Raw genomic sequence first — 54,744 nt, 5'->3', positions numbered from 1 at the left:
GCGCCCGCGGCGCGGCCGAGCAGGCCCGCGACGACGCCCTGCGCGAGCGGGAGCAGGCCCAGGCCGAGCAGCAGCAGGTGGCCGCCGCGCTGGAGGAGGCCCGCCGCGAGCTCAACCGGCTACGCGCCGCAGCAGACGAGTACGCCCGCCAGGCCGCGACCTTGCGGGCCGCGGCTGCCGACGCCGACCTCGCCCGCGAACGCGCAGAGCACGACAGCCGCCACGCCCAGGCCCGTGCCGAAACCGCCGAGAGCCGCGCCGAGACCGCCCGGCAGGAGGCGGCCGACGCGCGCCTGGCCCTGGCCGCCGCGCAAGGCGAGGCCGCCACCGCCGCCCGGCTGCAGGAGCGCGCCGAGGACGAGCTGCGCCAGGTCGGCGCCGACCGCGACCTCCAGCGCGAGCGCGCCGTGGCCGCCGAGCAGCAGGCCCGCGCCGCCGAGGCCGAACGCGAGCGCGAGGCCGAACAGGTGCGGGACCTGCGTGAGCGGCTGGCGGCCGCCCAGGCCGCCGCCGGGCTGGTGCTGCCTGACAGTGCCGATCTCAGCGGCGACCTCGGCGATGGCGTACGCGGGGTGAGGCTGCCCGGGACTGGCATCACCGTCGCCCGCCAGCCGGACGGCACCGTGGTAATGCATCACCAGGGCCGGCAGATCCGGCTGGGCGACCCCGAGCACGCCGCCGCGCACGGCCGCGCCCTGGCCGCCGGACTGCTCGCCGTCTCGGCACGCCAGTGATCACCAACAAGGAAGGAAGCCATGGATGTGATCAAGAGGGAAGTAGCCAGACTCGATCCGGTGCCCCGGACCGCGGCCCGGGCGGCGATGGACGAATTGGTCGCCGCGATCGAGGCGCACGATGGTGACGCCGGGGTGGCCGCCATCCGCCGCATCCAGGCACTGGCCCGGAGGTGGGCGACGCGGTCATGAACCGCCTGGCAGACGAAGGACTCGCCCAAGGACTCCGGAGCAGGGCCGGCGGGAGCGTTGATGCCCCGTCCGCCGAGGCGATCTCACTGACCGTAGTGCAGCAGTTGCGGAGGAGGCTTGTTCGACGACGGTCCCATGCCGCTCGCGCTGGTGGCGGTGTGGCATGGGGGGCGGAGCTGCTGCTGGCCTTCAACCGCCGGCGTCGGTGCTGGGAGCTGCCGGGTGGAATGATCGACCCGGGTGAGGCACCACGCCAGGCGTCTGTGCGAGAACTGCGTGAAGAAGCTGATCTGGAAGTCGCCGCCCCGGTTGAAGAACGTCGGGTCCGCGAGGCTGTACCGGCCGACGGCCGGGGAGGACGAGAAGTGGCCGCAGCTGGCGCCGGTGCTGTCGTCCAAGACGATCGACTGGGACCTGATCCGCCAGCAGTACGACCAGATCGTGAAGTACACCACCGCCCTGCGGCTGGGCACCGCCGAGGCCGAGCAGGTCCTGCGCCGCTTCACCCGTGGCGGGCCCAAGCACCTCACGTACCGGGCGATCGAAGAACTGGGCCGGGCGGTGCGTACGGCGTTCATCTGCGACTACCTCGCCGACGCCGACCTGACCGGCTCCGACAAGGAGAGCCAGGAGGTCTCGGTGCTCGCCCTGCACCTGCTCCAGTCGGCATTGGTGCACGTCAACACCGTGCTCCTCCAGACATCCTGAGCGCGGAGAAGTGGCACAAGCGGCTCACCGACGCGGACCGGCAGGCCCTGTCCCCGCTGTTTTGGACCCACGTAAACCGCCTACGGCCGGTTCGAGCTGGACATGAACTCCCACCTCGAATTGGCCGCCGCCGCGGCGGCGGCCAGGGTACCCGGCCCCCGCTCCGCCCCCGGGGTGTCCACTGCCCGGTCAGCGGGCGGCCGGGCCGGTTCGGTCTGAACGACCGCCCGGCTCTCCTCGCCCTCCAGCACCGGGCCTGCGGCGGTGGCGCGACCCGACCGCATGGCACGCAAGGTCCAGCACGTCAGGGGATCTGGGCCTCGATGTGGGCGAGTTGGGCGGCGAGGGTCTCTTCGAATGCGGCGCGGCGGTCTGCTCCGAGGGGGCGGATGTCGCGGGCGAAGTGGGCCAGGGCGGGGAAGCGTTCGGGGTCGGCGCCGAGCACCGCGACGCGGAACTGCTCCATGGCCTGTTCGTACTCCTTGGGGGTGATGGTGCTGATACCGGCCTCGGAGGCGATCAGCGCGGAGAGGAGGATCACGATGCGGTGGTATCGCACCGGGATCTCCTCGTCGGGCAGGCCGGACGTGCGCAGGGCCTGCAGCAGTTCCTCCATGACCAATCGGGATCCGGCGCCGCCGGACCCATAGCGTCCCCACACCGTGGCGAGTTGGAGTTGCTCGCCGAAGGCCTCGCGCAGGCGCAGGGCCAGGGCGGTGATGCGCTGCTTCCAGTCGCCCTCGGGGCGGTAGCCGTCCATGGCGGCCAGCAGGACCCGGTCGGCAACCGCGCGCAGCAGTTCGGTCTTGTTGCGGAAATGCCGGTAGAGGCTGGAGGAGTCAGTCCCGAGCACCGCTGCGAGCTTGCGCACGCTGAACGACTCGGCGTCACCCGTGCGCAGCAGTTCCGCCGCCGTGTCCAGGATCTCCTCGGTCGACCATCGCCGTCGGCCAGTCATCTCGCCCCTCTCGTCCGAACTCAGCCTAACTTATGCACTTGGTAATGCACGCACCGCGTGCATAATGGGGGCAACGCACTGTCCAGCCACAACGGCACACCCGGCATCCGGCCGGGAGGGGGAGAAGGACACATGAGTGAGACCACCATTGCGACACGGCCGCCGGAGCCGGACTTCTCGGCAATCACGACCGAGGAACTGCGCGCCTACCGCGACGCAGAGAACCGCTGGCGGGCGTCCGGCACGGCTCGGGCAATCCTCGGGGAACCGAATCCCGGCGCCGCGATCGTCTGGCAGCAGGTGGCACTGCCCGGCCGCGACCTCCCGGTCCGGGTGTACCGGCCGGTGTCGACGGGAGACGGCGAAGCCGGCACCACAACCGACCTGCCACTCGTGGTCCATGTGCACGGAGGCGGCTTCGTGGGCACGGCGGCGCAGTGCGACTGGACCAACAGCCACCTCGCCGCGGGACTGCCCGCCCTCGTCGTCTCGGTCGAGCACCGCCTGCTCGCCCCCGGCAGCCCGCTCGCAAACGCCGCCGACGACGGCTGGGACGTGCTCCAGCACGTGGTGCGGCACGCCGCGCAGTGGGGCGTCGCCCCTGCGCGCGCGGCCGTCTTCGGTGAGAGCTGCGGCGCGCTGATCAGCGCGCTGACGGCCATCCGGGCCAGGGAGGCCGGCCTGGAGCTAAAGGCGCAGGTGCTGGTCAACCCTGTGGTCGACGTGACCGAGACGATGGCCGACTACCCCTCGATCGCCGAGTATGCATACAGCCCGGCCCGGGCCCTACCGCAACTGCAGCTCATACAGCGGCTCGCCGTCCCGCCAGGAGCCGACACCGGCGCGGTCTCGCCGCTGTACGCGGGCGACCTGAGCGGGCTCGCCCCGGCGCTCGTGGTCGTGCCCACCCGGGACGCTGTCGCCGACCACGGCCGCCGCTACGCCGAGCAACTGCGCGAGGCGGGGACCCCCGTGCGGCTCACCGAATACCCGGGAGCAAAGCACGCGTTCCTCACCTTGCCCGGCGTGGAACCACAGGCTGAAGCCGCCCAGGCGGAGATCCTCGCGTTCCTCCGCGCGGCTCTGGCAAAGTGACGGAGGAACAATGCTCTTCACTCTTGGACCTGACGGCCCGGCGGTCTCCCGACTCGGCCTCGGCTGCATGAGCATGACCGGAACCTACGGCCCCGCCGACCCGCACGAGGCCTCAGCCACCCTGCTGGAGGCCCTCGATTCGGGCGTCACCATGTTCGACACCGGCGACTTCTACGGTGACGGAGCGAACGAGGAACTCCTCGGCCAGACCCTCGCACCGCACCGCGACCGCGTCGTGCTGGCCACCAAGACCGGAGTCCGCCGCACCGCCGAGGGCCTGGTCCCAGCCGGCTCACCAGGCGATCTGCGGCGTGCCTGCGAAGCGTCATTGCGTCGGCTGCGCACCGATCACATCGACCTGTACTACCTCGCCCGCGTCGACCCCGCCATCCCCGTCGAGGAGTCCGTCGGTGCCCTGGCCGGGCTGGTCGCCCAGGGCAAGATGGGCCACATCGGCCTGTCCGAAGTCTCGGCCGACACCCTCCGCCGCGCCCATGCCATCCATCCGATCAGCGCCGTCCAGACCGAGTACTCGCTGTGGGAACGCCATGTCGAACACGACATCCTGTCCACGATCCGCAGTCTCGGCGCCACCCTGATCGCCTACAGCCCTCTTGGCCGCGGCCTGCTCACCGGGGCCGTCCGCGCCACCACGCGCTATGAACCCGGCGACTTCCGTGCCACCGCTCCCCGCTACAACGGCGACGACCTCGAGGCCAACCTGACCATCGTCGACGCCATCGCCCACCTCGCCGCCGCCAAGAGCGTCACCCCCGCCCAGATCGCCCTCGCCTGGCTCCTCACCCGCGGCAGCGACGTCATCCCCATCCCGGGCAGCTCCCGCCGCCCTCACCTGCGCGACAACCTGGCCGCGCTCGACCTGCGCCTGACCGCCGCCGACCTCGCCGCCATCGACGTCGCCGTCCCCGGCACCGGGGCCCAGGGTGCCCGATACAGCGACCACGGCATCGCCCTGATCGACCAGTGAAGAGAGAAGCACCGACGAACCCACCCATGCACGATCACCGCTCAGAACGATGTCGCAGGCCTTTGCTCACTGTCCTCGCGACGATCGCCACGTACGTCGACCGCGACGCCACCCACCCGCTGGCCGATCACATCTTCTGTCGGCCCCCTGAGGGACAGGAGAAGCCATGTTTGACGACCTTGACCTTTCATCGTTGGCCCGTCGCCCCGGAGTGAAGTGGAGCCGGGCCGAGCCGGGTGTGCTGCCGGCATGGATCGCGGAGATGGACTTCCCGCCGGCCCCCGCCGTGCAGGAGGCCCTCATGCGGTGTGTGCAGGAGGACCTGGGATACCCCTCGTGGGACGGGCGCCCCGAGCAGATCCCCCTGCGGGCCGCCTTCGCCGAGCGCATGCGCGAACGCCACGGCTGGGTGCTCGACCCCGGCCACGTCCGGGAGTTCACCGACATCAACCAGGGGCTCCAGGCCGTCCTGCGCGTTGCCACGCGCCCCGGCGACGGCGTCGCCCTGCACACTCCGGCGTATCCGCCCTTCCTGGAAACGGTGACGGGCATGGAGCGGCGCCTGCACCCCATCCCGTACGTCCTTCAGGACGAAGGCTGGATCTTCGACGCCGAGCGGCTCGACCAGGAGCTGGCCGATGGCGGCTGCCGGGTGCTGCTGCTGGTGAACCCGCACAACCCGACCGGGCGCGTGCTACGCCGCCAGGAGCTGGAGACGGTCGCCGAACTGGTCCGGCGCCACGACCTGCTGGTCATATCCGACGAGATCCATTCCGACCTCGTGCACAGCCCGCACCGGCACATCCCTTTTGCCTCCCTGTCGTCCGAGGCGGCCGCCCGGACAGTGACTCTGACCTCCGCGACCAAGGCGTTCAACGTGCCGGGGGTACGCTGCGCCGTCGCGCACATCGGCGCGGCCGACGTGCGCGCGGCCCTTTCAGGCCCGACCCATCTGTACGGCGAGCCCAACACCTTCGGCGTAGCCGCCACCTTGGCAGCCTGGCGGGACGGTGACTCCTGGTTGTCACAGCTGCGGCCGGTCCTGGACCGGAACGCCGTGCTGGTGCATGAGGGGCTGCCGCGCGGCATCGGATACCGCGTCCCGGAGGCCGGCTTTCTCGCCTGGCTGGATTGCCGCGCCCTCGATCTCCCCACCGACCCGCACACATTCTTTCTGGAGAAGGCCCGTGTCCTGCTGAATGACGGCCGGACCTTCGGTACCGGCGGCGAGGGCTTCGTCAGGCTCAACTTCGGTACGTCACCGAACCTCCTGCGGGACATCCTGGGCCGTATGCGCGAGGCCGTGGGCTGACCGCGCCCTCCGGGCGAGCCGATCGCGGACGCCCACGCGAGTCGTCATCGGTCTCGCGGGCGGGGCGATCCGCTGCCCGCCGTGCGCGAGCGCCGCTCCGTCACCGTGACCTGCCCCTCGCACCCGATGGTGGACTCTCTCTTTGAACAGCTGGGCGGAGCGCTCCCTGTCACGGACAAGGGCGTCTTCAACGTCTTCTCCGCAATGACCGGGACGCTCACCGCCCACTACACCTACCTCGCCACGCTCACCTCGTGGGCCACCGGCCATGACATTGCCCCCGACGCCGCCGACCGGTATGTGCGCGATCATCCCCACCGGCAAACGCAAGGGCCAGAACCCATCCGTCGCCAGGATTTACCGGGCGCTGGCCGAGCACGCCAAGCGGGAGGCGTACCCGGAAGCCGTCGAACAGGCCCGAGACGGCGCGCTTCACGGGGGACGCCGCGGTCCGGCGCCGCGCCCGGTCCGGTGACTCCTGCCGAAACGCCCCCGCCCTTTTCCCCTTGTAGCGGTTGGCGGAACCGCCGGCCAACACCCAGCGCCCCAGCCCGCCTGAGGCGGACCGGGGCGTTGTCGTGTGCGGAGTCAGGTGTGGGTGTGGTCCAGCCGCAGTGCACGATGTTGAGCTTGACGCTCGTCCATGACGGCGAGATCCCCTCGACATCGAGCCACTGGCCGGGTGCCGAGATGCACACCGACCCGGCGTAGTACTTGTAGTTTCCGGCGTCGCTGGACTTCCTGCTGCCGTCGCCCCGGGAGATCACGACGCCCTTCCATCTGGTGTTGGCGTAGGGGCCCATCTGATGGGCCGCGTGGCCTTCACTTCCCGCATGCTCGCCATGTGCGCCGCCCCGTGCGGTGCCTTCCTCGGCAGCTGGCTGGCCACCTCGTATGACCTGCACACTCCGCTCTACGCCGCCGCCGGCCTCCTGCTCCCCATGACCGTCGTCACCGCGTCCATGACCACCAACCGCGGCGTCGAGACCGCACTGCGCAACGCCCGCCCCAAGCCGACCAGCACCCGCCGACGAGAGCACCCTGCGCACCACGTCCAGGTGACGGGCTCCTGGGCGCGTTCCCGACGACCGGTCGGAGTTATGCCGCCGCGTCGTCGATGCCGAGGGTGACCGCCAGGTCGTGCAGGCACTCTTCGAAGACGGGCTCCATGTCGGTGTAGGCGAAGTCCAGTTGGTGCAGGACTTCCATGCACAGCAGGCCGTACAGCCTGATCCAGCACGACAGGAAGACGTGTGCGGCCTCGGGCGGCAGTAGCCCGTCGATGGCGGTGGAGTAGGCGGTCAACTGCTCGCGCAGGGAGGCGGGCAGGTCGGCCAGGTCGGGCACCGGGAACGGCCGTGTTCGCCACAGCTCGACCGTCAGGTCGAGCAGGACCTGCTCGAAACGCAGGGCGGCCTGGTGACGCACCGAGCCGGCACCGCGGTTCGGCGCGGCGATGGGGCTGGCGAAGATCCAGCCGAACTCGGCGGGATGGGCGACGGCCCAGGCCCGCATGGCCCGGCAGACGGCCAGCAGGCGGTCGCCGGACGGCGCGCCGGCGCGGGCGTCGCGGGCCTGCTCCATGACGGCGGCCAGCTCGCGGAAGAAGTCCGCGGTCACCGCGCCGACCAGCTTGTCGTGTCCGGCGTAGTAGTGGTAGAGAGCCGGGCCGCTCATGCCGACCTGCCGGGCGACCGCGTTGATGGTCACCGCGGCCGACCCCTGCTCGACCAGCAGCCTGCGCGCGGCCGCGTGAATCTCCTCCAGGGTGGCCTGGCGCAGCCGTTCCCGCCTGCTGGTGTCTGCGGACATCATCACCTCTCTTGGCATTCCGTTGACATCTTAGGGCATCTATGTTTCCTTAATGGCTCTAAATAATCTAGAGCTTGTAAGGAGCGATATATGGTGGATCCTTCTCGCGGTGATGGTGCTGATCACGGCCGTGTGGTGGCGGATGTCCAGATCCGCTCACGTCCGGCGAAGCAAGGACTCCTGACATGGCCCGCCTGATACGCGACCGCTTGTCCGGCAAGTACGCCATGGAGGCGACCGTCACCGTCGCCGAGCAGGTCACCCCGGCCATGCGCCGGATCCGGCTGGAAACCGACCAGCCTGTCGCCTTCCCCTACACGCCTGGCCAGCACGTCAGAATCCAGCTGCGGGACCCGCTGTCGGTGTCGGGCATCCTGCGTCCGGCCGAGACGCTGCGTACGTACACGATCTGGGACCTCGCCCCCGGCAGGAAGGCGATCGAACTGCGCGTCCACTTGTACGCGGGCGACGGCATCGGACGGCAGTGGGCACAGGCCGCGCGGCCCGGGAACCGCGTGACCTTCTGGTGGCCGCAAAGCGACTTCTTCATCCGCGACGCCGACTACCACGTGTTCATCGGAGAGGAGACCGCCGGCGCCGCCTTCGGACCGATGATCAGAGCGCTGGGAGCCCCGGCCCAGGTGTACGGCGTCCTGGAGAGCGAGACCCCCGAGCACGACCTGGCCATGCCCGGGACGCCGCCGCTGCGCCGCGTCCACCGCCACGGCGCCCCCGCGGTCGCCTCCCCGGTGCTGCTCGCCGCCGTGGCCGAACTCGACCTGCCGGGCAACGCCGGAGCCGCCTACGTGGCCGGCGAGGCCAGAACCTGCCAGCTGGTGCGCGACTTCCTGATACGCGAACGCAACTGGCCCCGAGCCTCGATCAAGACCAAGCCGTTCTGGGCCCCGGGCAAGCGCGGCCTGCACTGACCCTCAAGGAGACCTGAACATGAAAGTGACCATCGTAGGAGGCGGCATCGGCGGGCTCGCCACGGCCGTCGCCTTCCATCGGCGTGGCTGGCAGGTGGAGGTCCTCGAACGCGCTGCCGAGTTCACCGAGGTGGGCGCGGGACTGACCGTCCAGCCCAACGGCCTGCGCGCGCTGGACGCCATCGGCCTGGGCGACCGCCTGCGCGCCGGCGGCCCGGCCGACCCCCTCGCGGGGATCCGCAGCAGGCGCGGCGACTGGCTGATCCGCAACGACGTCGGCAGCCTCAAGCGCCGCTTCGGCCCGTGGGTGACCGTGCACCGGGCCGCCCTGGTCGACCTGCTGAGAGCAGCCGTGCCGCCGGAGGCGCTGCGGCCCGGCGTCGACGTCCAGCACGTGCGGCCCGACGGCACGGTCCGCCACGACGGCGGCGGCTGCACCTCGGATCTCGTGGTGGGCGCCGACGGCGTGCACAGCGTGACCCGGCGCTCCCTCTGGCCCGCTCTACCCGGGCCGCGCTACGTCGGCTACACCACCTGGCGTCTCATCGCTCCGCCTCAGCCCGTCGAGGGAAGCCTGGAAACGTGGGGCAGGGGCGAACGGTTCGGGCAGGTGCCGATGCCCGACGGCCGCGTCTACTGCTACGTGATGGCCAACGCCCCGGCCGGCTCCCACGTCGGCCTGAACGAGCTGCGCGAACGCTTCGCCCGCTGGCACCGGCCCATTCCCGAGCTCCTCGACTCCACGCACGAGGAGGCGGTGCTGCAACACGACACCCACGAACTGCCGGCGCTGCCGACGTACGTCTCCGGGAACGTCGCCGTTCTCGGCGACGCGGCCCACGCCATGACCCCCAACCTGGGGCAGGGCGCCTGCCAGGCGCTCGAGGACGCGGTCACGCTCGCGCACGCGGTGGACACCCTCGGCGTACGCGAAGGGCTGGCGGCCTACGACCGCATCCGCAGGCCGCGTACCCAGCTGATCGTCCGCCGTTCCCGCCAGGCCGGCGCCGCCGCGCACTGGACCTCCACCCCGATGACCACCCTGCGGGACGCGATCCTCCCGCTCCTCCCGAACGTGCTCTTCGCCCGCTCGCTCACCCCCGCCTACACCTGGACGATCTGATGCCCCTCCCACGAATCCTGATCACCGCCGTCGCAGCGATCACGACGGTCAGCGCCGTGCTGGCCGACCTGGTCATCCCCGACCTGGCGGCACAGCACGCCTTCAACCCGGCCTGGCCGCCCCACGCCAAATTTCACGACGCCCAATACATGGTGATGACCGTGCTCCTCGGCCTCACCGGCCTGGCCTTCGCGCTACGGCCGGCCCGGAACACGCTGCTGCACGCCGCCGCCGTCCTGGCCATCCCGTGGCTCGGCATGATCGGTGCGCTTTTGTTCCCCGGCACCGCCACCTACGACCCGGAGTTCGCCGACCGCACTGTCTTCGTCCTCGGTCTGCACGGGCAGGTCTTCATGGCGATCGTCCTGCTCGTGGCCCTGCTCGTCGCGACAGCGGCAACACTGCGCATGCCCGCAGTCTCCGCCACCCGGCCATGAGGGCCGGCACAGCCCTGCCTGGATAGGGGCTCCCAACAGATCCGGCGTCCCGACGATCACCAAGCAATGGCTAGATCACCCGCTGGAGAGCCGCCCTGGCGGCGGCAGGGTGTGAGCCGATCTCCTCCGAGAAGATCAGCACGCGCGTGAAGGTGCGGCCGGAGTTCGCCAAGGCCAAGGAGTACGTCCGCACGATCAAGTCCGCCGTCCCGCACCAGCGGGTGATCTTCACGGTGCATGAGATGAAGCGCCTGGGGCGCGGCGCGGCCGAGTTGCTCTTCGCCGGCATGGCCGAATCCGAACGCGAGTACATCCGGGAGAAGTCTCCCGAGGGCCAGGCTTCAGCCCGCGAGCGCGGCCGCCATGGCGGCCGACCGAGGGTGTTCGACGACGACATGGTCGCTTATGCGCGCAGCCTGCGTGAGCGCGGGTCCCGGTGCCGGAGATTGCGTCCAAGCTGGTCATCTCCACGGCAAGAACAAGGGACGTCACCCGTCGTTGGCCAGTGTCTACCGGGTGCTGGCCAACGACGGGCCCGGCGCCTGACTGCGCGGCCTCGGGCCTCAGCTGCCTGGAGAGGCCGCTGTCTTCGGCCGAGGCGTCCCGGCTCCGCGCAGCACGGCCCAGTTGCCCAGCCGGCTTCGGCCTGGACCGCGCTCCAGGCGCTACCCGATGCGGTGATAGCGGTGGGCGTGTCCAGGAACAGCGGCCTGTCGGCGCCTAACTGGCTGGCCCAGATCAGCACGCCGTCGGCGGTCAGCACCCGGGTGATCTCGGCCGGAACAGCAGCGCGTCGACCAGGGCCACGGTGCCCGAGCCGAGCTCCAGCAGGTCCCGGACGGCAGCGGACCGCCGCGCGGGCCAGGGTGTCGGTTTTTCCAGCCGGCCGGTGGCGTGCTCGGTGTCCCAGGCGGGCGACAACTGCTCGAACAGGCCGGCGACGAGGGAAGCCAGGTGGGGCGTCCACGCCGCCGGGTCGCCTGCGCTCTGGCGGGCCAGCCGGCGCAGCTCGGCGCCCGCGCCCAGGCGGTAGCCGCCGGCCACCCCGGGCGTGGCGTGCACCGGGTAGCCGGGCGAGCGCAGGCGCTCGACGTCGTTGCGGATGGTCCTGGTCGAGACGCCGAGCGGGCGGACAGCTCGGGTCCCGGCCAGTCGCGGTGCGCCTGGAGGAGGGACAGCAGCTTGAGCAGGCGGGCCGAGGTTTCCAGCATGCGCACCAGCATGTCGGCTAATGCGGAAGGGATCCTTCCGTATTGACGACGATCTTGCCCAGGAAGTGGCCGTCCTGGCTGCGCCGGTGAGCGTCGGCGGCCCGCTCCAGGGGGAACACCTCGGCGACCGGGATGCGCACGCCCGCGCCCGCGCCCGCGGCCGCGCGCAGCGCCCGCGCCCGGGCGGCGGGGGAGGTGTCGCGGCCGGTCGAGAAGCGCACGCCCAGGCGGTTCGCCCCCGTCATGTCCGCGATCGTGACCACCTTGGCCGGGTCGCCGGTGCGCTTGACCGACAGGTCCAGCACGTCCCTGCCCGAGGCGTCCAGCACCCGGTCCACGGTGTGCGGCAGGCGCTCCTCCAGGCCCTCGCCGTAGACGACCGGCCGCACGCCGAGGCCGCGCAGGAACGCGTGGTGGCGCTCGCTCGCGGTGCCGACCACCTCGGCGCCCGCGGCGCGGGCGAGCTGCGCGGCGGCCAGCCCGACGCCGCCCGCGACCGCGTGGATCAGCAGCGTGTGGCCCCTCTCGACGCCGAGTTCGCGCAGCGTGCGGGTGGCTGTCTCGACGGCCACCGGCCGCGCGGCGGCCTCCTCGTACGTGAGATCGTCCGGCTTGGCCACCAGGCCGTCCGCCTCGGCGATCGCGTACGCGGCCAGCGTGCCCGTTCCCTGGCCGTACACCGCGTCGCCCGGCCGCCAGGCGGTCACCCCCGGGCCGAGCGCGTCGACGGTGCCCGCCAGGTCCAGCCCGGTCCCCTGGGGACCGTCGATCGTGGCGCCGGGGAAGCCGGTGCGGAGCTTCCAGTCGATGGCGTTCACACCGCCCGCCCTGACCCGGACCCGCACCTGGCCGGCGCCCGGCTGCGGGAGCGGGACCTCCTCCAGCTCCAGCACCTCGGGGCCACCGAGCCGGTGGTGGCGCACGGCCTCGGCGGTGACGAGCAGGACGGCCTTGCCGACGAGCTCGCGCGCCTCCAGCGCGGCGTGCGACTCGGCCGCCCGCTCCAGCGGCAGTGCCAGGCCCACGGGGGTCGTCAGCCTGCCCGCCGCCAGCTCCTTCATGGTCAGCCCGGCCAGCCGCCCGAACTCGCCTGGGGCGAACTGCACCTGCTCCATCCCGACCAGGCGCACCCCGCGCCGCTCCGCCTCCGCCGGGTCGACAGGGGCGCCGGAACCGCTGCTCACCCCGTACGCGAAGAACCGCCCGCCGCGTTCCAGCAGGTCGAACGCGGCCCGGCCGATCTCGCCCCCGACCCCGTCGAACACCACGTCGAAGGGCCCCGAGACCTCCTCGTAGCCGACCGCCTCCGCCGCGCCCGCCTCCAGGGCCGCCGCCCGCTTGGCCGGGCCGCGCGCCGCCGCCGTCACCCGGGCGCCGCCGGCGCGGGCGAGCCGGACGATCGGCAGGCCCAGCGCCCCACCGGCCCCGATGACCAGCACCCGCGCCCCCGGCTCCAGCCCGGCCGCCGCTACCAGGCTCAGTGCGGCGGGACCCACCTGGATCAGCGCCGCCGCCCGCCACAGCGGCACCCCCTCGGGCACCACCACGACGGTCTCCACCCCGGCCACGGCCAGTTCGGCGTACCCGCCGCCCCACGGGAGCAGCGCGGCGACCCGCCGCCCCTCCCACGCGGGATCCACGCCGGCACCGGCCGCGAGCACCCGCCCGGCCACTCCGGTGCCCGGCACGAACGGCGGCTGGGCGGGGAACCAGTCCTTCCCCCACCCGGCACGCAACTGCGCGTCGATGGACATGACGTCCACCGCCGACACGCCGATCAGCACCTGCCCGGCCTCCGGGACGGGGTCGGGCGCCTGCGCGGCCACGAGCACCTCGGAACCGCCGAATTCCGTCACCTCAACAACGTTCATGACGCCGAGTCTGATACCTCAAGTGCGATTGAGGTCAACCGAAGAGCTGTGACCGGTTTGAAGGTGTCGTTGTTGGAACGGAACTTCACCGCTCGCAGCAGCTTGGGCAGGCCGCGCCATAGTGGTGGGAGTAGGAGCCACGCAGCTTGGTCCGCACCCGGGTGTTGAAGATCTTCTCGTTCGCCTTGGCCTCGGATTTGCCTGACCTGCGGCGATACACAGGACCTGGACGGCAGTCGCGAGGCGTCTACGGTGGGATCATGGGCGATGACGAGCCGAGGTTCGGCTACGGCCAAGGACAGCGGCCGCTGTGGAGCGAGCGCGATCGCGATGCCGAGCAAACCCGGGACGCACTGCGTGCTGCCGGGCTGATGGAGTTCAGCGACAGCCGGGCCGGGTTCGTGGTGGAGGGCTGGGGCACAAGGCGCCCCTTCCTGGTGGCTTTCGCTGGGCCCGGGGGCGGGACCGGAGAGCAGGTTGCCGCGTATGCGGCGGCGCTGAGGGCGGTCGGGATGCGAGCCGAGCCCGACTCCGAGGACGAGCAGGCTCTGCAGGTGTGGCCAGCCTGATGAGCGGTCGGCCGCCCTGGTGCCGTCAGCGGGGGCGGCGCCGCTGGATGGGGTCGGCCTCCGCGGTGATGCGGGCGGAGGTCTCCTCGCCCAGGCGCACGTAGCGGCCGAGGCCGGCCAGGTGTCGGTGGCGGCTTTTGGCCTGGAGTTCGGGCGCGGTGCGACCGGCTTGCGCGAGACGCTGCAACGCCGAATGACGCAGCTGATGCAAAGTCCACCCCTGGCGGTGCGGGTCGAGCTCGGCCGAGGTGGTCTTGAACAGGTACTCGGCGCGCGGATAGGACAGGCGGCCCCGCCCGGTGACGGGACAGACGTCGCCGGACGCCGTCGCGCGGCGGCCGGAGGAAGGAGCGCGCCGGTCTGCCAGGAGCACCGGCTCGCAGATGCGGCCGCTCAGCAGCCGCGGCAGCAAGCGGGCCGTCGCGGTGGCCCAGTGCACGTACTCGATGGCGCCGCCCTTGGAGACGACTCGGGCGCGGCGGAGCTCCAGGTCGAGGTCCTCGACGTTGAGGGTGAGGATCTCCTCGGCGCGGGCGGCGGTGTCAACAGGAGCCTCCACAGCAGTCGTTCGCGCAGGGCGTGCTTGGGGTCGGTGAACAGCTTGTCCAGCCGGGCGGCGGGGATGGCGCGGTCGCCGCGCCGGGCGCTCTTGCGGCGTTCCAGCCGCCGGGCGGGGTTGGTGGCCAGCAGGTCCTGGCGCTGGGCCAGGTGGTGAAGGAGACCAGCGCGGACAGGTGCCGGTTCCAGGTGGCGGCGGCTGCGGCCGTCCAGCGGTGCATCACCGCGGCGTACTGCTCGGGCGTCAGCGCGGCGACCGGATGCTGCGGCCCGGCTACGGCGGTCAGGCGGGCGAGGGTCTCGGCGTAGCCGCTGCGGGTGGTGGCCGCCTGCACCGACTCCAGGAAGCGTTCGACCGCGGCCGTCATCGGCGAAGCGGGTGGGGGACCGGCAGCGGGGGGCAGCGGGCCGGGGAAGGACGCGACGGACACGGGCGTCCTCCGGGCAGGCGATGTGACACATAATGCGGCCGTATCCCGCGGCTCGCATGAACGGGACGGCCGCATGGCAGGCCAGGAAGGTCCCGACGACGTTGACCTCAAGGCAGCGCCGGAGCTGGGCCGCGCCGAGCTCGCCGACGTCGCCCCTGGCCTGGATCCCCGCACTGGTCACCAGAATGTCCAGGCGGCCGAATCGCTCGGCGACCTCACCCACCGCCCGGTGGACGCCGGCTTCGTCGCTGACGTCGCAGGCCAACGCCGAGGCGGCCCGGCCTGTGCGGGATGTGATGCGTGCCGCGGCCCGCTCGCCGGCCTCCCGCTCGCCGGCTCACGAGCGCGACCGTCGCGCCGGCCTCCGCGAGGGGCGAGCGCGATGGCGAGCGCGATGGCGTGCCCCAGGCCTGAGGAGCCGCCGGTGACGATGGCGACATGTCCGTCCAGGTCGGTGCGGCGGGCCGGAGTCCTCCCGGTCATGATCTCCCTTTCCGAGCCGCGATCTACCGGGTGGGCCGGTGCGGGTCCTGGCCGAGGTAGGCGGCTCCGTTGACCCAGTTCTGGACGAGCCATCGCGCTCCCTCGGTGAGGTCTCCCTCCCGGATCGCGGCGAGGATACGGCGGTGTTCGTCGATGCTGCGCCGAGCCCGGTCGGGGCCGCCGAAATAGAGTACGTCGTAGCGCTTGAGCAGGGGCTTCGTCTGGGCGATGATCCGGATAAGGGGGGCGTTGGCGCAGGCCGAGAGCAACAGGTCGTGCCAGCGGTCGTCGAGCGCAGCCAACTCCTCCCCCCGCTCCAGGACGGCCTGCATCTCCTTGAGCTGCTCCTCCAGCCGGTCAACGAGTCCGAGCAGGTCCTGTGGCGCGGTCCACCGCAGGGCGAGGGCCTCCAACTCGCCTACCAGCGGATACAGCTTGCGGGCCTCGTCGATGTCCAGGGGCGGCACGCGGAAGCCACGCCGCGGCTGGGCGACCAGCAGGCCGCGGTCGGTGAGCTCCACGAGCGCCTCCCGCAGCGGCGTGCGGCTGACCCCCAGCTCGGCCGCCAGGTGGACCTCGTTGACGCGCCCCTCGGCGGGCAGGCGACCGTCCAGAATGCGTGCGGTGACCTGCTCCGATATGTCGCGCCGCAGCGGAGCCGTGTCGCTGTGGTTCATCGCTCCCTCGTTTGCATACAATGTCTCATTACTGTATTCAGTTTACATGTTTTGCATGCAAGATGTTGAACGGGCTCGGGCCGACACGCCGGGCTGTACTCACGTGACCCACCTGGACAACGCGGGTACCTCGCTGCCTCCCGCGATCGTGACCGACACGGTGATCGCCCACCTACGCGCCGAGGCACTGCGCGGCGGCTACCGGGCGGCCGCTGATGCGGCGCCCCGGCTCGCCGCGGTCCGATCCTCCGTCGCTGCCCTGCTCAACGCAGCCGCCGAAGACATCGCACTGACCGACAACGCGACTCGAGCGTGGCAGGCGGTGTTCTACGCCTTGCCGTTCGGCCCCGGCGACCGCATCCTGACCTGCCGCGCCGAATACGCCAGCAACGTCATCGCCTTCCTCCAGGTGGCCGAGCGCACCGGGGCACGCGTCGAGGTGGTCGACGACGATGAAAGCGGCCAGATGGACGTGGAGGACTTGCGGCGCCGCATGGACGGGCGGGTACGCCTCATCGCGATCACCCACGTCCCCACTCAGGGCGGTCTCGTCAACCCCGCCGAAGAGGTGGGGCGGCTGGCCGAGGCGGCCGGCGTGCCGTTCCTGCTGGACGCCTGCCAGTCGGCCGGCCAGCTCGACCTGGACGTCGAGCGGCTGCACTGCGACGCCCTCAGCGCCCCGGGCCGCAAATACCTGCGGGGCCCCCGTGGCACGGGCTTCCTGTACGTGCGGCCCCGGCTGCGCGAGCAGATCCGGCCGGCCGTACTGGATCTACACTCCGCCGCCTGGACCGACCCAGACAGCTACGAGATCGACAAAACCGCGCGGATGTTCGAGACGTGGGAGCGCAACGTCGCCGCCACGCTCGGCCTGGGCGCCGCTGTCGATTACGCCCTGTCCCTGGGGCTGGGCAACATCGAGGAGCGGGTGCGCGACCTGGCGCGGCGGCTCCGGCAGGACCTGCGGCAGGTGCCCGGCGTACGGGTCCACGACCAAGGCGTACGGCAGTGCGGCATCGTTACCTTCACCGTCGCGGGGATGCCCTCGGCCGACGTTCACCACAGGCTCGCCGAGTTGGACGTCAACACGTCGGTCTCGCTGCGAGAGTACGCTCGGTACGACATGGGCGCGCGGGGCCTGCCCGACCTGGTCCGCGCCTCGGTGCACTACTACAACACCGACGAAGAGCTGCGCCGACTTGTCGAAACCGTCGACGGACTTCGACGCCTAGGGCACCAGTGATCTCACGCATGCCGGCGCCCTGGGCCGGCACCCGCCCAGGGTTTCGCGCCGATGACAATGTGGACAGCAAGCTTGTCATACCGGGTGGCCGTGGCGCGGTTGCGTTTGAGCTGGTTGATGCCGCATTCCACAGCGTGACGCTGGTGGTAGAGGGCGGGGCGAGGCCTTTGCCGGCTTCGGATGCTTGCGGACCTTCTCCGCGATCAGAGGGCCTACTCCCACGGAGCTGGTTGCTTGATAACGGATGTTATCTGGCAAGATAACGATCACGGACGTAGTCCGAGCTGGGTGGCCATCGTCCGGCGTGCAGGCTTCGTCTCCCGGTTACCTGGCAACCTGGCGGAAGATGGAGGTCGGCGCGATGGATCCGGTCATCGTCGAGCACCTCGGCGGCGCTCACCCGCTCGCCCGGCACCTGGACGACTTCCTTACCGACCTGGCCAACACCGGTGCCTCCGCGCACACCCGGCGCGCCTCCCGCGGCGACCTGATCGCCTTCGCCGCCCACCACGGCGAAGAACTCGGCGCGCTGACCGCCGCGCCGGTTCGCGCGTTCCTGGCCGAGCTCGCCGAGCCGTCGCCAGCCAGCCGCAAGCGCAACGCGCCACCATCGCCTCCTTCGCCAAGTGGGCGGTCCGCCACGACCTCCTGGCCGCCAACCCGATGGACCGCATCGACACCGTCAAGGTGCCCAAAAGCCTGCCGCGCCCGGCCGCGGCCGCCGACGTCGCCAAGGTGCTGGCGGTGATCTGCTCGCGGCGGCCACGCAAGGACCTGCCGCTGGACCGGCTGCGCGACCGGGTGCTGTTCGAGACCGCCTACGTGTGCGGTGCCCGCGCCTCCGAAGTCTGCGGCCTCTACATCGAAGACCTCGACCTGCGCCTGGACGACGAACATGTCCGCATCCACGGCAAGGGCGGCAGCGTCCGCACCGTCCTGCTGGACGACCGCGGCTACGTCACCCTGCTCAAGCTCTACCTGGCCCGCGCCGGCTACACCGCCGGGCCGCTGTTCCGCGCCTCCATCAACGGCCGCGGCGGACCCGGGGCATGACGAGCATCGGAACGAAAAGTCCCGTTAGCGGAGCTCGACTCGGCTCCTTGCCGTGACTTTTCGTTCGGTTGCGCTTCACGGACGGGTTCCCGCAAGTCACGAACCCAGGCTGAGTCCCGCGAGCTTGGGACCGCGAGTCAGATGGGGAAGCGGTCGACGCGGAGGACGGCGACCTCGCATTGTTGGCTTTGAAGGTCTCCACCAGCACCGCTTGTAGGTTAGTGCTGACACCACCCGGACCAGGAGGGCACCCTAGTGTTGGTGGGAGTTGACACCACCCTGGCGGGCACGCAATCGGAGCTCGTAGAGCAGGCCAAGTGGCGGGAGCACCCCAATCGGGACGCCCCCGAGCACGTCCGCGATCAGGTCGAGCTGTGGGTGGGACACGCACGCACCGAACTGGAGTGGGCGAAGAGCCTGAGCAAACGACTGTCTGAGGGCGCCTACACCATGGCCGATGATCCGGGTTCGTGGCGAACGGTCCCCGGTCACCTCAAGATGCGCTTCTAATCAACCTTGACTAGACGTTTCCTCCTCGTGTACTCTGGCTAAGTAGTCAAACTTGACTAGCCTCTACCAATCCGCTCGCAACACCGAGACAAGGAATCGAACCCATGGGAAAGTTCGCGATCGAGACGAGAGGGTTGAGCGGAGGTGGGCGCGTGTCGGCGACGAAGCTTGTGGTACTCGGTATCGTGCACCTCTCCGGCGGCGCGCATGGCTACCAGGTGCGGTCCGAACTGCAGAGCTGGGGTGCGGAGAGTTGGGCCAAGATCAAGCCCGGCTCGATTTATCACGCGCTGAAGAAGGCGGCGGCTGATGGCCTCCTCACCGAACACGCCGAGCCGGGCAACTCTGGGCCGGAGCGCGTTCTGTACCGCGCGACAGCTCGGGGACGTGACGAGATGGTCGAACTGGTCCGCGACGGTCTGCGGCGCACCCACGACGCGGACATGCTCAACGCGTCCATCGCCATGTTGCCCATGCTGACCAGGGCAGATGCCATCGCGCAGGTTAACGAGCGGGTCGCGCGCCTGGAAGCGGAGCTCGTAGAGCAGGCCAAGTGGCGGGAGAACCCGAACCCCGACATTCCCGAACACGTCCGCGATCAGGCCGAACTGTGGGCGGGACACGCACGCACCGAACTGGAGTGGGCGAAGAACCTGAGCAAACGACTGTCTGAGGGCGCCTACACCATGGCCGATGATCCGGGTTCGTGGCGAACGGTCCACGATCCCCTCAAGATGCGCTTCTAATCAACCTTGACTAGACGTTTCCTCCTCGTGCACTCTGGCCAAGTAGTCAAACTTGACTAGCTCACCAATCCGCTCGCAACACCCAGACAAGGAATCGAACCCATGGGATAGTTCGCGATCGAGACGAGAGGGTTGAAGAAGAGCTTCGGCACGACCCACGCGGTCGCCGGTGTGGACCTGGCCGTGAGCGCCGGGGGCGTGTACGGCGTGCTCGGTCCGAACGGGGCGGGCAAGACCACCACGATCCGCATGCTGGCCACGCTCCTGCGCCCCGACGCCGGAGAGGCGCAAGTGCTCGGCTACGACGTCGTGCGTGACGCCCAGGCGGTGCGGAGCAGGGTGGGCCTCACCGGGCAGTTCGCGTCGGTCGACGAGGACCTCACCGGGGTGGAGAACCTGTTGCTGCTCGCCAGGTTGCTCGGCTACTCACGCCGCCGAGGCAGGGAGCGGGCGGCCGACCTGCTCGACGCGTTCGGTCTTGCCGAGGCGGCCGACCGGCAGGTGAAGAAGTACTCCGGCGGGATGCGCCGGCGCATCGACATCGCGGCGAGCCTGGTCGTCACCCCCGAACTGATCTTCCTCGACGAGCCCACGACCGGGCTCGACCCGCGCAGCAGGAACCAGGTCTGGGAGATCGTCAGGGGCATGGTCGCCGAGGGCGCCACCGTGTTGCTGACCACGCAGTACCTCGACGAGGCCGACCAGCTGGCCGACCGGATAGCGGTGATCGACCACGGGAAGGTCATCGCCGAGGGCTCGAGCGGCCAGCTCAAGGCATCGGTCGGCGCCGGCTCGCTGCACGTGCGCCTACGTGCGCCCGAGCAGCGGGCCGAGGCCGAACGGGTCCTCGCCGGCGTCCTCGAGGTGCCGGCCGAGCCGTCCGCCGACCCGGCCGCGCTGTCCGCGCGGATCTCCGACCCCGAGCGGGTCGCCCGCGCCCTGGCTGAGCTGTCCCGCAGCGGCATCGACGTCACCGAGTTCGCGCTCGGTCAGCCGAGCCTGGACGAGGTGTTCCTCACCCTGACCGGACACGCCGCCGAGGAGACACCCGAGGAGGATGCCGCATGAATGCCACGACCGCGGAACAGGCGTCGGCGCCGGTCACCGAGGACGCGCTGCGCAGTGTGCTGTTGGCCGGCGAGCGGCCGTCGCGCCCCGGCCCGGTGCTCACCTCGCTGACGTTCGGCTGGCGCGCTTTGCTGAAGATCAAACACGTGCCCGAGCAGCTCGTCGACGTGACCATGTTCCCGATCATGTTCACGCTGATGTTCACCTACCTGTTCGGCGGCGCGCTCGCCGGGTCGACACAGGAGTACCTACAGTTCCTGCTGCCCGGCATCCTGGTGCAGGCGAACGTCATGATCACCATGAACACCGGCATCACGCTGAACACCGACATCCAGAAGGGGGTGTTCGACAGGTTCAGGTCACTTCCGGTGTGGCGACCATCCCCGCTGGTCGGCGCCCTGCTCGGCGATGTGATGCGCTACTCGATCGGGTCGGCGATCGTGATCACGCTCGGCCTGGTCCTAGGGTTCCGGCCGGAGGGCGGCGCCGTCGGCGTGGTGCTCTCGGTGGTGCTGCTGCTGGTGTTCTCGTTCTGCCTGTCGTGGCTGTGGACGATGCTCAGCCTGATCCTGCGCACGCCGAACTCGGTGGCGGGGGTCAGCATGATGGTGATGTTCCCGCTGACGTTCGTGAGCAACATCTTCGTGGACCCGAAGACGATGCCCGGGTGGATGCAGGCGGTCGTCGAGGTCAACCCGATCACCCACCTGGCGACCGTGGTACGCGGCCTGATGGACGGCTCGGTGCCCGCCGGGGAAATCGGCTGGGTTCTCGTCTCGTCCGTACTTCTCGTCGCGGTCTTCGGTCCCATCACCATGGTCCTCTACCGCAACAAGAAGTAGATGCCGCTACCGCGAGCACCTGGTCGAAATCAACTCAGACAACCCGGCCCACTCGGCCAACGCCATCACCGGTACCAGGCCCAAACACGACAAGGAAAGCCGAATGAGCACCATCCCCAAGAACAACTCGGAAACCGTTGCGCACACGCCCGGGCGGGCGACCAGCATCGGGGTCTGGATTCTGCAAGTCGTGCTGGCGGCGATAATCGCCGGCGGCGGAATCTCGAAGCTCGCCGGCGACCCGGTCATGGTGGACATGTTCGCCGACATCGGGGCTGGCCAGTGGCTCCGGTACCTGGTCGGAGCGCTGGAGGTCGCGGGAGGGGTTGGACTTCTGATCCCGGCTCTGGCGGGCCTGGCCAGTCTCGGGTTGGCGGCATTGCTGACCGGTGCTGTCATCACCGATCAGTTCGTGCTCGAGCAGAGCCCTTGGCTGCCGCTCGCCCTTCTCGTCGTGGCGGCCGTGATCGCAAGGGCGCGGTGGTCGCGCACCGAGGCCGTCGTCGGCACGCTGCTCAGGCGCTGAGACAAACCTCTCGAACGGAGATGGGAGATGAACGAGATGGCCTTTCGCGTGACATCAAACGATGGCACCAGCATCGCCTACGACCGGAAGGGAAGCGGCCCGGCTGTCGTCCTGGTAGGCGGCGCGCTGGACGACGGAGCCGAGAACGCTCCCTTGGTACCTGCTCTCGCCGAGCACTTCACGGTCTACAACTATGCCCGTCGGGGACGCGGCGCGAGCGGCTTCACCGCGCCCTACGCCGTGGAAAGAGAGATCGAGGACCTGGGTACGTTGATCGCGGAGGCGGGTGGCTCGGCACACCTGTTCGGGGCGTCCTCTGGTGGCGCGCTGGCGCTGGAAGCCGCCGCGGCCGGGTCAGCCATCGACACGATCGCCGTGTGGGAGGTGCCCTACGCGGTCGGGGACGACATACGCCCGCGATTCGAGGAGTACATCGCAGACACCCGACGCGCCTTCGACGCCGGGCGAGACGAGGAGGTTCTCGAACTGTTCATGCGCCTGTCCGGCGCTTCCGACGACAACATCGCGGCCAGGAAAGCGGCAGGCAAGCAGACGTCGCATTGGGCGGATTCGGTCGCCCTCGCGCCCACGCTGGTCCACGACAGCGTCTTCCACAACCGCTACCAATTGCCGACCGATCGACTGGCAACGGTCACCCAACCGGTCCTGGTCACCACCGGAGGACCGATCACGGTCCCCTACATGGCAGGCCTGCCCTCGGACTTCTTCGACCGCGCAGCCGACGAGCTTGCAGACCTACTACCCCACGCTCAACGGGAGACCCTCGACGGGCCGGATCACGTCGTCGACCCACAGACCATCGGCCCACTGTTGCTACGGTTCTTCAGCAGCGAACACTGAGAGGCCCGCGAGGTGGTGCGGGAAGACCAATTAGGCACCGCGCAAGCAGATCTTCGTCGCGCCAGGGACACGGGGCGGACAGGTGGTGTCGAGCCGGCTACACCGCCTCCGCCTTGCCGCTCTTCGCCCTGGCCCACGCCGTCCTTGCCGCAGCCGTTGCCACCGACCGAGCCGCCGGAGCGTCCTGGGACGAGATCGCCGCTGTCCTCGACATCAGCCCAGATACCGCCAGCCGCCACTACCGCCACTGACAGATGGTGTCGATGCGCGTACGGGTGCCGGTTACCTACTCGCTAGCGCGGTTCGCAACCGCTTGGCCTGTTGCGCGCGCATCTCGAACGGCACTTTGACCTTATCTGGGTCGGGCTGCGAGAAATCGTCCCCGTGGAAGCGCGGGATCACATGAACATGCAGGTGGTGGAGGACTTGCCCGGGGATGCTGTTGTTCTGCTGAACGATGCTCCCGACAGCGTTGAAGGCCTTGGGCACAGCGGCTACGACGCGGCTCACCACCTCGAATATCTCGTTCCGAAGCTCCGTCGATGCGGTATCCAGGCTGGTGACATGCTCGGTCGGCAGGATTAGGCAGTGTCCCATGTTCCTCGGACGCTGATCAGGAACAGGCACGACAAAGGTATTCGACGTGCGGTACGCGACCAGCTCAGCATCGGCTTCGCCTGTCCCAATGAGGCAGAACGGACACATGATCATCCAGCGATGATGGCGGAATTGATCCATCTCTTGTCAAGATTCCGCCCCTACACACCGTTACCTCGCCCGTCGGCGTCTCAACTGATCATCTGGTTCAGCGACACGCACTTATCGAGGTGCTCGGACAGAACGCGGAACCTGGCAGAGATCCCGTTCCACTTCCTTGGAAGCGGAACGGCACGGCACGCTCGGCTGCCGGATCATGCGAACCGGGCATTCCGGCAGAGATCGCGTTCCAGAAGTCGTCCCACAATTATTGTTCCACAATGAGCGTACGGAAACGAATTTAGGTACGATTTCGGTGTGGGCAGCGACGCACACCCGAACAACGGTCTGGAACTCGGCTACGCACGCGTCTCCACCACGAAGCAGTCCCTGGAGCGGCAGCTGGATGCGTTGACGGCGCAGGGCATCCCGGACGAGCGGATCTTCGTGGACAAGAAGACCGGCGCCTCCGTCGAACGCGAGGGCCTGCAGCGGTTGCTCGCCTACGCCCGATCGGGCGACGTCATCGTGTTGCACACCCTGGATCGGCTCGGCCGCAATCTGCGCGAGGTCCTCAACCTCGTTCACGAGCTGGCCGAGCGCGGTATTGGCGTCCGAACCCTGGCCGACCCGCTGCCTATCAACACCGCAGACGCGGGGATGGCTCGCGTGGCCTTCCTGCTGCTGGCCTTGTTCGCCGAGATGGAGCGCATCTTCACCGCCGAGCGCGCCGCCCACGCCCGCAGCGTAGCCGAGGCCAAGGGCAAGCACGTGGGCCGCCCCATCGCGCACTCCGCCGCAAAGATCGACTACGCGCGCCTGCTCAAGGCGGAAGGCGACTCCCTCGCACAGATCGCCGCCAAGACCGGCATCCCCAAGACCTCGCTCCACCGGTACCTGTCGTCGCCCAGCCGTGACGCCTGACCTGGACGGTGCTCATGCTCCCCCCGATCATCTACTACGGCGGCAAAGCCAAGCTGGCCGACCAGATCGCCGTGATGCTGCCGGCCACAGCCACTACATCGAGCCCTTCTGCGGATCCTTGGCGGTGCTGCTGGCCAAGCAGCCTGCCAAGCTGGAGACGGTCAACGACCTGGACCGCGACCTGATGACCTTCTGGAAGGTGCTACGCGACCGACCTGCCGAGCTCGTACGGCTGTGCGCGCTGACCCCGCATAGCCGCGCCGAGCACGACGCCGCCTACGGTGATCTGTCCGGCCTGGATGATCTGGAACGCGCCCGCCGTGTCTGGGTCCGCCTCACCCAGGGCCGGACCGGCACGCTCCGCAAGACCGGCTGGCGATTCGACGCGGCCGACACCGCCAGGATCTCCCTGCCCGCCCGGCTGAACGGCTACCTGGAGCGGATGCACGGCGTGGCCGAGCGTCTGGCTCGGGTGTCGCTGGAATACCGCGACGCCTTGGAGGTCATCGAGGCGTACGGGCGGTTCCGCGGCAGCCTGCTGTATGTCGACCCCCCGTACCCGGGCAGCACCCGGGAGCGAAACTACCGGCACGAGATGACCGGCACTGACGCGCACCGCACGCTGGCCGAAGCGCTGCACCGCTGCCGGTCCACGGTGGTCGTCTCCGGGTACGCGTGCGAGCTGTACGACACCGAGTTGTACGCGGGCTGGCACCGCTACACGCTGGCGGCATCCACCAGTCAGGGCAGGACCTGGGAGAACCGCACCGAGGTGTTGTGGTCCAACCGGCCGCTGAACGCCACCGACGTGCTGTTCGACGCACGCAACGAAACCCGCCCGGCCACGACCAGGCCGTGTAACGAAAGGCCGTGTGAGGGGCCGGAATGCGGGCTTGTGGTACGGCAGGCGGCCACCGGCCGCCCGGCGCGGTTCTGCTCCACGGCGTGCCGCGTCGCCGCGCACCGGGCCGCCAAGACACCGACGACGTGACGGCGACCTACAGGGCGTCGTCCTCCCAGTCCGGCTCATCGGGGTTGCGCAGCTGACGGATGCCAGCGGGTCCGAGGTCGGGCAGGGCGAAGGAGTAGGTGCCGATCACGTTGATGTGCTTGCGGACGAACGGCGACAGCCGCGCGACATCTTCCTCTGCCAGCGGATAGCCCTCTGCCTTCAACTGGTCGAGGGCCCTGTCCATGTAGAAGGTGTTCCACAGCGTGACGCAATTCAGAACGAGACCAAGCGCGCCGAGCTGGTCCTCCATGCCCTTGTAGTAGCGCTGGTAGATCTCGCCCTTCTTGCCGTGGAAGATCTTCCCGGCCAGCGCATGCCGGGATTCTTGCAGGTTGCGCACCCCCTTGATGTCGCGCCGGTAGGGCTCTTCAACTGCGTAGGTGAGGATGTGCAGGGTCTTGAAGATCCGGCCGTAGTGGGCGATCGCTTCCCCGAGCGGGGTGGGGTTGCCGTCCCGCTGGATCATCCGCATCACGTCGTAGGCGCGGATCTCGCCGGTGTAGATCGACACCACGACGCGCAGGATGTCGCCCCAGTGCCGTCTGATCTTGTCCAGGTCGATCTTCCCGCGGGCGAAGCGGGACAGGCTGCTGTAGTCGGCGTCCTGGATGCGCCAGCCCTTCTGGTCGGGGAGGTCGGCCAGCGCGGGTCGGTACTGCATGCCCAGCAGGTGGACCAGGCCGAACACGACGTCGCTGTAGGATCCGGTGTCGGTCACCAGGACCTCTGGGCGCGGACCGCCGTCCCGCCGGAACGCCACGTCGATCATGTGGAGCGAGTCGCGGACCGTGCCGGTGACGACCTTCGCCCCGAGCCCAACCCCGCGATCGTTGATCATGTTGAGCCAGGTGACCCCGCGTGAGCGACCGAAGAACTTCTTGTTCGGGCGGGTGTAGATCGAGGGCACGGGGACCACGAACCGCATCCCGTCGATCGCCGCGACCAGACCGCCGCCGAGCGCCTGGGCGAATCCGAGCTGGCCCTGCTCGTCGATCAGCGGGCCGTTGGCCAGCGTGTAGGTCTCCGCCGACAGGTAGTTCTGCGCGACGTGCGACAGTCGCCCGCGCTCCAACGCGGGCGTTCCCGTCTTCACCACCGGCGCGTACCCGATGTTCAGCGCCTGGGCTGTCAGGCACGCTGCCACGGAGACGTGGAAGTCGGCGAGCTTGCTCACCCCGCCGGCGGCCGAGGTGAACGCGGCCTCGAACGCCGGGACTCTGCCCATCACCTCCAGCAGCAGCTCTGGCAGGTCGACCCGCGGCAATATGGCTGCCACCCGCTTGCGCAGGTCGATCAGGGACGGCGGTTCCGGCAAAGCGGCCAGCTTGGCCACGTGCAACCGTCCGTCCGCATCCACGCTGACGTCCACCCTGTCGTGACCGACGCGAGAGGCGACGTCGTTGAGCGCCAGATGCAGCACCAGTGCGTGCTCGGCGAGCAACTGCCCGGGGTTTTCCGGCAGTTGCAGGTCCACCAGCGCCGGGCCCTTGGCCGCCTCCCACCGCGCGCCGTCCAGCAGCTGCCCGCGTGGGTCCCGCCAGCGGGCGGATGCTTCGGCGTAGACATCGCGGCGTTTGAGGTGCCGGTGGAACTGGGTGAGCACGCACATGGTGTAGGCGTTCTTGTCCACGGTGCTGCCGTTCGGTGAGCTCTTGAACACCAGCCGCTTCCACGATCCGGTCACCAGCTCGGGATCGATGTCAGTCTCGGTGACCTTCTTCTTGCGCCCGTCCAGGATCCGCGGCAGTTGCTTCATGGCCTCCAACGCCCGGGCGCCCTCGGGGTTGGACCCGAACTCGATGACCGTCGTCAGCGTCTTGAGGAACCCCGACACCGTCCCGATCCGGGAGGCCAGCAGCGCGCGCATCTCGCCGTCGGTGTCGACGTCGGGCGGCGGCACCATATCGGTCACCGCCGCGACCGCCTCGCGCAGCTCCCGCCGGGGCACGATGGCGTCGATCGCTTCCCACACCTGGTCCAACCGGAGTTCCTCGCCGTACTCGGTGACCTCCAGCAGGGTTTCCACGGCCGCGGCGAGGGTGGCCGAGTGTTTGGCCAGCTTGGGGTGCTGGCGGGCCCGCTCTTTGTTGGTCGCGGTCTCGGCCTTGCCGACCAGCTCGGTCGTCACCAACAGGTCCAGCATTTCCAGGCAGTCGTCGACCGCCTTGCCCTCCAGGTAGATGACGGTGGCCAGCAGCGTGGCGAGCTGCCGGGAGGGTGTGTGCCGGCGCAGCGTGGTCGCGGTGGCCTGCATGCCGTAGCGGGCCAGGTCGACCATGCGCCGGTGCGGGACTTCCGGCGGTAGCGGCATCGCTCCCAGCCCGACCCCGAGGATCTCGGCGGCGCGCTCCAGCGCCTTCTCCAAGTTCCTGCCCGACGTTCCCGCCGGCCCCTTGCGCCAGCGCTCCAGGTCCGAGGCGCGCCGACCATCCGGCACCTCCAGCAGCATCTCCAAGATCGCCCGCTGCCGTGGGGTCAGCACCGCATATAGCGTGTCGTAGAGCCGGTCGGTTGCCTCATCGCGCACCCGGGCGACCAGCCGGGCCAAGGTGGTCACCCCTGGCAGGAGCACCTTGTTGGTGCGCAACCAGGTGATGCCGTCGTAGAAGATTGTCTTCTTGCCGTCGCCGGTGTTCCAGGCCCGCGAGTCCACCCATGCGGTGAATTCGACCTCCGCCGGGGAGAAGTCCTTCAGCTTGTACGCCTCGCGGATGACGTCCTGGTGCTCGAATGGTGTGTTGCGCCGCTCGGTGTACCGCTTGATCTGTGAGATGTCCTCGATCCCGAGCTGCTCGCCGAGATACTCCAGCACCTCGTGAGGCACGTCCAGCGGATCGGTCAAGAAGCGCCCGACGAACCGGGCCGTGGTCAGTTGGAGGGCGAAGCCGAGACGGGCGTGTGCACCGCGCCGCTCGGCGATCAGCGTTCGATCTGCGTCATCGAGGAAGAAGAACCGCTCCAGCTCCGCCTGCGACGGAGCGCCCGAGTACCGGCCGTACGCGGCGGCCTCGCTGTCACTCAAGAACTCAACTGGCATAGACGCCGAAAGTAGGGCAGCCAACGCGCCCCGGACGAGCGGAAGATCAAATAGTTAGCTGGGGCGTCCGCTAACGGGACTTTTCGTTCCGATGCTCGTCATGCCCCGACCCCTGTCGTATGACGCCGCCCGCCACCGCTGGCAGAGCTACTGCGCGCAGGCCGGCGTCGAGATCGACATCCACCAGCTGCGCCACGCCCACGCCACCGAACTCATCAACGCCGGGGTGTCCATCGAGGCCGTGCGGCGCCGGCTTGGCCACGCCTCCACCGAAACGACGCAGCTGTACGCATTGCTCGACGACAAGGTCGCCGACGCCGAGATCCGCGCCGCACGCCGACGCCGGGACCAGGCAACGCGCTAGGGAAGCTTCGCAATCAAGAACAGCCTCAGCTCCCTGCAGTCAAGATCGTTCTCAGCGCCAACGGCTGTCCGCCGGTTCCTCAACCCCGCACCCGGCGCGACCGGCACCTTGTCATCCAACGGTCGTACCGCGGCGGTCATCAGCGTCGGCGACGGCCGCAACGTCGCCTTCTTCGGCTACCGCGCCGACCACGCCCGCCCGGGCGAGGACGTCGCCACCCAGCTGGGACGCGTCTACGGCGGCCTCGGCTGGGTCATCCCCGAAGCCCTAGCCGGGCTCCAGCGGGCCGACTCGGTGTACTTCGACACCATCAGCCAGGTCGTCGCCCCAGCGTGGAGCAAGGGCCGGGTGGCGTTGCCCGGCGATGCCGCCTGGTGTGTCACCCTGTTCGCCGGATACGGCTCCTCGCTGGCCGTCGGCGGCGCCGACCGGCTCGGCACCGAACTGGCCGCCCGCCCCGGAGACATCCCCGCCGCGTTGGCCGCGTGGGAGGCCGCGATCCGGCCCGAGGCCGAACGCAAGCAGAAGCTCGGCCGCCGGGTCAAAGGCGTCTACGCCCCGGCCAACCCCCTGGTGCTGTGGCTGAGTCTGCTTCCGCTGCGGCTGGCGTCCCTGCCACCGGTGCGCCGGTACATGACCCGCCGCTTCATCAAGGGCTGAGCCTTGTGACGCATAGGTGTTGGTGACCTTGATGTTGATGCATCGAAGTCCGTGCGCGAACCTGATTCGAGGCGGCCTCGACGAAGGCCAGGAGGGCGAGCTGTGATTGCTCTGCCTGCTGATCTCTCGCGGCTTCATCTACGGCACGGTGGATGGCGGTGGTGGCCTCCAACGCCTCCGAGGCCAGCCGATTGAGCTCATCGTCCGGGTTGAGCAGTCGGAGCCTGAACAGCGCCGCCTTGGCGTTCGTGCGCTCGTTGAGCGACTCAGTACGAGCGTTGATATACGGCGCCCCGGTCGGGTCTTCGCGCTTGCGGTACCAGCGAGCGCTCTGGCTGGATCGGTACGAGGTGATGGCGCCGGCGAACGCGCTGTAGGCGGCGAGCTGTTCCTGCCAAAGCCGCTCATCGCGGGCTTCTAATCGTGCCTGCCTTGCCGCCCGTCCCTGGAAGAGATAGGTGGCGGCAGCGCCGAGCAGTGTTCCGGCGATGGCGATGAGGCTCGTGATCGCAGTCTGCACCCCGTCAGTTGAGCATGCTCCGAGTGATCCTGGGAGGTGCCTTCTGGGTGGCCTCTCAGATCGCCGATCCTTCCATCGCATGTCCGCGACGCTCGCTCCTCGCCGCGTCCCTGCTCGCGCATCAGAGCCCTGCTGTACGAAGCGCACTGATCTTGCTTGGCCTGCCCATCTGGGTGGGCCTTTCGCATGTCTAACCCCATTGGAGGAACCCATGCATGGAGAACCCGTCAGCTACGGCAAGCCGGTAGAGCGGAAGGTCACCGCAGCCACGGCCGGCTCCTACCTCGGCATCCTGGCGGTCCTGACCGTCCTGCAGACCGTCAACGCCGACCTCGACCTCATCGCCTGGCTACCTGACTGGCTGGAGTCGCTTGCGGTCCCGCTACTGCCCGGCCTGATCACGTACGCGTCCGGATACGTGACCCGGCACACCGCGCGGCCCGACCTGCCCATCGACCAGCGCTAGGAGTTAGTACCCCTGCTCACCTGTCTCCTAGTCACAGGTGCCATATCCCTGTGGCGAAAAGGTAGAGGCGGTCGCCGAACGTTGCGGCAGCGACTGGCTGTTTGGTGTGGCCCCCTCCCTGGACTGGTTCCCAGGTGCCGAACGGTTGGTTCTCTTGGGCGGAGTTCACGTAGATGCGATCGTCGGTGCCCGTGGCGAAAACGAAGACCCGATCGCCGAACGTTGCGGCGGCAACCGAGACATGAGTGAGACCTCCTCCTTGAACCTCCTGCCACGTGCCAAACGGTTGGTCCCATCCGGCCGAATTCACGTAGACGCGCTGGTCGGTACCTGCGGCGAAAACGTAGAGCCGACCGCCGAGCGATGTGGCGGCAAGCGCTTCAAGGGTGAGACCTCCTCCCTGAACCTCCTGCCAGCCGACGAATGGCTGATCGTCCCAACCGAAATTCACGTAGATACGGCTATTGAGGGCCGCTATGAAGAGGTAGAGCCGATCGCCGAACGTTGTAGCGGCAACCGCGTCTCGGGTCTGCACCTGCTGTCCTTGGACTTGCTGCCAGCCACCAAAAGACTGACCGTCCGGGGCAGAGTTCTGGTACACGCCTTGGTCGAATCCTGTGCCGAAGACGTTAAGTCGACCGTTGAACGACGTGGCACCTAGCGGGAAGGGGGTGGAGCCGCCTCCTGGAACCTCTTGCCAGATACCGAACGAGTGACCGTCCCCGGCAGAGTTCACGTACATGCGGTCGTCGGTGCCTGTGGCGAAGGCGTAGACCCGATCGCCGAACGATGTGGCGGCGAGTGGGAGGGAGGTGGAGCCTCCTCCTTGAATTTCTGTCCAGTCACCGAACGGCTGACCGAAACCGGCAGAGTTCACGTACATGGGCTTTGCTTCCATCTTTACCCCGTAATTTTTTGAAGCGGTGATGCTCTCAGTCGAATTAGGTAGGCATTGCAGAGGACGGGCGGGCGTCAGAAGCAGCCGACTTTAGACGCCGGAATCTGAGGCGCGAAAAGCGGACGGATTTACGATCCGCAGCGTACCGGCAACACGTACAAGAAATTATGAATCCCTGGCGGGTCGCACTAAATGATAGGTCGACAAAGCTGTCCGCCTGCCTCCCGACAGAGAAAGACTTCTCTGTCGGGAGATGCCCTGCCAAGCGGCCGGCCTCACGCATAGGAGGCAATTTCATAAGAGATTTAGGACGCCTTCATACTGGCGTTTTACTCTCCCGACGTCACCACATCGCACTCCTGATCGAACACCTCAGAGCGAGCCAGATATACAACCTCTTCCAGCCCGAAACAGTCACCGTGTAAAAGCGCCCCGCCACCTGAGAGGACACCGTTGGCGAAGTAGATCAAAAAGCAGCGCCCCATGATCACATCCGTGATCATGGGGCCGCTATCGTTGTTCCTGCTCGCGGATGGAGTCGTGGGTGTCGCTGCGTTCGACTGGTGCAGACCAGATCCCGGCCGCCACTCTGGCGGTGGCCCGGGCGGCCTTCCCGAAAGGCAGCCTGGCGATTCGTATACGGGATGCGCTGGGCGTCCTATTTGAGGACGCGGACTTCGCTGCAGCCTTCTCCACCCGCGGTCGCCCCGGCACTGTCCCCTGCCCGTCTGGCGTTGGCGTCGATCCTGCAGTTCGGAGAGGGATTGTCCGATCGGCAGGCGGCCGAGGTGGTGCGAGCGCGGATCGACTGGAAGTACGCGCTCGGGCTGGAGCTGACCGACGCCGGCTTCGACTACTCGGTGCTCAGCGAGTTCCGTGATCGCCTGATCACAGGGTCGCTTGAACAGAGCCTGCTCGACACCATCCTGGAGCGCGCCGTCACCGCCGGGTTGCTACGAGCCGGCGGTCGGCAGCGGACCGACTCCACTCACGTGCTCATGGCCATGCGCACGATGAACCGGCTAGAGCAGGTGCATGAAACGGTGCGAGCCTCGCTCAACGCGCTGGCCGCCGCCGCACCCGACTGGCTGCTCGCTCAGGCCGAACGAGGATGGTTCGAGCGCTACGAGGCCCGCGTTGAGGACTATCGACTGCCCAGGAACAAGGCTGAGCGCATCCAGCTCGGCCACGAGATCGGCGCCGACGGGGACGGCGTCCTGCGCGCGGTGTACTCGCAGGCCGCTCCCGGATGGCTGCGCGACCTCCCCGCGGTGCAGACCCTGCGCCACGTATGGATCCAGCAGTACGTCACCATCGACGATCAACTGCGCTGGCGAACCCCTGACGAGCAGCCACCAGGCACGATCCGCCAGATCTCACCCTAGGACAACGATGCCCGATCCGGCACCAAGGGCGACTCGCACTGGGACGGCTACAAGGTGCACCTCACCGAGACGTGCGACACTGACGCCCCGCATTTGGTCACCAACGTGATCACGGCCTCATCGCCGGGCAGCGACTACGAGGCCACCGGCCTGGTTCAGGAGGCCCTGGCCTCGCACGAGCTGACGCCGGCGGTGCATCTGGCCGACAAGGGCTACATGAGCGCGCACAACCTCGCGCGCGCCGATCGCCGCGGCATCGAACTGCTGGGACCCATGATGCCCGACAAAGCCTGGCAAACGCCGAGGGCAACGGCTTCGCCGTCAACGACTTCACCATCGACTGGGACAACCGCGTCATGACCTGTCCCACCGGAGCCACCAGCTTGCCGTGGGCCAACGAGACCGATCAAGGCGGGACTCCGGTTATCCGCGTGCGCTTTCGATGCGTGACTGCAAGGACTGTCCCAGCCGGGAGCTGTGCACGCGCGGGGCTAAAGGCCGACGCATCACCCTGCGCCCGCGGGAGGAGCATGAAGCCCTGCAACGCGCACGACAGCGGCAAAGCACCGACGAATGGCAGCAGCGCTATGCCCACAGGGCAGGCGTGGAGGGAACCATCGCCCAAGGCGTCAAGGGCTTTGGCCTGCGCAGATCCCGCTACCGCAGGACCGCCACACGTAACCTCCACACCAACGACCACTGCGTCATACGACCGGCACGACGTTCTCGACGGTATCGACATCACCATCGAGGGACGTGCCGAGTCAGTGTGCGACCCGGCTGAACGCAGCATCACCGCCGACGCCCACGAGAGCAAGTACGGCGACCCCCTGACCAACTCGGACGGCACCTGGCATGGCCTCGGCGACACCATCCGCTCCGGCAAGGTTCTGCTGTACCGCATCGACCCGAAGGTCGGATTCGCTCTCGGCAAGGGCGAGACGTACAGCCAGATCCGCTACCGCTTCCAGCGCTGACCGCTGATTGTTGCGGCCGCGTGTCAGGCGGCCGAGCACCGGCCACCGTCGCAGAATGAGGATGTCGGGCTCGCTCTCGCGCACCCAGCACGACGTGCACAGACCGCTCCGGCGGTCCTGACGGTTGGTCCAGAAGGCGGGTTCAACTCCCGGACCGGTGGGCCCCTCGGTCATCGTCCGGCAGGCGCCACCACGCGGGCGAGGTCAGCACGGTGGCCCAGGAGCGGGCCCGGGGCAGCCACATGTCGGGGTCGCGCCATGGGAGACGTCGGCACGGTCCGGAGGCCCGGTACGGAGGTCGCGGCGAGGTTGAGGCGGACTCCCATGTCGAGGTTCACCTCACCGTAGAGCCGGACGCGGGACCCGAGCGGTGCGGCTGCGTCATGCCCGATGTACGACGTGCCGTCAGTGGCCGAGAGTGCTGAGGATGAGATTGGTCAGGGCGGTGACGGCGTCGTCGGTGGTGGTTCGGCCTCGGTTGATCTCGGCGGCGAGGGCCTCTGCGGCGCCGAGGGTGCCGACGCAGCGCAGCCGGAGGGCTTCGGCGGTGAGGCGGGAGTGGGGTCGCAGGGCGGTGGCCATCAGGTTCGTGTAGTGGTCGAGCAGGTCGTGCTGGGTTGCCTCCAGGGCCGGGCTTCCCTTGAGGGCGGCGGAGATGGCGGTGAGTTCCGGCATGTCGGTGGCGCACGTGAAGTAGGCCTCGCTCATGACGCGGGCGACCTCGGACGCGGTGGGATCGGCGTCCTGCAGGGCCTGGGCCAGCCTGGTCCGGTACTGGTCATCCAGGCGCAGGTAGAGGGCGAGCAGCAGGCCGTGGCGGGTGGCGAAGTGGTCGTAGACGACCGGCCGGCTGACCTGGGCGGCTTCGGCGAGGGTAGGCAGGGTGAGGTCGTCGGCGCCCCGGGTGCGCACGATCGAGGTGGCGGCGTCGAGCAGTTGCTCGCGTCTGGCCGCCTTGGACAGGCGGGTCGATGGACTGGCCATGGTCCTCCCTTTGCGTGCCGGCTCCAGCTTAAGCTACAAAAGGTAGGCTACAAAATGTAGCTTAATCAGGAGGAGTCACACATGGGTAAGTCAGTGCTGATCATGGGTGGGTCGGGACAGGCGGGCAGGGGCACGGCCGTGCTCCTGCGGCGCTGGTATCCGGCGCTGCCGCTGACCATCGCCGCTCGCAATCTCGACCGTGCCCGGCGGGTCGCCGACGAACTGGGCAACGCCACGGCCCTCACCTTCGACCTGCGGCGTGGCGATCTCGGGCTCTCGGAGGAGCACGGCTATGCGGCGGTCGTCGCCGCCGTGCGTGATTCGCGCCTCAACGGGTTGCGCTTCGCGCAGGATCGCGGCGTGCCGTACCTGAGCATCTCCAACGGTTTGGTGGACATCGCGCCGGAGGTCGTCGCGGGCGCCCAGCGGGCGGCGGCCGCACCGATCCTGGTGGCCAGCCACTACCTGGCCGGGCTCGTCGTGCTGGCCGCGATGGAGTCGGCCCGGGAGTTCGAGCGGGTCGACACGGTACGGGTGGCGGCGGTGCTGGACGAACGCGATGGCGGCGGGCCTGCGGCCATCGCCGATCTGGAGCGGCTGATGGATGTCACCTCGGCGGGGCTGGTGCGCCGTGACGGCGATTTCCTCTGGGTGGCCGGCGCCGATGCGCAGGTGGAGGTGGCCAGCGTGGACGGGGTCGTGCTGCCCGGCCAGACGATCGCCACCCTGGACGTGCCGAGTCTCGCGCTCGCGACGGGCGCGCCGAATGTCCGCTTCGATTTCGCGGTCGGGGAATCGGCCAGTAGGCGGCGCGGCGCGGCGCCTACGACCGAGGTCCGCATCGAGCTGGAGGGAAGTGCGGCGGCGGGCACGCCGCTCAGCAGGAGCCAATGGCTGGTGCATCCTGAAGGCCAGCGTCCGCTGACCGCGCTCGGTATCGCTCTGGGAGTGGAACGACTGCTCGGCCTGCGCGGCCGCCCGGTGACGCCGGGCCTGTACACGCCCGAGGCGCTGGTCGACCCGGCCTACGCGGTCGAGCGCATGGCGGAGCTCGGCACGCTGCGGCTCTAGCCGGAGAACGCCAGAACGGGTTATGGAGTTCGAGTGGTCAGGTTTCGCTCCGGCGAGCTTCCAGCATGCCCGAGCGTAACCCAGCTGCCTGCGGCAGGTGCTCCCGAGCGATGCCGGTATGCAGCACGATGCCCTGCAAGGCCGGCCGGTCATCCGGCCGCTTGCGCCCTGGATGGCGGAAACTCCGCGGACGCTGGGGCAACAGCGGCTCATCACCGGCCCACAGCTCGTCACTGACCTCCCACGGCTTCGGCTTGGCCACCCGTGCTCCTCTCTCGGCCACAGCGAGAGATCAAAGCACAGCAAAGATCATTCTGTCGGGACCCCTCAACCGCGAGCGGGCGGCGGCGCAGGTGGTAGGCACAGGCCAGGGCGAGCAATATCGGGCCCCACAGCGCCGCTGGGGCGATGGACACCATCGCCAGCGCCTGCCACCAGCCATTCTCGTACGCCACGCCGCCGGCGACGCCGACCCAGGAGAGCACCATCCAGACCGAGACCGCGGTCAAGAGCAGCCCACCGGCCACGGCAGGGACGACCGCTGCCATGGGCGGCACACGTCTGCCGCCGATGACCGGGATCCAGCTCGGCACCACCTCGCCCCAGCCACGCACCAGACCGATGCTGAGCAGCGCCGCCAACTCGGTGAGCACGCTGAGCCCGAAGACATGGGGGATGCTGATCCACAACGGTGACACAGGCGCGTCGTTGAGCTGGCCCATGTCGAAGTGAAAGGCAAACGGCAACCTCCACAGGCACGTGGGGAGCAGCAGCCAGGGAAGCGCGTAGGCGGTACGGAGCGCCCAGCGTGAGGCAGGTTGTGCGGTGTCACTGCTGGCCGGGGCCGCATGCAAGAGCTTGATCGCCAGACCTGTACCTTCTCCTGGCCTCGAGAACGATTGATCACCTGTGAGGTGAATCGCCTCCCCGCGCGAGCCAGTAGTGGTTTGTTAGGTCTGTCGGTGGCTGTTGCGGCGTGACGGTTTCAGCCTTCGATGGCAAGGTGGGGCATGCGCCGGCCCAGGCCGTGAGCAGCAGTGGCTACCCGCATCGCACAGCCGCCCTACGACACGCCAACCTAGAAAGCACTACTGAGGCTCCGCCCTTGTCTCAGCGCCGCCGCCTGGAACTTCTCCGACGTGCGCTCAGCGACGAGAGGCCGGCCCTTCCCATCCGGGTCTCGGCCTGGCTCATGCTCCTCTTCGCTCAGCCGATCACACGGGTCGTTCGCCGCACGCTCGACGACCTCGTCTCGCTCGACGGCGAACTCCACGTGCGACTTGGAGACCCGCCCATGCCAGTCCCCGAGCCCTTCGCAAGCCTCCTGCTCCAACTGGCCGACGAACGGCCCCATCTGAACACCGCCACCAACCCCGCCGCCCGCTGGCTCTTTCCCGGCCGCCGAGCTGACCAACCCGCCAACTCCGGCACCCTCCGCGAACACCCACGCCTCGCCGGATTCCACACCGGCACCGGTCATTGCCAGGGCCTTGCGCTTGCACGACAAGATCACCATGCGAGTCGCCGCTGACGCAGGTGGCACCTGCAACCGCTACGCCCCGAATGACCACGCACAGTGAACACCGGCAGCCCGACTGGCTTGAACACAGACCATTTGATCAACGACTCCTGCCAACCCCGGGGCCGATCACGGCTACTGGCGCCCGACACCGGCCATCGCTGACCGGCCGGCTTGCCGCGTTTGTCAAATGGGTGTCACCAGAGGTGTACTGCCTTCCGGAAAGCTGATCATCCGATCACGCACGAGGGAGGACCGGTGGACTTCGCGATCCTGGGCACCATTCGCCTCAATGGTCCCGGCGGCCGGATCCGTCTCAGCCGCAAGCAGCGGGCCGTGATCGCGGTCCTGCTGCTCCACCCGAACGCGACCGTTTCCACCGAACGCCTGATCGGCGCCCTCTGGGACGACCCGCCCCGCTCGGCACTGTCCAACGTCCAGACCTACGTCCATCAGCTCCGCCGCTCCCTGGAGGGCAGCGGCCTGTGGCTGGGGACCGAGGGGTCGGGGTACGCCTGCGAGGTCCCGCCGGAGCGTCTGGACCTGCTGGTGTTCGAGGAGGGCGTACGCCGGGCGCGCAGGGAACGGGCGAACGGCGACCTGGTGGCGGCCGAGCGGCAGTACGCGGCCGCGGTCGCGTTGTGGCGCGGAACCCCGGCCGAGGACGTACCGCTCAGCGGGGCCGTGGCGCCGCGGATCACCGAGCTGGAGGAGCAGCTGGCGGTGGCCAGATCGGAGTGGATCGACGTACGGCTCGCGCTCGGCCACGACGGCCTCGCCGCCGAACTGCGTACCCTCGTCGCCGCCCACCCGCTGCGTGAGCGGTTGCGCGAGCAGCTCGTGGTCGCCCTGCACCGCAGCGGGCGGCGGGACGAGGCCCTCGACGCCTTCCGCGAGGCGCGTGAGCTGCTGGTGGCCGAGCTGGGCATCGAGCCGGGCCCGGAACTGCGCCGCCTGCACGCCGCGCTGCTCTCCGGCGACGCCGATCGCCGTTCGCCGCTGCTCCCCGGCGAGACCGATCACCGCTCGCCACCGGCCGGAGAGACCGGGCGCCACTCGCCGCCACCGAAGTCGAAAGGAGAGGGCGGCCGTCATTCGCCGCCGCCGACCGCGGACGCCGACCGGCACGGCACGCCGCCTTCCGCGGACGCCGACCGGCACGGCACGCCGCCTTTCGCGGACGTCGAAGCAAGCGCGCGGCCGATGGCGTTCCGGGGGCTGTGCCAGTTACCCGGCGACACCGCGGACTTCGTCGGGCGTGCGGGAGAGATCGCCGAGCTGCTGGGGCTGCTGCGGGCGGGCGCGGATCGACTCGGTCCGCCCATCGTGGTCGTGTCCGGTCTGCCCGGCGTGGGCAAGACCACGCTCGCCGTACGACTGGCGCACCTGTTGCGAGCCGATTATCCCGACGGGCAGCTCTTCGTCCGGCTCGGACGGGACGCGCGCGGCCCCCGGGAGCCCGGCGAGCTGCTGGACGTGCTGCTGCGCTCGCTCGGCCTCGACGGCGCGCTCATCCCCGTCCCGGTCGAGGAACGCGCGGGACTGCTGCGTCAGCGGCTGGCCGACCGGGCGGTGCTCCTCGTGCTGGACGACGCCGTCGAGGAGGATCAGCTCCGCCACCTGCTGCCAGGCACCGCACGCGGCGCCGTCCTGGTGACCTCCCGCTCTCCGCTGCCCGCCCTGGAAGGTGCCGTACGGCTCACGCTCGACCTCCCTGACGAGAAGGACGCCAGGCTCCTGCTGGAACGCGTGGCGGGCCCGGACCGCATCGGTTCGGCGCCCGGCGCGGCCGAGCAGATCCTGCGTTCCTGCGGCCGGTTGCCGCTGGCCATCCGGGTCGCGGGAGCCCGCCTGGCCACCCGGCCGGTCTGGCCGGTCAGCGAGTTCGCCACCCGGCTGGCCGGACGGGGCCTGGACGAGCTGGTCGTCGGCGGGCTGGACGTGCGCGCGACGTTCGAGCCGAGCTACGCGGCGCTGCCGGACCCGGCCAGGCGGGTGTTCCGGCTGCTGGGCCTGGCCGGGCTGGACAGCGTGGCGGAGTGGTCGGTCGCGGCCCTCCTCAGACCACCCGCCACGGAAACGGCCGCGGCGCCCGCCAGCACGCCTGCCTCGGACGGGGACGCGGGCAAGCCGGGGCCGGCCCCGCTGGAGGCGGATGCGGACAAGCTGGGGGCGACCCCGCCGGCGGCGGATGCGGACAAGCTGGGGGCGACCCCGCCGGCGGCGGATGCGGACAAGCTCGCGCTGGAGGCCGATGCGGCGCTGGAGACGCTGGTCGCGCGGGGCATGCTCACCTCGACCGAGGTGGACGGGGCCGGACAGCCCCGCTACCGGCTGCACGACCTGCTGCGGGTGTACGCGCGGGAACGGGCGCAGGCGGAGGAGACCCCCGAGGGGCGGCGTGCGGCGCTCACCTGGCACGTGCTGGAATGCCTGCGGCGTACCCGGGCCGCCACGCGCCGCCTGCCGATCCTGCTCGCCCCGCCATACGAACGGGAGCCGGAGGAGGGACCGGCGCCCGACGTACGGGTGAGCGAGATGTGGCTGGCGGCCGAGCGGCGTACGCTGATGCTCGCCCTCAGCACCGCCGCCGAGCTGGGCCTGAACGACGTGGCGGCCGAGCTGGGGCACCACCTCACCAGCTATTTGATCATGGATCGGTTCCTGGCCGACGCCGAGCGGGTCCAGCGGATCGTGATCGGGCTGGGCGATGAGCGCGCCGCGCTGCGGGCCCGGCTGCTGCTGGCCACGGTGGAGATCGAATGGGGTCGGTTCCCATCGGCCGAGACCATGTGCGGCGTGCTTCTGGCGGAGTTCGGCCGCGCCGGCGACAGGCATGGAGCGGCGTACGCGCTGATCGTCAGGGCAGCCGCGCGGCACGGCATGGGCCGTCTGGACGAGGCGCTGGCCGACGCGTACGCCTGCCTCGACCTGATGGCGGCTCACGGCGACGCCGCCGGGCTGGCGTACGCGTGGACCTGGCCTGTCTGGATCCACGTCGAGCGCGGTGAGCACGGGCGGGCCGTGGAGATCGCCAGAGCGCGGCTGGAGGTGACCGACAAGGACGACTACGCCATCCGCGGCAACCTGCTGCGCGGCCTCGGCACCGCCCTCCACCAGCGGGGCGAGACGGCGGAGGCCGTCGTCCGCTACCGGGAGGGCCTGCTGGCGGCGCAGGCGCTCGGCGATCGCGCCGAGACGAGCAAGGCGCTGCGCCGGCTGGGGGAGGCACTGGGTGCGCTGGGCCGCTTCGACGAGGCGGCCGAGACACTGGCGGCGAGCCTGCGGCTGTTCGTGGTGAGCGGCGACACCCTGGGCGAGGCGCTGGCCGGGCACACGCTCGGCGTCGTGCGCCTGCGCCAGGGCGAGCCCCGCCGGGCGGTGGCGGACCTGCGGGCCGCGCTGGAACGGCTCGGCGGCGACGGTCCTCCGGTGTGGCGAGCCCGCGTCCTCCGGGAGCTGGGCCGGGCCTACGCCCTGCTGGGGCGGCACGAGGAGGCCGCGGCGGCGTGGCGCGGCTCCCTCGTCCTGTTCGGCGACGCGGCGGAGGGGCGGGAGGTGGCCGCGTTCCTGGCGCCCTGACCGACGCTATTCGCCGAGCCGCCACACGACCGGCACGCCCTGCGTTCCCGCCAGCCTGGCCTCCTTGCGCGCCAGCCCCGGTGTGGCGCCCTCGGCGACCAGCACGCCCTCGGGCGACAGGGCGGCCCACATCCCGGCGGGCGCGTCGGCCACCTCCAGCGCCCGGTTCACCTCCAGCGCCCGGTTCACCTCCGGCCGGGCCGGAGCGGGCGTCCGGCGGGCCCGCCACCGCCGCCAGTACAGCCACTGCGCGACGATCAACGGCCCGAGCACGGTCAACAGCGGCAGCAGCCGGCCATGGGACAGGACGAAGGCGATGGACAGAGCCAGCAGGACGGCCTCCAGGCCGGCGGCACACCACGCGGCCGCCTTCCCGTACGCCCGCAGCGCCACCACCGGCCAGATCGACAACATCAGGCAGTCGCCGAGCCCGATGAGGGCGGGATCGTCGCCATGGGAGGAGGCCAGCACGGGCGCGAACGGCAGCCCCTGCATCCGCTGGACGAAGTCGGCGGTGAGCGACGTCAGCCCGGTGGCCAGCGTGTCGTACAGGGTGAGGGCGGCGGCCAGCGCGGCCACCTGCGCGGGCGTGATCGCCGCCTGCACCCACATGTTCACCACGCCGACGACGAGCAGGATCAGCAGTGCGTCGTTGATCACAAGGAGCGCAGCCGGCCATCCCAGCGCGAAGGCGGTGACGTCGGCGGCGCACAGGAGCAGGGCGGCGATCATGCCCCACCGGCCGCCCAGCACGGGGGCGAGGGTGAGCTGGGTCAACGTCAGGACCACGAGCCCGAAGATCGACACGACGACGCCCGTGGGCAGGTGCAGGTACGCGAACGGCATCACGACCAGCGTCACCACCATGACCGCGATGTCCGCGCCCACCATCCGGCCGACCGGCGGTCTGGGCATGACGTAACGGCGCAGGTACGCGGCGGTGAGCGCGACGGCCGCAGCGACGAGGGCGTACAGGGCGAGCACGTACGGGGTCATCACAGTCCTCGCTCGAAGCTGATCTCCAGCAGGTCCGTGCGCAGCCGGCAGGGCGCGGGCAGGTCCTCGGCGGTCTCGACCAGAACGATGCCGGTCAGGGGCAGCCCGTGGGCGCGCTCCTCCAGCCGGCCGAGCAGGCCCTGCTCGGCCTTGCCCGCGACGACGTACAGGACGGTGTCCTCCAGGGCGTACCGGGTGGGCAGCGGCAGCGCGTGCTCGGCCTGCAGCAGGTCCAGCACGTCACGCGTGGTCAGCCCGCCGGGCGACCTGCGGCCGAGCACCCGCGAGGTGGCGGGCAGGGCGGCGAGGGCGCACGTCGGGGCCTCGGCCAGAACCTGGACGAGGTCGCCGGTGACGTACCTGAGCAGGAGCGTGGTGTCGCGAAACGCGGAGTACGGCGTCACGACGATCGTGCCGACCTCGCCGGGAGCGGCGGGGGCCAGGGTCTCGGGGGCGAGTATCTCGACCAGGCCCTGGTCGGCGGACAGGTGCAGATGACCGTCGGGGCAGACACGGCCGGACACCGGGGCGATCTCGGTCATGCCGTACCCGTCGCGGACCTCGGCCCCGAACGCGTGCTCCGCCCGCTCGCGCAGCGCGTCGGTGAGGACCTCGCCGCCGGACCAGATGGTGGTCAGCGCGAAGTCGGCGGCCCGCCAGCCGCCCCGCTCGGCCTCCTGCACGAGCGCCGCGAGGTGGGAGGCCGGCACGTTGAGGTGGGACATCTGCGCGCGCTTGCCCGGTACGTGCAGCGGAGTGGCCAGCCGGTCGAGCGTGGCGGCCGGGTCGATGGTGCCCAGGTGGGCGAACACGGCCCCGGTACAGGTGACGGCCCGTTCGGTGAGGATCTGCGCGACGGACCGCGAGCTGCTCGCGTTGGCCCACACGTCGTCCGTGCGCACGTTCCCGGACATCATGAGCGAGAGCGCCGACAGGCACGACAGCAGCTCGATCTCGTAGGCGGAGAACCACACCAGCGTGGGCGTGCCCGTCGTGCCCGTCGTGTGCGCGAGCACGGATGGCTTGGCCAGGTCGGAGACGAACGCCGCCGGCCTGCCGCGCAGGTCCGCCTTGGAGGTGGGTGCGATCGAGGACAGGGATTGCGGGGTGATCGAGGCCGGGTCCACGCCGTGTTCCGCGAACCAGCGCCGGTAGTAGGGGCTCTCCGCCGCCGCGTGGGCCACCGTGCGCCGCAGCCGCCGCCGGGTGAGGTCCTCCTGGAGCTCGGGGTCGTTGCCCGCGATCAGGTCGTCGGCGCCCTCGCCGGGCGAGCCGAACGTCTCCAGCGTCTCGCGCATGTCGTCGACCAGCGTGTAGACGTCCCGCAGCCGGAACCTGCGCCCCGACATCATCGACCAGGCGTAGCCGAGCTGGCGTACCGCGGTGCCGAACACTCCGCTTTCCTCCCGTCGTGGTGTCCCCCGGGAGAGAGCTCCCGGGGAATCACTCGCTGTTCGTCAGACCTGCAGCCCGAAGATGGCGCTGGACAGGGTGCTGACGGCGTACTTCGCGTAACGACGGGCGGTCTTGACCATGACGAACTCCCAGTTCCTCAGGGGGCGCACCGATCGCGCCCTCTGCGATCAAGAGTGGGAGCCGCTGCCAGAGACCCCCTACACAGTCGCTACAAGGTCATTACAAACAGCTGGTCGCGGCCCTGTCCGCGCTACAACGCCCGCGGCCTACACCTGTCGGCGGGGATGCGTTCGACGATGTCCAAGGCGATCCCCAGGCCGGCGCCATGAGCGACGACCGTGTTCCCGTGGGCTGAGGCCGCGAGCACGACGACCGCGCGCACGTCTACGGCCACTTGTCGGTGCCGCCGTCGCGCCCTTGGGCCCGCTGGCCGAGGGGTGCGCGGCCTTCCACGCCGCGAGGACTGGTAACACTACAAATCCACACGATCACAAGACGACATCACGGATGGAGGCTCATGTAGGCACTCTCAGGGGCTCCAGGGCGGCCAGGACGAGGTCGAGGCCGAAGGTGAACTCCTCCGCCGGGTCGTAGCCGGCAGCGGCGAGCACCGCGGCGGACTCGTTGAGGTAGGGGAACTCGTCAGGAGGAAGCTGGGGCAGGAAGACGTCCTCGGTCATGTCCGCGAACTCATCGGCGGTGTCGAACGGCAGGCTGGCTTCCTGCAGGGCGAAACCGTAGACATAGCTGTCAAGCAACCAGTTGGCGTGCGTCGCCATCAAGACCGGGAAGCCGGCCCTCCGCAGGCAGGCGGTGACCGCTTCGCGGTGGCGGAGGTTCGCGGGCCCCGGCGATGTCCGCGACTCCATCAGGCTGATCGCCCACGGGTGACGTGCGAGAACCTGCCGGGCGGATACCGCCCGCCGTCGCATCGCGGACTGCCAGTCGGTCTCTTCGGGCGGGAGCTCGATCTCCTCGAACACGACGTCGATCATGGCGTCCAGCAACTCTTCCTTGTTCGCCACGTAGTAGTAAAGCGACATCGCGCCCGCGCCGAGCGCGCCGGCCAGCCGGCGCATGCTCAGCCCGTCGACCCCCTCGCGGTCGGCGAGCCGGACCGCCTCGACCACCACCCGTTGCCTGCTCAGCGCCGCGTCTGACGCCACCGGGCGTTGTTCCTTCGCAGACACGGGTCTCCTCTCGCTCGCTCGAACGGCTTGACAATCGTCCAGCGCACGGTCATGGTACAGCGTACTACCCGTAGTACGCTGTACGACGTACGGTGTACGAACCGGCCGCGACGACGACGATGCGGGCCGCCGACCAGCACCGTTACGGCCTGCCCTAAGCGCTCGAGTCGTCCGAGGTCCGGGCTACCGCTGCCCGGTCGAGGCCGATGTGCTCGTCCAGGTGGGCGCGGCCTCGATACATCCCTGCCGCCAGTTCGGTGGAGGGACCGCTCCTCTCGAAAGAAGAACCGATGACCACCCGAACGAAAACCCCGAACCTGCTCGACGACCGGCCGGTCCCCGTGCACGCCAAGCTCGCCGCCGCATGGACCAGCTTCATGTTCCTCTACATCTACGTCGACTACTTCCACCTGCACAAGCCCGGCGTCATCGACAACCTCCGTGCCGGCGTCGTCTTCGAGTTCGACGTCAGCCCGACGTTGTTGACCATGATGCTCGCGTCCGTGGCGATCCCGGCCCTGATGGTGATGCTCTCCATGACGCTGCCCGCCCGGGTGAACCGCGCCACGAACCTCGTCGTCGCATCGCTCTACATCCCCTACTCGGTGTTCAACGCGGTAGGGGAGTCCTGGGACTGGGCCCCCTTCTACGGCCTCTCCATCGGGATCGAAGTGCTGCTCCTGGGCTTCATCGTGCGCTCCGCCTGGACATGGCCTCGAACCCCCGCCGTCCCGGCCGGTCCCGCGATGACCGACCTTCGACAGTAGGTGTCCGTGTAGAGCCCTACGGCGTGAAGCCCGCCACCGCAGACACCGGGCTGACCCCGCGCCCGTAGGCCGGACGGCGGCTGACCGACCAGCAGACTTCATCCATCAGGTGGACCAATGGAACAGTGGTTGGCGTTGAGCATTGACCGACGTCATGGACGCCGTTGACGGCGGGCGTTTCCGCCGGCTACCCGTGATGGTCCGGTTCGGCGTCGGCGAGGGCACGGTATCCGGCGGGCGCAAGGTCTTCGGCCTCGCCAGCGCAGGCGTCCGTCTCGTTTGGCCTCTTGCGCGTCAGTCCGACAGCCAGTGCAGCTCGTGCGCCACGGTTTTTGCGACGGCGCGGATGCGGCGGTGAAGCGGCGACTGCTCGCGTGGGAGGATCAGGTGGATCGTCAGGCTGGGCGCGCCGCGCAGCGGTCGCCAGGTGAGACCGGCCGGTTGTGTCGTGACCGCGGCTTCTCCGGCCGGGGCGAGGGTGACCCCGTCGCGCAGGTCGCGTTGAGACATGTCGAAGGAGACTGCGGGCGTGTGGAATCGCGGGTGTGGTCGGGCGTCTCGGAACAGTGCGGACAGCTGATCGTGGATCACGGGGTTGGCCGCAGGGTCCGGGAGTCGCAGTGGATACGCGGCCGCGTCGGCGATCTCGATCTCCGGGTGTTCGGCCAGCGGATGGTGCTGCGCCAGCTGGACCCCGACGCGCATACGCCGCAGCAGGAACCGGCGCACGCCACGGCCCGGCTGTTCACCGCGGGTGATCCCGGCATCGATGCGGCCGTCGGCGACCGCGGGGGAGATCTCCGGTGTCGCCATCGGGACCGCGCTGACCTCAAGTCCGCTGTTGCCGCGAATCAGCCTGTCCACCAGGGCCGGTACCGTCTCGGCCCCGGCGCTGAGGCTGTAACCGATGCGCAGCGTGCCCAGTTCGCCGGCCGCCGCGCTCCGGGCGGTGTCCCATGCCCGGTCCAGCGCCGCCAGCGCGGGCGGCGCGGACTCCGCCAAGGCCGCACCGGCCGTGGTCAACACGACGCTACGCGTGCTGCGGACCAGCAGGGCCGTGCCGAGTTCCGCCTCCAATCGGCGCATCCGGGCGCTGAGTGCGGGCTGTGCGATACCGATCCGTGCGGCCGCGCGGGTGAAGTTCAACTCCTGCGCCAGCACCAGGAAGTACCGCAGGCTCACCGTGTCCGGCGCCACGTGCCCTCCCTGCCGATTGATAACGATCCGTTCTGAGTCTAACCAGAATCGGTCTTTCCCTCGGCCGTACATCGAGCCCTAACCTGCGCATATGACGATTCAACCGGCCACAGCACCCGTCGCCGGGATCGATCGATTTGAGTGTCAATTCGAAGTCGGACGTGTCCGGCCGAACACAGGAGGTTTCCATGGCTAAGGGCTACTGGGTCAGTGTCTACCCCGCCATTTCCGATCCTGAGGCCCTGACTGCCTACGACAAGCTGGCCGGTCCGGCTGTCCAGGCTGGGGGCGGGCGCAACCTGGCCCTCCTCCCGTCCCGTGGCGGTCGAGTCGTCGCCCACGAGGCCGGAATCACGCAACGTGTCGTTCTGATCGAGTTCGACAGCTTTGAACAGGCCGTCGCGGCATACGAGAGCGAGGCTTACCAGAAGGCGCTGGTGTCATTCCCCGACGGCGTCCAGCGCGACTTCCGCATCATCGAAGGCATCGACTGACAGTGAGGTTCGCCGGGGGTGGACCCAGTGCCGGCGGGCGAGCTGTCGGCGCTGGCTCGCTACGGGCCGGTCTCCAAGGCGCCGACGTTGCGGGATCTGGAAAGCGATCGGCAGGCGGCCACGCTGGCCACCGTGCGGCGTCTGGAGACCTCTTCGGTCGCTGATGGCCTGGTCGTGCTGGACGTGCTGATCACGTCGAATCTGCTGGCCCGGGCCGAGCGGGGCGGGCTCGGCAGCGGGCTGAGCTGGTCAAGCGCCGGCGGTGGTCAGCTCAGCGCCCAGGAGGCGAAGACGTTCGTGACCCTCTCCCGGGGGCAGGAACTGCCTGAGCCCCCGCACCCCGGCTCCTCGAAGAAGCCGATGAGACCCGGCCGCCGCCGGCCGGCAGCGCCTGCGATCCCCAGCAGCCAACAGCCCTCAGCAGCCCCCGGCGATTGGCGGACTTCGCGGACAGGCCTCCACGCGCGCCCGCGATATCCGGCCACACCTGCACGGCATGCCCGGATGATCGCGGTGGCCGGCGGGTGTGTTTCCGGCTTCAGGTCAGCCCCTCCAGGTCTGGAGGGGCTGACCTCTTGGGGCTTGGCCGGAGTCAGACGGTGGTGGCCAGCCAGCCGATGGTTTCGCGGGTGTGGTGTCCGTCGCTCTTGGTGGCGCCGGCGAGGATCTCGTTGATGCGGATCCGGAAGCCCTGCGGCGTCACGTCCGCGATTCTGAGGCCGGGTGTCTCGGGTCCGTTGAAGGTCTGGACGAAGGGGATGACGATCACGCGTGACCCTGCGGGGAACGGGGTCGGGAACGTCACGTGGGTGAAGGTGGAGGTGTCGCCGCCGGTGGTGGCCACGGGGTGGGTGGAGTCCAGGTCGAGGACGCCGGTTTGGATCATGCTCATGCGGGGGCTCCTGGTGGTGGGAGTACGGCTCCGGGTTTCGCGCTATGTGATCAGAATCCCGATCCTCGCCACTGAACGTACACATTTGAACACTCTGAGTGATGTGTCGCGGCAGTGAGGAATGCCTGCCTCCGCAGGCTCACCCACGATGCAGTCGCCCTCGGCCAGGCAGTCCCGCCGGCCACAGCGGGCGACGACGACAGTTCCCCGCCGCCGGGCTCGGTCCGAGCGTTCGGAGGGAAGTCCGACGCTTCCCGCCGCGATGACATGGCGGGAACGTTCGCCGCCGGGCAGTACGGCCCCCAGCCGTTTCGCCTGCGGGTGTAGGCGCTCAGACCGCGCTCACCCAGTGCGCCATGATTCCGGTGCGCCCGTCGCCACCACTCTCGATGACCGCCTCGCCGGTCCCGATGCGGTAGGCGTGAAGTGTCACGACGTCTCCGGCGGCGAAGGTCTGCAGGAGCGTCTGCCCGGCGGTGGCTCGCAGTGTTGCATTGACACCGGCCAGGCCGCTCTGTGCCTCACTGCCGGGAAGGAGCACGCCATTGATGAACAACGCTGTGTGGACATACAGATGCGGCGACACCACAGCCACCGCGTGGAGGGCGTGATAGGAGACCTCCCACACACCGGGGAAGGGGATCTGCAGGTCCGGAACCTCGGAGACCTTCTCGTGGACACGGTCGGCACCCCTGAGCGGGTGGCCGAAGGCCAGCGGGCCCGTCTGGAGCCATACTTTCGAGGCTCCCTGCTGGGGAGACGCGGTGTTGGGTGTTGTCATATCTGGCACACCTTCCGAATGAGGGCCTTCCGCCCTTCGCTGGGGACGAGCCGCTGAACAGGCGCGGGTCGTACTCGCATCGATGCGTCTCTTTGAGTATTCGTTCAACTCCGTTCTGTATTCGAGGGAGACTTTACTGTCCCTCTGGCCACATGCGCCCCACTACGGGTGCCCCACGGAACGGAGGGCTCTTTCTCGCCGGATCGTCTTCAAATCGCTCATGTAGCGCCAGTAGCCCGTCCGATCCTCCCCGGAGGTCGGCGAAGGCGTTGGGACGCCTCCACGAGAGCGCCACCATCGATGCAGGTGCGGCTGACCAGCACGGTGCGTCGGGCGGCGGAGAGGGAGCGTCTGGCGACGCCGCCCCGGTTGGATAACGCGTCGCGGACGCCGGCGAAGGCTTCACGGGTCCTGATCGAGGAGTTGGAATTGGTCGACGCGTGCCGGGCCGACCTGGACGTGGCCGTGTCGTGGCGGGCGGTGGAGACCGTCGCCTGCCACGAGGAGGTGCAGCAGGCACTGACCAGGTCGAGCAACTGGTTCCGCCGGACGGCGACGCGGCGGAAACGGCGATGCGGGGCTTGCTTCCGGATCTGCCGAACGTGTCGCCCGGGTTGTCGCGGCCAATCAGGGGGCAACCGGACAGTCCCGACGGTGATCCGCCTGCGGTTGAGCAGAGCCTTGAGCGGGCTGCGTCGCATGGTGCCGGTCAGGGGCTGAGCACGATCTTGCCGTGGGTGTGTCGGCGTTCGAGTTCGGTGTAGGCCTGGCGGACCTGCGTCAGCGGGTAGACGTTGGCGATCGGGACTTCGAGGTGCCCGTCGGCGATCAGGGCGGCCAGTTCGGCGAGTACCTCAGCGCCCGGCCTGCCGTTGGTTCCGGGTTCGGTCTTGACCCCATACCTCGCGGCCGCCGCGAAATCGGCGATGGTGTCGATCCGCTCGGCGGCGACGCCGAGGACAAGGGCCATTTCGACGTACCCGTCGCCGTAGGCGTCGATGAAGGCGTCGATGCCGCTCGGCGCGGCGGCCTTGATCCGGTCGATGACGCCGTCACCGTAGGCGACCGGGATCACATCGTGTGTTCGCAGCCACCCATGGTTGGGCTCGCTCGCCAGGCCGATGACCGTGGCTCCGGCGCGGCGCGCGAGCTGAACGGCGAGCGAGCCGACTCCTCCGGCTGCCGCGGAGACGACGATGGTCTCCCCGATGTCGAGTTGTACGGAATGCACTGCTCGCCACGCGGTCACCCCGGCGACGTACAGGCCGCCCGCCACCTCCCATGAGACGCTGTCCGGCTTGGGGGTGAGGTTGTCGACGTCGACCAGGACCAGCTCGGCCTGTGCTGCCCGCCGCTCGGAGAACCCGATCACCTCGTCGCCGATCGCGAATCGGTCGACTCCGGCGCCGACCTCGGCGACGATCCCGGCGAGGTCGCTGCCCTGCCCGGACGGAAAGGTCGAAGGAAAGATGTCGGCCATCGCGCCGGTGCGTATGGCCGCCTCACCGGGGTTGATGCCTGCGGCCTTGACCCGCACGAGGACCTGCCCGTTCCCGGGCACCGGCAGGTCGACCTCGTCGACCCGTAACACCTCGGTTCCACCGAACTCGTCGTATCTGACTGCCTTGGTCATTGTCTTGCTTCTCCTGTGGCGCGCGATGCGCGGCCGGCGTCGGGAGCGGGAAAGTGTGGCTGTCACCAGGGCACGCTTCCGGCGTCGTCGAAGAATCCGCCGGTCGGTCCGTCGTCGGGCAGGGTCGCGAGGTGAATCGCGATGGCCGCGCCCTGTTGTGGCGTGCGGACGCCTTGGAAGCCGTTGAGGTCGGTGGCGGTGAAGCCGGGGCAGCCGGAGTTGATCAGGATGTTGGTGCCGCTCAGTTCCTTGACGTATTGGACGGTGAGGGCGTTGAGGAAGGTCTTGGAGGCCAGGTAGGCGGCGGGAACCGGGCCCATGTCGATGCCCGGTGTGGTTTGCAGGGCGAGTGAGCCCACGCTGCTGGACATGTTGACGATCCGCGGTGCTGCCGAGTCGCGCAGCATCGGCAGCATCGCGTTGGTGACCCGGATGACGCCGATCACGTTGGTTTCCACGACGGCTCGCACGGTCGCGGGCTCGACCGTGGTCGGTGTCTGTGGCATTCCGCCGGTGATCGCGGCATTGTTGACCAGGACGTCGAGCCCTCCGGCATGGACGGCGATCAGCTCGGCCGCGGCGGCGACACTTTCGTCGTCGGTGACGTCGAGGGGCACGCCGAACGCATCGATCCCGGCCGCGCGCAGCTTCTCGACCGCGGTGTCGCGGCGATGTCTGTCCCTCGCGCCCACGCCGATTCGCCAGCCAAGGGCCCCCAAGCCGGCGGCGATCTCGTATCCGATTCCCTTGTTCGCGCCGGTCACCAGCGCGATCGTCCGTTCGCTCATGCCGTCGATCATGTTGCGGACTCGGGCGGGGCGTCCAAGACCGGTCAGGTGGACGGCGATACCGCACGGGTATCGGCCGTGGTCAGCGCTGGATACGATGAGCCGGTGGAGACGCGGGAGTTGCGATACTTCGTCGCCGTGGCCGAGGAGTTGCACTTCGGACGGGCGGCACAACGGCTCTCGATGGCGCAACCACCACTGTCGCGGGCGATCCAGCAGCTGGAACGGCGGCTCGGAGTCGTTCTGCTGCACCGCACCGCTCGCGCCGTCGCCCTGACCGAGGCCGGGTCGGTGCTGCTACGGGAAGCCCGGCTCGCGCTCGACGCGGTCGAAGCCGCCGAGCGCCGCACCCGCCGCGCCGCGGCTGACCAGCCCGGTGTGGTCCTGGCCACCAAGGCCGGAGCGTCCAGGGAACTGCTGGCGAAGCTTCTGCACGCCTACGCCGCTGAACCGGGATCAGTGCCCGTTGAGGTGATGCTGTGCGGGCCGGGCGAGCCGGAGGGTCTGCTGCGCACCGGGCGTACCGACGTCGCTCTGCTCCACCGGCCTTACGACACGACGGCCGGACTCGACACAGAGGATCTGCACACCGAACAGCAGGTCGTGGTCCTGCCCAAAGGGCATCCGCTCGCCAACCGGGCGTATCTGTCGTTGGCCGAGGTCAAGGCCCAGACGGACCTGCCCCTGCCGCGCTGGCCCGGACGGGATGGCGGCCATCCGGACGGCCCCGGCCCGCAGGTGCGCGACCATACCCAACTGTTCCAGCTGATCGCGCTCGGACTGGCCTGCGCCGTCGTCCCCGAGTCGCTCCGAGACCAGCTGCGCGACGACTACGCCATCGTGCCGGTGCTGGACGCGCCGGCCGTCACGACCGTCATCGCCTGGCCGCCACACAGCAGATCCAAAGCCGTCGCCGACCTCGTCCGCACCGCGACCCGCCTATGGGCGGCGGCCTAGTTCAAACGCCGCAATCCAAGCGGGTCCACGGATGATTCCCAGCGGCGGCGTTCCGGTTCGCTCCAGACATGGCCTCCGCCTCTCACGCAAGCGTTCGAGCGCGAGACTGCATGGAGCGAATGACGGCGACGTCGATGCCGATCTGCTCGGCGAACGCCCCGGTGTCCCAATATGAGCGCACCCGCGTGATCAGGCCTTCACGAGGGTGGCGTCCCGCGCGGGCGGGCCGTACTGCTTGCCTTAGCTGAACGCCGCGGCATTGCGGGCCGCCCAGTCGGCGTAGGTGTGGGGTGCGTCGCCGGTCAGTTCGCGCACGGCCGGTGACACGTCCGCGGCTCTGCCGACGAACGAGGCGAACAGCGTGAGCATCGAGTCCACGACCGGCGCGGGGGTATGCGCGATCATCTGCTCGCGCGCCTGCTCGGGAGACAGTTCCTCCAGACGCAGGTCGCGGCCCAGGACCTCGCCGAGGATCCGGACCCGGTCGGCCGTCGTCAGCGAGGCGGGCCCGCTCAGCTCGTACGCCTTGCCCGCGTGCCCGTCGTCGAGCAGCGTCCGCGCGGCCACCGCGGCGATGTCGCGTTCGTCGATCGGCGCGGTGGCGGCCTCGGCGAACGGAGCGCGCACCACGCCGCCGTTCTTGACGCCGGGCGCCCACCGCAGGTCGTTCGCCATGAACGCGCCGGGACGCAGGAACGTCCACGGCAGCCCCGACCCGGCCACGGCCCGCTCGTACTCGGCGTGGGCGCTGCCCAGCACGCCGGCCTGTTTCATGGTCACCGCCAGCGCGGACAGCAGCACCACGTGCCCGAGGCCGGCCCTCGCGGCCTCGCGCAGGAAGCCGTCCACCTGGCCGGCGGCCGGGAGCAGGAACGCGCGGTCCGCTCCCCGCAACGCGACCCGCAGGTCCTCTGTCTGCGACATGTCGGCCTTGACCACCTCCACGCCGTCGGGCAGCCCGGCCCGCTCGGGGTTGCGGCTGATCGCCCGGACCTGCTCGCCCGCCCCGAGCAGCAGATCCACCAGCTGACGTCCGACGTTCCCCGTGGCGCCTGTCACCAGAATCACGTCTACCTCACTTCGGATATCCGAACTGTTTGGATATGGGCACTGTAACCTGTGACCGTGACGGACCCCGTTTCGCCCCCGCGACTGCCACGCCCCGAGGAGGTCAGGGAAGCCCTCGGCTTCGTACCCCTGGTGGAGGCGTACTTCCGGCGGGCCCAGGCCGAGATGCCGGACCGGATGCGGGAGATCTTCCGCAACCACGGGCTCACCGGGAGGCACGGCGCGGTCATCCCGCAGCTGACCGTCGAGTCGTCCCTCAGCGTGAGCGAGCTGGCCGACAGGATGGGCGTGTCGCTGCCGACCGCGAGCGAGCTGGTGGGCGACCTCAGCCGGGCCGGCCTGGTCGAACGCCGGGAGGATCCGGCCGACCGCCGCCGCACCCTGGTGTCGCTGGCCCCTGACCATCGGGCCATGGTCGAGGGGTTCGTCGCCCTGCGGGCCGCGCCGCTGCTGCGCGTTCTGGACAACCTCTCGCCGTCGGACCGGCAGGGGTTCTTGGCGGGGCTGATCGCGTGGGCGCACGAGGTGCGCAACTGGTGACGCCCGGTACGCGACGGGACCGGGCCCGGCGCTATGACGTGGACGGGGTCGCGCAGCGGGTGGCGAGGCCGTCCAGGAGGCAGTCGAGGCCGAACGTGAAGCGGCGCTCGCTCTCGCGCTCGACGTCGATCTCGCCCGTGGCGGCCATCCGGCCGGCCAGCGTCGGGTGGCGTTCGGCGACCTGGCGCAGGTAATCGGCCGCCTGTTCGTCCCAGCCGGACCCGGTCCCGCTCATCCGGGCCAGCGTGTCGCGCCAGGCGACCTCCGCGATGACCGCGCCGACCACGTGGTCGTTGACGGCGGCCATGGCGGCGTCGAGGTCGGAGCCGGCGAACCCGGCGCTCTCCAGCAGGCGCAGCCCGGTCTCGGCCAGGGCGAGCGCGTTCGGGCCGAGGTTGGGCCGCACGGTCAGCTCGGACAGGGCCCACCGGTGGCGCAGCAGCATGGCGCGGTTGCTGCGGGCCAGCGCCGCCAGGCCGTCCCGCCAGCCGGACGTGCCGGGGCCGGCGCGCACCTCGCCCAGCACGCGGTCGAGGGCCAGCTCCAGCAGGTCGTCCTTGGTGTGGACGTACCAGTACAGCGACCCGGCGGTCACCCCCAGCTCCGTGGCGACGCGGCGCATCGACAGCCCGCGATGACCCTCGGCGTCGAGGACGGCGACCGCCACCTCGACGATCCGCTCGCGGGTGAGCTGACGGTCGCGCGGCGGCCGCTCGGGACGCAGCCACACAGACCCGCCGGAGGACTCTGACGACGGCACGCGATCACCCTACCCCCCTTGACGTCGCCTTCCATTCCCTTATACAACGTTCAAGACTATTAAACACTGTTCAAGGAGGAGTCGGATGCCGGCCCTGATGTTCCGCCCGAACGGCCCGCTGCCGGGCGATGTGCACGTGACCGCGCTCGGCCCCGAGTCCGGGCCGCCGGTGATCTTCGTGCACGGCTCCACGAGCTGGGGCGACGACCCGGTGTACGGGTTCGCGGCGCAAC

The 54,744-nt window shown here is 69.5% G+C and carries 59 protein-coding genes and 4 pseudogenes (2 of these 63 only partly in view); 35 read left to right on the top strand and 28 right to left on the bottom strand.

The genetic code is table 11. The annotated features are described in order from the left end of the window. The 4 genes and pseudogenes from AB0C33_RS14900 to AB0C33_RS14885 form a co-directional block, all read left to right on the top strand. A protein-coding gene (locus AB0C33_RS14900) for a hypothetical protein (protein WP_358287441.1) crosses the window boundary here: on the top strand, positions 1-734 show its 3' portion. Its footprint begins 574 nt before the window's first position; the window shows 734 of its 1,308 coding nt (coding positions 575-1,308); its start codon lies beyond the left edge, outside the window; its stop codon occupies positions 732-734. Between the two features lie 21 nt (positions 735-755). Continuing rightward, positions 756-926 carry a hypothetical protein gene (locus AB0C33_RS14895; protein ID WP_358287438.1) on the top strand — a complete coding sequence of 57 codons (171 nt, stop codon included), beginning with the start codon at positions 756-758 and terminating at the stop codon, positions 924-926. After that, a pseudogene (locus AB0C33_RS14890) lies at positions 923-1,186 on the top strand (hypothetical protein); the annotation flags it as partial. The gene AB0C33_RS14895 and the pseudogene AB0C33_RS14890, both read left to right, overlap by 4 nt. A gap of 16 nt (positions 1,187-1,202) precedes the next feature. After that, positions 1,203-1,634: a Tn3 family transposase gene (locus AB0C33_RS14885; RefSeq protein WP_358287435.1), complete on the top strand. Its 432-nt coding sequence runs from the start codon at positions 1,203-1,205 to the stop codon at positions 1,632-1,634. Positions 1,635-1,714: 80 nt separating this feature from the next. On the opposite strand, the gene AB0C33_RS14880 is transcribed toward AB0C33_RS14885, so the two are convergent. After that, positions 1,715-1,918 carry a hypothetical protein gene (locus tag AB0C33_RS14880; RefSeq protein ID WP_358287432.1) on the bottom strand — a complete coding sequence of 68 codons (204 nt, stop codon included), beginning with the start codon at positions 1,916-1,918 and terminating at the stop codon, positions 1,715-1,717. A gap of 20 nt (positions 1,919-1,938) precedes the next feature. Next, positions 1,939-2,592: a TetR/AcrR family transcriptional regulator gene (locus AB0C33_RS14875; RefSeq protein WP_358287429.1), complete on the bottom strand. Its 654-nt coding sequence runs from the start codon at positions 2,590-2,592 to the stop codon at positions 1,939-1,941. A 132-nt stretch (positions 2,593-2,724) separates the two neighbouring features. Between AB0C33_RS14875 and AB0C33_RS14870 the strand changes: the two genes are divergently transcribed. From AB0C33_RS14870 to AB0C33_RS14860, 3 genes are all read left to right on the top strand, one after another. Further along, positions 2,725-3,687, top strand: coding sequence for an alpha/beta hydrolase (locus AB0C33_RS14870; protein ID WP_358287427.1), 963 nt, complete (start codon positions 2,725-2,727; stop codon positions 3,685-3,687). A gap of 10 nt (positions 3,688-3,697) precedes the next feature. Continuing rightward, positions 3,698-4,675, top strand: a complete 978-nt coding sequence (locus tag AB0C33_RS14865) for an aldo/keto reductase (RefSeq protein WP_358287424.1) — start codon at positions 3,698-3,700, stop codon at positions 4,673-4,675. A gap of 166 nt (positions 4,676-4,841) precedes the next feature. Continuing rightward, positions 4,842-5,987 (top strand): aminotransferase class I/II-fold pyridoxal phosphate-dependent enzyme, encoded by a 1,146-nt coding sequence (locus AB0C33_RS14860; RefSeq protein WP_358287421.1) that lies wholly within the window; start codon positions 4,842-4,844, stop codon positions 5,985-5,987. Between the two features lie 1,098 nt (positions 5,988-7,085). On the opposite strand, the gene AB0C33_RS14855 is transcribed toward AB0C33_RS14860, so the two are convergent. Beyond that, the gene (locus tag AB0C33_RS14855; protein WP_358287419.1) at positions 7,086-7,802 is read right to left on the bottom strand and encodes a WHG domain-containing protein; all 717 of its coding nucleotides are present in this window, start codon (positions 7,800-7,802) and stop codon (positions 7,086-7,088) included. Positions 7,803-7,984: 182 nt separating this feature from the next. Between AB0C33_RS14855 and AB0C33_RS14850 the strand changes: the two genes are divergently transcribed. From AB0C33_RS14850 to AB0C33_RS14840, 3 genes are read left to right on the top strand one after another with little or no spacing between them, the layout of a single operon-like run. Then, positions 7,985-8,728 (top strand): siderophore-interacting protein, encoded by a 744-nt coding sequence (locus tag AB0C33_RS14850; protein WP_358287416.1) that lies wholly within the window; start codon positions 7,985-7,987, stop codon positions 8,726-8,728. Between the two features lie 19 nt (positions 8,729-8,747). Further along, positions 8,748-9,851, top strand: a complete 1,104-nt coding sequence (locus AB0C33_RS14845) for an FAD-dependent monooxygenase (RefSeq protein WP_358287414.1) — start codon at positions 8,748-8,750, stop codon at positions 9,849-9,851. Further along, positions 9,851-10,288, top strand: coding sequence for a DUF6640 family protein (locus AB0C33_RS14840; RefSeq protein WP_358287413.1), 438 nt, complete (start codon positions 9,851-9,853; stop codon positions 10,286-10,288). Before AB0C33_RS14845 ends, AB0C33_RS14840 begins: the two co-directional genes overlap by 1 nt. A gap of 70 nt (positions 10,289-10,358) precedes the next feature. Here the strand turns inward: AB0C33_RS14840 and AB0C33_RS14835 are convergent, their stop codons facing one another. The 3 genes and pseudogenes from AB0C33_RS14835 to AB0C33_RS14825 all read right to left on the bottom strand — a co-directional run bounded on the left by AB0C33_RS14835 (position 10,359) and on the right by AB0C33_RS14825 (position 13,370). Next, entirely contained in the window at positions 10,359-10,520 is a 162-nt protein-coding gene (locus AB0C33_RS14835) for a hypothetical protein (protein WP_358287410.1), read from the bottom strand. 773 nt (positions 10,521-11,293) lie between these two features. Next, positions 11,294-11,499, bottom strand: a pseudogene (locus AB0C33_RS14830) (helix-turn-helix domain-containing protein); the annotation flags it as partial. A 17-nt stretch (positions 11,500-11,516) separates the two neighbouring features. Next, positions 11,517-13,370, bottom strand: a complete 1,854-nt coding sequence (locus AB0C33_RS14825; RefSeq protein WP_358287408.1) for a zinc-binding dehydrogenase — start codon at positions 13,368-13,370, stop codon at positions 11,517-11,519. Between the two features lie 260 nt (positions 13,371-13,630). On the opposite strand from AB0C33_RS14825, the gene AB0C33_RS14820 reads away from it, so the two are divergent. Further along, the gene (locus AB0C33_RS14820; protein WP_358287405.1) at positions 13,631-13,939 is read left to right on the top strand and encodes a hypothetical protein; all 309 of its coding nucleotides are present in this window, start codon (positions 13,631-13,633) and stop codon (positions 13,937-13,939) included. A gap of 25 nt (positions 13,940-13,964) precedes the next feature. Here the strand turns inward: AB0C33_RS14820 and AB0C33_RS14815 are convergent, their stop codons facing one another. The 4 genes and pseudogenes from AB0C33_RS14815 to AB0C33_RS14800 form a co-directional block, all read right to left on the bottom strand. Next, positions 13,965-14,498, bottom strand: coding sequence for a tyrosine-type recombinase/integrase (locus AB0C33_RS14815; protein ID WP_358287402.1), 534 nt, complete (start codon positions 14,496-14,498; stop codon positions 13,965-13,967). Continuing rightward, the gene (locus AB0C33_RS14810) at positions 14,482-14,865 is read right to left on the bottom strand and encodes a site-specific integrase (RefSeq protein WP_358287590.1); all 384 of its coding nucleotides are present in this window, start codon (positions 14,863-14,865) and stop codon (positions 14,482-14,484) included. The genes AB0C33_RS14815 and AB0C33_RS14810 overlap by 17 nt, the downstream gene beginning before the upstream one ends. Before the next feature lie 151 nt (positions 14,866-15,016). Next, positions 15,017-15,193, bottom strand: a pseudogene (locus AB0C33_RS14805) (SDR family NAD(P)-dependent oxidoreductase); the annotation flags it as partial. Between the two features lie 241 nt (positions 15,194-15,434). Beyond that, on the bottom strand, positions 15,435-16,088 hold the full coding sequence (locus tag AB0C33_RS14800) for a GntR family transcriptional regulator (protein WP_358287399.1): 654 nt from the start codon (positions 16,086-16,088) through the stop codon (positions 15,435-15,437). A 103-nt stretch (positions 16,089-16,191) separates the two neighbouring features. Between AB0C33_RS14800 and AB0C33_RS14795 the strand changes: the two genes are divergently transcribed. The 8 genes from AB0C33_RS14795 (at position 16,192) to AB0C33_RS14760 (ending at position 22,937) form a co-directional block, all read left to right on the top strand. Then, positions 16,192-17,331: an aminotransferase class V-fold PLP-dependent enzyme gene (locus AB0C33_RS14795; RefSeq protein WP_358287396.1), complete on the top strand. Its 1,140-nt coding sequence runs from the start codon at positions 16,192-16,194 to the stop codon at positions 17,329-17,331. Between the two features lie 663 nt (positions 17,332-17,994). After that, the gene (locus AB0C33_RS14790; protein ID WP_358287393.1) at positions 17,995-18,384 is read left to right on the top strand and encodes a tyrosine-type recombinase/integrase; all 390 of its coding nucleotides are present in this window, start codon (positions 17,995-17,997) and stop codon (positions 18,382-18,384) included. A gap of 261 nt (positions 18,385-18,645) precedes the next feature. Continuing rightward, positions 18,646-18,894, top strand: a complete 249-nt coding sequence (locus AB0C33_RS14785) for a hypothetical protein (protein ID WP_358287391.1) — start codon at positions 18,646-18,648, stop codon at positions 18,892-18,894. Positions 18,895-18,998: 104 nt separating this feature from the next. Continuing rightward, positions 18,999-19,640, top strand: a complete 642-nt coding sequence (locus tag AB0C33_RS14780) for a PadR family transcriptional regulator (RefSeq protein WP_358287388.1) — start codon at positions 18,999-19,001, stop codon at positions 19,638-19,640. Between the two features lie 132 nt (positions 19,641-19,772). Continuing rightward, positions 19,773-20,708 carry an ATP-binding cassette domain-containing protein gene (locus tag AB0C33_RS14775; RefSeq protein ID WP_358287385.1) on the top strand — a complete coding sequence of 312 codons (936 nt, stop codon included), beginning with the start codon at positions 19,773-19,775 and terminating at the stop codon, positions 20,706-20,708. Further along, complete coding sequence (locus AB0C33_RS14770; RefSeq protein ID WP_358287382.1) at positions 20,705-21,550, top strand: ABC transporter permease; 846 nt, start codon at positions 20,705-20,707, stop codon at positions 21,548-21,550. Before AB0C33_RS14775 ends, AB0C33_RS14770 begins: the two co-directional genes overlap by 4 nt. 103 nt (positions 21,551-21,653) lie before the next feature. Next, on the top strand, positions 21,654-22,076 hold the full coding sequence (locus AB0C33_RS14765; RefSeq protein ID WP_358287379.1) for a DoxX family protein: 423 nt from the start codon (positions 21,654-21,656) through the stop codon (positions 22,074-22,076). 27 nt (positions 22,077-22,103) lie between these two features. Then, positions 22,104-22,937, top strand: a complete 834-nt coding sequence (locus AB0C33_RS14760; protein ID WP_358287376.1) for an alpha/beta fold hydrolase — start codon at positions 22,104-22,106, stop codon at positions 22,935-22,937. A 282-nt stretch (positions 22,938-23,219) separates the two neighbouring features. Here AB0C33_RS14760 and AB0C33_RS14755 read toward each other — a convergent pair whose 3' ends face one another. Further along, entirely contained in the window at positions 23,220-23,675 is a 456-nt protein-coding gene (locus AB0C33_RS14755; protein ID WP_352325143.1) for an HIT family protein, read from the bottom strand. A gap of 276 nt (positions 23,676-23,951) precedes the next feature. Here AB0C33_RS14755 and AB0C33_RS14750 point away from each other — a divergent pair, with 276 nt between their 5' ends. After that, entirely contained in the window at positions 23,952-24,557 is a 606-nt protein-coding gene (locus AB0C33_RS14750) for a recombinase family protein (RefSeq protein WP_358287373.1), read from the top strand. Beyond that, a complete protein-coding gene (locus tag AB0C33_RS14745; protein WP_358287370.1) occupies positions 24,547-25,548 on the top strand; it encodes a DNA adenine methylase in 1,002 nt (333 codons plus the stop codon). Before AB0C33_RS14750 ends, AB0C33_RS14745 begins: the two co-directional genes overlap by 11 nt. Positions 25,549-25,555: 7 nt before the next feature. Here the strand turns inward: AB0C33_RS14745 and AB0C33_RS14740 are convergent, their stop codons facing one another. Beyond that, a complete protein-coding gene (locus AB0C33_RS14740) occupies positions 25,556-28,591 on the bottom strand; it encodes a Tn3 family transposase (RefSeq protein ID WP_358287367.1) in 3,036 nt (1,011 codons plus the stop codon). Between the two features lie 115 nt (positions 28,592-28,706). Here AB0C33_RS14740 and AB0C33_RS14735 point away from each other — a divergent pair, with 115 nt between their 5' ends. Together AB0C33_RS14735 and AB0C33_RS14730 are read left to right on the top strand one after the other, a co-directional pair. Beyond that, positions 28,707-28,970 carry a tyrosine-type recombinase/integrase gene (locus AB0C33_RS14735; RefSeq protein WP_358287364.1) on the top strand — a complete coding sequence of 88 codons (264 nt, stop codon included), beginning with the start codon at positions 28,707-28,709 and terminating at the stop codon, positions 28,968-28,970. Positions 28,971-29,078: 108 nt separating this feature from the next. Next, the gene (locus tag AB0C33_RS14730) at positions 29,079-29,630 is read left to right on the top strand and encodes a hypothetical protein (RefSeq protein WP_358287361.1); all 552 of its coding nucleotides are present in this window, start codon (positions 29,079-29,081) and stop codon (positions 29,628-29,630) included. Here the strand turns inward: AB0C33_RS14730 and AB0C33_RS14725 are convergent. Next, complete coding sequence (locus AB0C33_RS14725; protein WP_358287358.1) at positions 29,620-30,150, bottom strand: hypothetical protein; 531 nt, start codon at positions 30,148-30,150, stop codon at positions 29,620-29,622. The two genes, AB0C33_RS14730 and AB0C33_RS14725, sit on opposite strands and share 11 nt — an antisense overlap. A 211-nt stretch (positions 30,151-30,361) precedes the next feature. Here AB0C33_RS14725 and AB0C33_RS14720 point away from each other — a divergent pair, with 211 nt between their 5' ends. After that, positions 30,362-30,616 (top strand): hypothetical protein, encoded by a 255-nt coding sequence (locus AB0C33_RS14720; protein ID WP_358287355.1) that lies wholly within the window; start codon positions 30,362-30,364, stop codon positions 30,614-30,616. A 31-nt stretch (positions 30,617-30,647) separates the two neighbouring features. Here AB0C33_RS14720 and AB0C33_RS14715 read toward each other — a convergent pair whose 3' ends face one another. After that, on the bottom strand, positions 30,648-31,514 hold the full coding sequence (locus AB0C33_RS14715; RefSeq protein ID WP_358287352.1) for a hypothetical protein: 867 nt from the start codon (positions 31,512-31,514) through the stop codon (positions 30,648-30,650). 644 nt (positions 31,515-32,158) lie between these two features. Between AB0C33_RS14715 and AB0C33_RS14710 the strand changes: the two genes are divergently transcribed. The 4 genes and pseudogenes from AB0C33_RS14710 (at position 32,159) to AB0C33_RS14695 (ending at position 33,876) form a co-directional block, all read left to right on the top strand. Continuing rightward, positions 32,159-32,899, top strand: a complete 741-nt coding sequence (locus tag AB0C33_RS14710; RefSeq protein WP_358287349.1) for a transposase — start codon at positions 32,159-32,161, stop codon at positions 32,897-32,899. An 18-nt stretch (positions 32,900-32,917) separates the two neighbouring features. Further along, positions 32,918-33,259 (top strand): annotated as a pseudogene (locus AB0C33_RS14705) (hypothetical protein); the annotation flags it as partial. An 82-nt stretch (positions 33,260-33,341) separates the two neighbouring features. Then, positions 33,342-33,683 carry a transposase gene (locus AB0C33_RS14700; protein WP_358287346.1) on the top strand — a complete coding sequence of 114 codons (342 nt, stop codon included), beginning with the start codon at positions 33,342-33,344 and terminating at the stop codon, positions 33,681-33,683. After that, complete coding sequence (locus tag AB0C33_RS14695) at positions 33,667-33,876, top strand: hypothetical protein (RefSeq protein WP_358287343.1); 210 nt, start codon at positions 33,667-33,669, stop codon at positions 33,874-33,876. The genes AB0C33_RS14700 and AB0C33_RS14695 overlap by 17 nt, the downstream gene beginning before the upstream one ends. A gap of 405 nt (positions 33,877-34,281) precedes the next feature. Here AB0C33_RS14695 and AB0C33_RS14690 read toward each other — a convergent pair whose 3' ends face one another. Further along, a complete protein-coding gene (locus AB0C33_RS14690) occupies positions 34,282-34,860 on the bottom strand; it encodes a TetR/AcrR family transcriptional regulator (protein ID WP_358287342.1) in 579 nt (192 codons plus the stop codon). An 81-nt stretch (positions 34,861-34,941) separates the two neighbouring features. Between AB0C33_RS14690 and AB0C33_RS14685 the strand changes: the two genes are divergently transcribed. Next, positions 34,942-35,931, top strand: a complete 990-nt coding sequence (locus AB0C33_RS14685; protein WP_358287339.1) for a hypothetical protein — start codon at positions 34,942-34,944, stop codon at positions 35,929-35,931. A 37-nt stretch (positions 35,932-35,968) separates the two neighbouring features. On the opposite strand, the gene AB0C33_RS14680 is transcribed toward AB0C33_RS14685, so the two are convergent. The 3 genes from AB0C33_RS14680 to AB0C33_RS14670 form a co-directional block, all read right to left on the bottom strand. Further along, positions 35,969-36,193 carry a hypothetical protein gene (locus AB0C33_RS14680; protein ID WP_358287336.1) on the bottom strand — a complete coding sequence of 75 codons (225 nt, stop codon included), beginning with the start codon at positions 36,191-36,193 and terminating at the stop codon, positions 35,969-35,971. After that, positions 36,162-36,653, bottom strand: coding sequence for a hypothetical protein (locus AB0C33_RS14675; RefSeq protein ID WP_358287305.1), 492 nt, complete (start codon positions 36,651-36,653; stop codon positions 36,162-36,164). Before AB0C33_RS14675 ends, AB0C33_RS14680 begins: the two co-directional genes overlap by 32 nt. A gap of 356 nt (positions 36,654-37,009) precedes the next feature. After that, entirely contained in the window at positions 37,010-37,447 is a 438-nt protein-coding gene (locus AB0C33_RS14670; protein WP_358287303.1) for a hypothetical protein, read from the bottom strand. Positions 37,448-37,708: 261 nt separating this feature from the next. Between AB0C33_RS14670 and AB0C33_RS14665 the strand changes: the two genes are divergently transcribed. Then, positions 37,709-41,032 (top strand): BTAD domain-containing putative transcriptional regulator, encoded by a 3,324-nt coding sequence (locus tag AB0C33_RS14665; protein WP_358287301.1) that lies wholly within the window; start codon positions 37,709-37,711, stop codon positions 41,030-41,032. A 6-nt stretch (positions 41,033-41,038) separates the two neighbouring features. On the opposite strand, the gene AB0C33_RS14660 is transcribed toward AB0C33_RS14665, so the two are convergent. From AB0C33_RS14660 to AB0C33_RS14650, 3 genes are all read right to left on the bottom strand, one after another. After that, positions 41,039-42,028: a hypothetical protein gene (locus AB0C33_RS14660; RefSeq protein ID WP_358287300.1), complete on the bottom strand. Its 990-nt coding sequence runs from the start codon at positions 42,026-42,028 to the stop codon at positions 41,039-41,041. Further along, a complete protein-coding gene (locus AB0C33_RS14655; RefSeq protein ID WP_358287298.1) occupies positions 42,028-43,422 on the bottom strand; it encodes an AMP-binding protein in 1,395 nt (464 codons plus the stop codon). Before AB0C33_RS14655 ends, AB0C33_RS14660 begins: the two co-directional genes overlap by 1 nt. Before the next feature lie 537 nt (positions 43,423-43,959). Continuing rightward, the gene (locus AB0C33_RS14650; protein ID WP_358287296.1) at positions 43,960-44,577 is read right to left on the bottom strand and encodes a TetR/AcrR family transcriptional regulator C-terminal domain-containing protein; all 618 of its coding nucleotides are present in this window, start codon (positions 44,575-44,577) and stop codon (positions 43,960-43,962) included. A 347-nt stretch (positions 44,578-44,924) separates the two neighbouring features. Here AB0C33_RS14650 and AB0C33_RS14645 point away from each other — a divergent pair, with 347 nt between their 5' ends. Continuing rightward, positions 44,925-45,401: a DUF6326 family protein gene (locus AB0C33_RS14645; RefSeq protein ID WP_358287294.1), complete on the top strand. Its 477-nt coding sequence runs from the start codon at positions 44,925-44,927 to the stop codon at positions 45,399-45,401. Positions 45,402-45,695: 294 nt separating this feature from the next. Here AB0C33_RS14645 and AB0C33_RS14640 read toward each other — a convergent pair whose 3' ends face one another. Next, a complete protein-coding gene (locus AB0C33_RS14640; protein ID WP_358287292.1) occupies positions 45,696-46,598 on the bottom strand; it encodes a LysR family transcriptional regulator in 903 nt (300 codons plus the stop codon). Positions 46,599-46,786: 188 nt separating this feature from the next. Between AB0C33_RS14640 and AB0C33_RS14635 the strand changes: the two genes are divergently transcribed. Next, positions 46,787-47,092, top strand: a complete 306-nt coding sequence (locus tag AB0C33_RS14635) for a DUF1330 domain-containing protein (protein ID WP_358287290.1) — start codon at positions 46,787-46,789, stop codon at positions 47,090-47,092. 592 nt (positions 47,093-47,684) lie between these two features. Here the strand turns inward: AB0C33_RS14635 and AB0C33_RS14630 are convergent. From AB0C33_RS14630 to AB0C33_RS14615, 4 genes are all read right to left on the bottom strand, one after another. Then, a complete protein-coding gene (locus tag AB0C33_RS14630; RefSeq protein WP_358287288.1) occupies positions 47,685-47,984 on the bottom strand; it encodes a hypothetical protein in 300 nt (99 codons plus the stop codon). Between the two features lie 331 nt (positions 47,985-48,315). After that, positions 48,316-48,765, bottom strand: a complete 450-nt coding sequence (locus AB0C33_RS14625) for a hypothetical protein (RefSeq protein ID WP_358287286.1) — start codon at positions 48,763-48,765, stop codon at positions 48,316-48,318. A 709-nt stretch (positions 48,766-49,474) separates the two neighbouring features. Further along, positions 49,475-50,464: an NADP-dependent oxidoreductase gene (locus AB0C33_RS14620; protein ID WP_358287284.1), complete on the bottom strand. Its 990-nt coding sequence runs from the start codon at positions 50,462-50,464 to the stop codon at positions 49,475-49,477. Continuing rightward, a complete protein-coding gene (locus AB0C33_RS14615; protein WP_358287282.1) occupies positions 50,461-51,198 on the bottom strand; it encodes an SDR family oxidoreductase in 738 nt (245 codons plus the stop codon). Before AB0C33_RS14615 ends, AB0C33_RS14620 begins: the two co-directional genes overlap by 4 nt. A 93-nt stretch (positions 51,199-51,291) precedes the next feature. Between AB0C33_RS14615 and AB0C33_RS14610 the strand changes: the two genes are divergently transcribed. Further along, positions 51,292-52,143 (top strand): LysR family transcriptional regulator, encoded by an 852-nt coding sequence (locus tag AB0C33_RS14610; protein ID WP_358287280.1) that lies wholly within the window; start codon positions 51,292-51,294, stop codon positions 52,141-52,143. Positions 52,144-52,383: 240 nt separating this feature from the next. On the opposite strand, the gene AB0C33_RS14605 is transcribed toward AB0C33_RS14610, so the two are convergent. Then, on the bottom strand, positions 52,384-53,211 hold the full coding sequence (locus AB0C33_RS14605; RefSeq protein ID WP_358287278.1) for an SDR family oxidoreductase: 828 nt from the start codon (positions 53,209-53,211) through the stop codon (positions 52,384-52,386). A 57-nt stretch (positions 53,212-53,268) separates the two neighbouring features. Here AB0C33_RS14605 and AB0C33_RS14600 point away from each other — a divergent pair, with 57 nt between their 5' ends. Then, the gene (locus tag AB0C33_RS14600) at positions 53,269-53,751 is read left to right on the top strand and encodes a MarR family transcriptional regulator (RefSeq protein WP_358287276.1); all 483 of its coding nucleotides are present in this window, start codon (positions 53,269-53,271) and stop codon (positions 53,749-53,751) included. A 31-nt stretch (positions 53,752-53,782) separates the two neighbouring features. Here AB0C33_RS14600 and AB0C33_RS14595 read toward each other — a convergent pair whose 3' ends face one another. Next, the gene (locus AB0C33_RS14595) at positions 53,783-54,511 is read right to left on the bottom strand and encodes a TetR/AcrR family transcriptional regulator (RefSeq protein WP_358287275.1); all 729 of its coding nucleotides are present in this window, start codon (positions 54,509-54,511) and stop codon (positions 53,783-53,785) included. A gap of 85 nt (positions 54,512-54,596) precedes the next feature. On the opposite strand from AB0C33_RS14595, the gene AB0C33_RS14590 reads away from it, so the two are divergent. After that, positions 54,597-54,744 carry the 5' end (the start) of an alpha/beta hydrolase gene (locus tag AB0C33_RS14590; RefSeq protein WP_358287273.1) on the top strand. It continues 680 nt past the right edge of the window, so the window shows 148 of its 828 coding nt (coding positions 1-148); the start codon lies at positions 54,597-54,599; its stop codon lies off the right edge, out of view.

Origin of the sequence: Nonomuraea sp. NPDC048881 (assembly GCF_040649795.1) — a bacterium.
Taxonomy (GTDB): Bacteria; Actinomycetota; Actinomycetes; order Streptosporangiales; family Streptosporangiaceae; genus Nonomuraea.
The sequence above is the reverse complement of the archived record's forward strand: the minus strand, read 5'-3'. Positions and strand labels throughout refer to the sequence as shown.

What these genes read in the sequence shown, in the direction of transcription:
- AB0C33_RS14895 (WP_358287438.1), top strand. Translation starts at nt 756, where the DNA reads ATGGATGTGATCAAGAGGGAAGTAGCCAGACTCGATCCGGTGCCCCGG.
- AB0C33_RS14880 (WP_358287432.1), bottom strand. Translation starts at nt 1,918, where the DNA reads ATGCGGTCGGGTCGCGCCACCGCCGCAGGCCCGGTGCTGGAGGGCGAG.
- AB0C33_RS14875 (WP_358287429.1), bottom strand. Translation starts at nt 2,592, where the DNA reads ATGACTGGCCGACGGCGATGGTCGACCGAGGAGATCCTGGACACGGCG.
- AB0C33_RS14870 (WP_358287427.1), top strand. Translation starts at nt 2,725, where the DNA reads ATGAGTGAGACCACCATTGCGACACGGCCGCCGGAGCCGGACTTCTCG.
- AB0C33_RS14865 (WP_358287424.1), top strand. Translation starts at nt 3,698, where the DNA reads ATGCTCTTCACTCTTGGACCTGACGGCCCGGCGGTCTCCCGACTCGGC.
- AB0C33_RS14860 (WP_358287421.1), top strand. Translation starts at nt 4,842, where the DNA reads ATGTTTGACGACCTTGACCTTTCATCGTTGGCCCGTCGCCCCGGAGTG.
- AB0C33_RS14855 (WP_358287419.1), bottom strand. Translation starts at nt 7,802, where the DNA reads ATGATGTCCGCAGACACCAGCAGGCGGGAACGGCTGCGCCAGGCCACC.
- AB0C33_RS14850 (WP_358287416.1), top strand. Translation starts at nt 7,985, where the DNA reads ATGGCCCGCCTGATACGCGACCGCTTGTCCGGCAAGTACGCCATGGAG.
- AB0C33_RS14845 (WP_358287414.1), top strand. Translation starts at nt 8,748, where the DNA reads ATGAAAGTGACCATCGTAGGAGGCGGCATCGGCGGGCTCGCCACGGCC.
- AB0C33_RS14840 (WP_358287413.1), top strand. Translation starts at nt 9,851, where the DNA reads ATGCCCCTCCCACGAATCCTGATCACCGCCGTCGCAGCGATCACGACG.
- AB0C33_RS14825 (WP_358287408.1), bottom strand. Translation starts at nt 13,370, where the DNA reads ATGAACGTTGTTGAGGTGACGGAATTCGGCGGTTCCGAGGTGCTCGTG.
- AB0C33_RS14820 (WP_358287405.1), top strand. Translation starts at nt 13,631, where the DNA reads ATGGGCGATGACGAGCCGAGGTTCGGCTACGGCCAAGGACAGCGGCCG.
- AB0C33_RS14810 (WP_358287590.1), bottom strand. Translation starts at nt 14,865, where the DNA reads ATGACGGCCGCGGTCGAACGCTTCCTGGAGTCGGTGCAGGCGGCCACC.
- AB0C33_RS14800 (WP_358287399.1), bottom strand. Translation starts at nt 16,088, where the DNA reads ATGAACCACAGCGACACGGCTCCGCTGCGGCGCGACATATCGGAGCAG.
- AB0C33_RS14790 (WP_358287393.1), top strand. Translation starts at nt 17,995, where the DNA reads ATGGACCGCATCGACACCGTCAAGGTGCCCAAAAGCCTGCCGCGCCCG.
- AB0C33_RS14780 (WP_358287388.1), top strand. Translation starts at nt 18,999, where the DNA reads ATGGGAAAGTTCGCGATCGAGACGAGAGGGTTGAGCGGAGGTGGGCGC.
- AB0C33_RS14770 (WP_358287382.1), top strand. Translation starts at nt 20,705, where the DNA reads ATGAATGCCACGACCGCGGAACAGGCGTCGGCGCCGGTCACCGAGGAC.
- AB0C33_RS14765 (WP_358287379.1), top strand. Translation starts at nt 21,654, where the DNA reads ATGAGCACCATCCCCAAGAACAACTCGGAAACCGTTGCGCACACGCCC.
- AB0C33_RS14760 (WP_358287376.1), top strand. Translation starts at nt 22,104, where the DNA reads ATGAACGAGATGGCCTTTCGCGTGACATCAAACGATGGCACCAGCATC.
- AB0C33_RS14755 (WP_352325143.1), bottom strand. Translation starts at nt 23,675, where the DNA reads ATGGATCAATTCCGCCATCATCGCTGGATGATCATGTGTCCGTTCTGC.
- AB0C33_RS14735 (WP_358287364.1), top strand. Translation starts at nt 28,707, where the DNA reads ATGCCCCGACCCCTGTCGTATGACGCCGCCCGCCACCGCTGGCAGAGC.
- AB0C33_RS14720 (WP_358287355.1), top strand. Translation starts at nt 30,362, where the DNA reads ATGCATGGAGAACCCGTCAGCTACGGCAAGCCGGTAGAGCGGAAGGTC.
- AB0C33_RS14715 (WP_358287352.1), bottom strand. Translation starts at nt 31,514, where the DNA reads ATGGAAGCAAAGCCCATGTACGTGAACTCTGCCGGTTTCGGTCAGCCG.
- AB0C33_RS14710 (WP_358287349.1), top strand. Translation starts at nt 32,159, where the DNA reads ATGCGCTGGGCGTCCTATTTGAGGACGCGGACTTCGCTGCAGCCTTCT.
- AB0C33_RS14700 (WP_358287346.1), top strand. Translation starts at nt 33,342, where the DNA reads ATGCGTGACTGCAAGGACTGTCCCAGCCGGGAGCTGTGCACGCGCGGG.
- AB0C33_RS14690 (WP_358287342.1), bottom strand. Translation starts at nt 34,860, where the DNA reads ATGGCCAGTCCATCGACCCGCCTGTCCAAGGCGGCCAGACGCGAGCAA.
- AB0C33_RS14685 (WP_358287339.1), top strand. Translation starts at nt 34,942, where the DNA reads ATGGGTAAGTCAGTGCTGATCATGGGTGGGTCGGGACAGGCGGGCAGG.
- AB0C33_RS14675 (WP_358287305.1), bottom strand. Translation starts at nt 36,653, where the DNA reads ATGGGCCAGCTCAACGACGCGCCTGTGTCACCGTTGTGGATCAGCATC.
- AB0C33_RS14670 (WP_358287303.1), bottom strand. Translation starts at nt 37,447, where the DNA reads ATGGTGATCTTGTCGTGCAAGCGCAAGGCCCTGGCAATGACCGGTGCC.
- AB0C33_RS14660 (WP_358287300.1), bottom strand. Translation starts at nt 42,028, where the DNA reads ATGACCCCGTACGTGCTCGCCCTGTACGCCCTCGTCGCTGCGGCCGTC.
- AB0C33_RS14645 (WP_358287294.1), top strand. Translation starts at nt 44,925, where the DNA reads ATGACCACCCGAACGAAAACCCCGAACCTGCTCGACGACCGGCCGGTC.
- AB0C33_RS14635 (WP_358287290.1), top strand. Translation starts at nt 46,787, where the DNA reads ATGGCTAAGGGCTACTGGGTCAGTGTCTACCCCGCCATTTCCGATCCT.
- AB0C33_RS14630 (WP_358287288.1), bottom strand. Translation starts at nt 47,984, where the DNA reads ATGAGCATGATCCAAACCGGCGTCCTCGACCTGGACTCCACCCACCCC.
- AB0C33_RS14625 (WP_358287286.1), bottom strand. Translation starts at nt 48,765, where the DNA reads ATGACAACACCCAACACCGCGTCTCCCCAGCAGGGAGCCTCGAAAGTA.
- AB0C33_RS14615 (WP_358287282.1), bottom strand. Translation starts at nt 51,198, where the DNA reads ATGATCGACGGCATGAGCGAACGGACGATCGCGCTGGTGACCGGCGCG.